Annotated in this window: 34 protein-coding genes and 1 pseudogene; 26 read left to right on the forward strand and 9 right to left on the reverse strand. The window is 49.2% G+C overall.

What is annotated here, in order from left to right; translation table 11 throughout:
- Positions 1–356 precede the first annotated feature (356 nt).
- On the reverse strand, positions 357–3,881 hold the full coding sequence (nifJ, locus tag ACJHWR_RS15055; RefSeq protein WP_000628185.1) for a pyruvate:ferredoxin (flavodoxin) oxidoreductase: 3,525 nt from the start codon (positions 3,879–3,881) through the stop codon (positions 357–359).
- A gap of 273 nt (positions 3,882–4,154) precedes the next feature.
- Here nifJ and ACJHWR_RS15060 point away from each other — a divergent pair, with 273 nt between their 5' ends.
- On the forward strand, positions 4,155–4,421 hold the full coding sequence (locus tag ACJHWR_RS15060) for a DUF333 domain-containing protein (protein ID WP_001295715.1): 267 nt from the start codon (positions 4,155–4,157) through the stop codon (positions 4,419–4,421).
- Here the strand turns inward: ACJHWR_RS15060 and hslJ are convergent.
- Positions 4,418–4,840: a heat shock protein HslJ gene (gene hslJ / locus ACJHWR_RS15065; protein WP_001298828.1), complete on the reverse strand. Its 423-nt coding sequence runs from the start codon at positions 4,838–4,840 to the stop codon at positions 4,418–4,420. The two genes, ACJHWR_RS15060 and hslJ, sit on opposite strands and share 4 nt — an antisense overlap.
- Positions 4,841–4,950: 110 nt before the next feature.
- The gene (gene ldhA, locus ACJHWR_RS15070; RefSeq protein WP_000762229.1) at positions 4,951–5,940 is read right to left on the reverse strand and encodes a D-lactate dehydrogenase; all 990 of its coding nucleotides are present in this window, start codon (positions 5,938–5,940) and stop codon (positions 4,951–4,953) included.
- Positions 5,941–6,147: 207 nt separating this feature from the next.
- On the opposite strand from ldhA, the gene ACJHWR_RS15075 reads away from it, so the two are divergent.
- From ACJHWR_RS15075 to ACJHWR_RS15120, 10 genes are all read left to right on the forward strand, one after another.
- Positions 6,148–8,787, forward strand: a complete 2,640-nt coding sequence (locus tag ACJHWR_RS15075; RefSeq protein ID WP_000900948.1) for a YdbH family protein — start codon at positions 6,148–6,150, stop codon at positions 8,785–8,787.
- The gene (locus ACJHWR_RS15080) at positions 8,784–8,969 is read left to right on the forward strand and encodes a YnbE family lipoprotein (RefSeq protein WP_000698145.1); all 186 of its coding nucleotides are present in this window, start codon (positions 8,784–8,786) and stop codon (positions 8,967–8,969) included. The genes ACJHWR_RS15075 and ACJHWR_RS15080 overlap by 4 nt, the downstream gene beginning before the upstream one ends.
- Before the next feature lie 7 nt (positions 8,970–8,976).
- Positions 8,977–9,300, forward strand: a complete 324-nt coding sequence (locus ACJHWR_RS15085; RefSeq protein WP_000831647.1) for a YdbL family protein — start codon at positions 8,977–8,979, stop codon at positions 9,298–9,300.
- A gap of 457 nt (positions 9,301–9,757) precedes the next feature.
- Positions 9,758–15,712, forward strand: a complete 5,955-nt coding sequence (locus tag ACJHWR_RS15090) for an autotransporter domain-containing protein (RefSeq protein WP_001170210.1) — start codon at positions 9,758–9,760, stop codon at positions 15,710–15,712.
- A 207-nt stretch (positions 15,713–15,919) separates the two neighbouring features.
- Entirely contained in the window at positions 15,920–16,780 is an 861-nt protein-coding gene (pdxI, locus tag ACJHWR_RS15095; RefSeq protein ID WP_000097801.1) for a pyridoxine 4-dehydrogenase, read from the forward strand.
- Between the two features lie 63 nt (positions 16,781–16,843).
- The gene (locus ACJHWR_RS15100; RefSeq protein WP_000476127.1) at positions 16,844–19,150 is read left to right on the forward strand and encodes a DUF2773 domain-containing bactofilin; all 2,307 of its coding nucleotides are present in this window, start codon (positions 16,844–16,846) and stop codon (positions 19,148–19,150) included.
- A gap of 169 nt (positions 19,151–19,319) precedes the next feature.
- Positions 19,320–19,925, forward strand: coding sequence for a CDP-alcohol phosphatidyltransferase family protein (locus ACJHWR_RS15105; protein ID WP_000177500.1), 606 nt, complete (start codon positions 19,320–19,322; stop codon positions 19,923–19,925).
- Entirely contained in the window at positions 19,925–20,821 is an 897-nt protein-coding gene (locus ACJHWR_RS15110) for a phosphatidate cytidylyltransferase (protein ID WP_000890915.1), read from the forward strand. Before ACJHWR_RS15105 ends, ACJHWR_RS15110 begins: the two co-directional genes overlap by 1 nt.
- A gap of 15 nt (positions 20,822–20,836) precedes the next feature.
- A complete protein-coding gene (locus ACJHWR_RS15115; protein ID WP_000431877.1) occupies positions 20,837–22,594 on the forward strand; it encodes a bifunctional alpha/beta hydrolase/class I SAM-dependent methyltransferase in 1,758 nt (585 codons plus the stop codon).
- 13 nt (positions 22,595–22,607) lie between these two features.
- Positions 22,608–23,900, forward strand: a complete 1,293-nt coding sequence (locus tag ACJHWR_RS15120) for a phosphatase PAP2/dual specificity phosphatase family protein (protein ID WP_012311655.1) — start codon at positions 22,608–22,610, stop codon at positions 23,898–23,900.
- Positions 23,901–23,953: 53 nt separating this feature from the next.
- Here the strand turns inward: ACJHWR_RS15120 and azoR are convergent, their stop codons facing one another.
- Positions 23,954–24,559, reverse strand: coding sequence for an FMN-dependent NADH-azoreductase (gene azoR, locus ACJHWR_RS15125; RefSeq protein WP_000048962.1), 606 nt, complete (start codon positions 24,557–24,559; stop codon positions 23,954–23,956).
- 200 nt (positions 24,560–24,759) lie between these two features.
- Here azoR and hrpA point away from each other — a divergent pair, with 200 nt between their 5' ends.
- From hrpA to aldA, 3 genes are all read left to right on the forward strand, one after another.
- Positions 24,760–28,662 carry an ATP-dependent RNA helicase HrpA gene (gene hrpA / locus ACJHWR_RS15130; RefSeq protein WP_000139589.1) on the forward strand — a complete coding sequence of 1,301 codons (3,903 nt, stop codon included), beginning with the start codon at positions 24,760–24,762 and terminating at the stop codon, positions 28,660–28,662.
- A 272-nt stretch (positions 28,663–28,934) separates the two neighbouring features.
- Positions 28,935–29,735 (forward strand): DUF218 domain-containing protein YdcF, encoded by an 801-nt coding sequence (gene ydcF / locus ACJHWR_RS15135; protein ID WP_001027939.1) that lies wholly within the window; start codon positions 28,935–28,937, stop codon positions 29,733–29,735.
- Between the two features lie 196 nt (positions 29,736–29,931).
- Positions 29,932–31,371, forward strand: a complete 1,440-nt coding sequence (gene aldA / locus ACJHWR_RS15140; protein ID WP_000115973.1) for an aldehyde dehydrogenase — start codon at positions 29,932–29,934, stop codon at positions 31,369–31,371.
- Between the two features lie 40 nt (positions 31,372–31,411).
- Here the strand turns inward: aldA and gap are convergent, their stop codons facing one another.
- Positions 31,412–32,413, reverse strand: coding sequence for a type I glyceraldehyde-3-phosphate dehydrogenase (gene gap, locus ACJHWR_RS15145; RefSeq protein ID WP_000048646.1), 1,002 nt, complete (start codon positions 32,411–32,413; stop codon positions 31,412–31,414).
- Between the two features lie 188 nt (positions 32,414–32,601).
- On the opposite strand from gap, the gene cybB reads away from it, so the two are divergent.
- The 3 genes from cybB to yncP all read left to right on the forward strand — a co-directional run bounded on the left by cybB (position 32,602) and on the right by yncP (position 33,644).
- The gene (gene cybB / locus ACJHWR_RS15150) at positions 32,602–33,132 is read left to right on the forward strand and encodes a cytochrome b561 (protein ID WP_001361839.1); all 531 of its coding nucleotides are present in this window, start codon (positions 32,602–32,604) and stop codon (positions 33,130–33,132) included.
- Positions 33,133–33,376: 244 nt separating this feature from the next.
- Positions 33,377–33,550, forward strand: coding sequence for a hypothetical protein (locus ACJHWR_RS15155; protein ID WP_000731851.1), 174 nt, complete (start codon positions 33,377–33,379; stop codon positions 33,548–33,550).
- Positions 33,551–33,575: 25 nt separating this feature from the next.
- Positions 33,576–33,644: a hypothetical protein gene (gene yncP, locus ACJHWR_RS15160; protein WP_212591405.1), complete on the forward strand. Its 69-nt coding sequence runs from the start codon at positions 33,576–33,578 to the stop codon at positions 33,642–33,644.
- Here yncP and hokB read toward each other — a convergent pair.
- Positions 33,622–33,771 (reverse strand): type I toxin-antitoxin system toxin HokB, encoded by a 150-nt coding sequence (gene hokB, locus ACJHWR_RS15165; RefSeq protein WP_001320773.1) that lies wholly within the window; start codon positions 33,769–33,771, stop codon positions 33,622–33,624. The genes yncP and hokB overlap by 23 nt on opposite strands.
- A 398-nt stretch (positions 33,772–34,169) precedes the next feature.
- On the opposite strand from hokB, the gene trg reads away from it, so the two are divergent.
- Positions 34,170–35,810 (forward strand): methyl-accepting chemotaxis protein Trg, encoded by a 1,641-nt coding sequence (gene trg, locus ACJHWR_RS15170; protein ID WP_001098566.1) that lies wholly within the window; start codon positions 34,170–34,172, stop codon positions 35,808–35,810.
- Between the two features lie 38 nt (positions 35,811–35,848).
- Here the strand turns inward: trg and ACJHWR_RS15175 are convergent, their stop codons facing one another.
- Positions 35,849–36,772 (reverse strand): LysR substrate-binding domain-containing protein, encoded by a 924-nt coding sequence (locus ACJHWR_RS15175; RefSeq protein WP_001330338.1) that lies wholly within the window; start codon positions 36,770–36,772, stop codon positions 35,849–35,851.
- Between the two features lie 216 nt (positions 36,773–36,988).
- Between ACJHWR_RS15175 and ACJHWR_RS15180 the strand changes: the two genes are divergently transcribed.
- The 4 genes from ACJHWR_RS15180 (at position 36,989) to rimL (ending at position 41,178) form a co-directional block, all read left to right on the forward strand.
- Complete coding sequence (locus ACJHWR_RS15180; protein ID WP_000013754.1) at positions 36,989–38,332, forward strand: VOC family protein; 1,344 nt, start codon at positions 36,989–36,991, stop codon at positions 38,330–38,332.
- Between the two features lie 224 nt (positions 38,333–38,556).
- Positions 38,557–40,212, forward strand: a complete 1,656-nt coding sequence (gene opgD, locus ACJHWR_RS15185; protein ID WP_000375956.1) for a glucan biosynthesis protein OpgD — start codon at positions 38,557–38,559, stop codon at positions 40,210–40,212.
- 139 nt (positions 40,213–40,351) lie between these two features.
- Positions 40,352–40,576, forward strand: coding sequence for a YdcH family protein (locus ACJHWR_RS15190; protein WP_001296778.1), 225 nt, complete (start codon positions 40,352–40,354; stop codon positions 40,574–40,576).
- A 62-nt stretch (positions 40,577–40,638) separates the two neighbouring features.
- Positions 40,639–41,178, forward strand: a complete 540-nt coding sequence (gene rimL / locus ACJHWR_RS15195; protein WP_001327924.1) for a 50S ribosomal protein L7/L12-serine acetyltransferase — start codon at positions 40,639–40,641, stop codon at positions 41,176–41,178.
- Here rimL and ydcK read toward each other — a convergent pair.
- Positions 41,170–42,150: a YdcK family protein gene (ydcK, locus tag ACJHWR_RS15200; protein WP_001234061.1), complete on the reverse strand. Its 981-nt coding sequence runs from the start codon at positions 42,148–42,150 to the stop codon at positions 41,170–41,172. The two genes, rimL and ydcK, sit on opposite strands and share 9 nt — an antisense overlap.
- 123 nt (positions 42,151–42,273) lie before the next feature.
- Between ydcK and tehA the strand changes: the two genes are divergently transcribed.
- The 3 genes from tehA to ACJHWR_RS15215 all read left to right on the forward strand — a co-directional run bounded on the left by tehA (position 42,274) and on the right by ACJHWR_RS15215 (position 44,827).
- Complete coding sequence (tehA, locus tag ACJHWR_RS15205; protein WP_001298119.1) at positions 42,274–43,266, forward strand: dicarboxylate transporter/tellurite-resistance protein TehA; 993 nt, start codon at positions 42,274–42,276, stop codon at positions 43,264–43,266.
- Positions 43,263–43,856: a tellurite resistance methyltransferase TehB gene (tehB, locus tag ACJHWR_RS15210; protein WP_000586720.1), complete on the forward strand. Its 594-nt coding sequence runs from the start codon at positions 43,263–43,265 to the stop codon at positions 43,854–43,856. The genes tehA and tehB overlap by 4 nt, the downstream gene beginning before the upstream one ends.
- A gap of 302 nt (positions 43,857–44,158) precedes the next feature.
- Positions 44,159–44,827, forward strand: a complete 669-nt coding sequence (locus ACJHWR_RS15215) for a DUF3313 domain-containing protein (protein WP_001261013.1) — start codon at positions 44,159–44,161, stop codon at positions 44,825–44,827.
- A 34-nt stretch (positions 44,828–44,861) separates the two neighbouring features.
- On the opposite strand, the pseudogene ydcO reads toward ACJHWR_RS15215, so the two are convergent.
- Positions 44,862–45,161, reverse strand: a pseudogene (gene ydcO, locus ACJHWR_RS15220) (BenE family transporter YdcO); the annotation flags it as partial.
- An 85-nt stretch (positions 45,162–45,246) separates the two neighbouring features.
- Here ydcO and ACJHWR_RS15225 point away from each other — a divergent pair.
- Positions 45,247–45,351: hypothetical protein (locus ACJHWR_RS15225; RefSeq protein ID WP_227895050.1), on the forward strand; the 105-nt coding region annotated here is incomplete at its 3' end.

Genomic DNA, 45,351 nt, shown 5'->3' on the forward strand with positions numbered 1-45,351 from the left:
CCTTTAGTTATTTTATTTGCCTTTTATCCCCATTTCGGGGAGTGAAAACATCCTAAAGGAGAAGTTCAGTTAGCCGATAAATATCATTTGTTACGCCTTAAGTAAAACCTTAATCAAATAATTCCTCTGAAATGATAATAAGTCTGGTGAATGTATCGAAGATAATACATACAAAATAAAAATTATACTTTTAATTTGCTATACGTTATTCTTCGCGGGTTATATGCCTTTATTGTCACAGATTTTATTTTCTGTTGGGCCATTGCATTGCCACTGATTTTCCAACATATAAAAAGACAAGCCCGAACAGTCGTCCGGGCTTTTTTTTAGAATTGGATAATCCTTATCCAGAGCATTTAATCGGTGTTGCTTTTTTCCGCTTTTCCGGCCATTTGTGCCAGGAAGTCATAGCGTTTTTGCAAATCAGCTGCAGCATCTTTCCATAACTGTTCTGCCACTTCTGGCTGCTGCGAATTCAGACGACGGAAACGTTGCTCATGAAGTAACGTTTCTTCCAGTGCTTCTGACGGCGGGCGTGAATCCAGTGCCAGCGGCAGTTTGCCTTCATCGGCTCGACGTGGATCAAAGCGATATAGCGGCCAGAAGCCGGTAGCAGTGAGTTGGCGCATCTGGTCGTGGCTGAGAGCCAGATCGTAACCATGCTCTTCACACGGGCTATAAGCAATGATCAGCGATGGTCCCGGATACGCTTCCGCTTCCTGAATCGCTTTCACCGTCTGGTTCAGCTGCGCGCCGAGAGAAATCTGCGCCACATAAACATGACCGTACATCATCATACTGACGCCAAGATCTTTACGCGCTTTACGTTTGCCGTGCTCGCCGAACTTAGTTACTGCACCCAGCGGTGTCGCTTTCGACGCCTGACCACCAGTGTTGGAATAGCATTGCGTATCCAGCACCAGAATGTTGACGTTTTCCGTCAGGCTCAATACATGATCCAGACCGCCAAAGCCAATATCGTAAGCCCAGCCATCGCCACCAATCAGCCAGATTGATTTTTCCACCAGAGCATCTGCGTCACGCAGCAGTTCATGTGCTTCGGCAACATCGTTGAGTTGCTGGCGTAAAGCTGCAACCTGTTCACGACGAATCTCTGGCGTAGCGTCTGATTTCAACGCAGTCAGTAATTCCGCCGGGATTTTATCGGCAAATTGATCCAGCAGACGCAGCACGCGGACACGGTGTTGATCGACCGTAAGGCGGAAACCAAGGCCGAATTCGGCGTTATCTTCAAACAGCGAGTTCGCCCATGCCGGTCCACGACCGTTGGCATCAGTGGTATATGGTGTGGAGGGCAGGTTACCACCATAAATTGAAGAACAACCCGTAGCGTTAGCGATCAACATCCGATCGCCATAGAGCTGAGTCAGCAATTTAATATACGGCGTCTCGCCACAACCGGAGCAAGCACCGGAATATTCAAACAGCGGTGTAATCAGCTGTGATGTACGAATATCAATACGTTCCAGTTTGCTACGGTCGATTTCTGGCAGGTTGAGGAAGAAATCGTAATTGATTTTCTCTTCTTCGACATGTTCCAGCCGCGACATCATATTGATGGCTTTAATCTCTGGATTCTGACGGTCTTTCGCCGGGCAAACTTCGACGCACAGGTTACAACCGGTGCAATCTTCCGGAGCCACCTGCAAGACATATTTCTGCCCGCGCATATCACGCGATTTCACATCCAGCGAATGCAGGCTGGCAGGGGCGTTTTCCATCGCTTCAGGCGGTACCACTTTTGCGCGAATAGCTGAGTGTGGGCAAGCAGCGACGCAGTGGTTACATTGGGTACAGAGTTCCTCTTTCCAGATGGGGATCTCTTCGGCGATATTGCGTTTTTCCCAGCGCGTGGTGCCCATCGGCCAGGTGCCGTCTGGCGGCAGCGCCGAAACGGGGAGGGCATCACCAAGCCCGGCGAGCATCGCCGCGGTTACGGTTTTCACGAAATCAGGGGCGGCATCGGAAACCACTGGCGGTCGATTGGCGCTGTGCGGATTTACTGGTTGCAGCGGAACTTCTTCTACGGATTCACGTGCCAGCGCCAGAGCCTGCCAGTTGCGCTCCACCAGATCCTGACCTTTGCTACTGTAACTTTTGGCAATCGCACCCTGCAATTCTGCGAGGGCGCTATCGCCAGGCAGAATTTGCGTCAGATGGAAAAAAGCCATCTGCATGACGGTATTAATTCGGGCCGCCAGGCCACATTCGCGGGCGATTTTCGCCGCGTTAATCACATAGAAGCGCGCTTTTTTCTGGTTTAACACGGCCTGAACTTCCTGCGGCAAGCGCGACCACACTTCATCTGCGCTGTACGGCGTGTTGAGCAGGAAAATGCCGCCAGGTTTTAAACGCTCAACCATCTGATATTTGTCGATAAACTGCAACTGGTGGCAGCCAACAAAATCAGCCTGGGAAATCAGATAAGCGGAACGAATCGGCTGCTCGCTCACGCGAAGGTGAGAAACCGTCAGGCCGCCCGCCTTTTTGGAGTCGTAAACAAAATAGCCCTGTGCGTACCACGGCGTGGAATTACCGATAATCTTGATATTGTTTTTGGTCGCGGAAACGCTGCCATCACTACCAAGGCCATAAAACAAGGCTTCAAGTTTCGCCGAGTTTGGCAGGGTGTTTTCCGGCAACGGCAGTGACAGATTGGTCACATCATCGTAAATACCAACCGTAAAGCGCGCTTTCGGTTTAGCCGCGTTGAGCTCGGCAAATACCGCCAGTACACAGTCCGGGCCAAATTCTTTGGATGAAAGACCATAGCGCCCACCAATGACACGGGGCAGGGTTTCGCGCTCGCCATTATTAAAGGCTTCTGCCAGTGCGGTCATCACATCCAGATAGAGCGGTTCTGCCTGGGCACCGGGTTCTTTGGTTCTGTCCAGTACCGCCACGCTGCGTACGGATCCCGGCAGAGCTTGTAGCAAGTGTTTGGCGGAGAAGGGACGGTACAGGCGAACTTTCAGCACGCCGACTTTTTCGCCACGGGTTAGCAATTCATCAACCACTTCTTCACAGGTGCCAATGGCTGAGCCCATCAGGATAATCACCCGTTCCGCTTGCGGATGCCCATAATACTCAAATGGCTGATACTGACGACCTGTCGCGGCAGCGAAATCATTCATCGCCTGTTCAACATGGTCATAGACCGCGTTGTACCAGGGGTTGGTGGCTTCGCGAGACTGGAAATAAGTGTCAGGATTGGCGGACGTACCGCGGATCACCGGATGTTCCGGGTTGAGCGCCCGGGCGCGATGAGCATCAATTTCGGCCTGCGGCATGAGATCAAGAATAGTGTCATCGGCCAGCGGGACAATTTTATTGATTTCGTGGGACGTGCGGAAACCATCAAAGAAATGAATAAATGGCACGCGGCTCTTCAGCGTTGCGATGTGCGAAATGAGAGCAAAGTCTTGCGCTTCCTGGACGTTAGCCGCACACAACATCGCGCAACCCGTCTGGCGCACCGCCATAACGTCGGAATGATCGCCAAAAATAGAGAGTGCATGTGTGGCAACGGTACGTGCCGCTACATGCAGGACAAACGGTGTGAGTTCGCCTGCCAGTTTGTACAGCGTCGGGATCATCAGCAGCAAACCCTGCGATGACGTAAACGATGTTGAAAGGGCACCCGTCTGCAAAGCGCCATGCACGGTAGCGATAGCACCCGCTTCCGACTGCATTTCAACCACGCGTGGTGTGTCTCCCCAAACGTTCTTCAAGCCGTTTCCGGCCCAGGCATCAGCCTGTTCTGCCATCGTGGAACTGGGGGTAATAGGGTAGATGGCGATAACTTCACTGGTGCGAAACGCCACCGAAGCAACCGCGCCATTACCGTCAATAGTAATCATATGACACCCTTACATTGCGCAAATGAGGGGCGCACGAAATTGCTGCGCGCCCAGTAGTTATCTTTCAATTTTAGCAAATGGCTTTCTTCTGCATTTTCGCTTTTGTGTCCCCCACATCAGCGTAATGAATGTTTTGATCAAACAGAGGGCAAAAAAATAGCCATAAAAAAGTAAAAATGCGGGGCAACGCGCAGGACAGCTCTCGACGCCGCCCTCTGTGCTGCCTATTATTTATGGCGGTGTCGTTTGGCTTGAAGATCAGAGGAAGAAAAGATGCGAGCAGCGTTTTGGGTAGGGTGTGCCGCTTTATTATTGTCGGCGTGTAGTAGTGAACCTGTTCAGCAGGCGACTGCGGCGCACGTAGCGCCAGGTTTAAAAGCGTCGATGTCCAGTAGTGGAGAAGCAAATTGTGCAATGATCGGCGGTTCGCTTTCTGTTGCCCGTCAACTGGATGGTACGGCGATTGGGATGTGTGCATTACCCAACGGCAAACGCTGTAGCGAACAGTCACTTGCCGCCGGGAGCTGTGGCAGCTATTAATTCATTAAATCCGCCAGCTTATAAGTTAATGTCTGTTTCGCGGTCGCCAGCGTTAACTGGTTCGCGGTCAGATCCACTTGTGCACCTTCTTTCAGCATTTCGCTAATGGTGTTATCGAGTTCATTAAGCTGCGGGTTAGCGCACATCATACGGGTCATTGCCAGTCCTTTGGCTGTCAGTTCACCATTAGACAGTTTGCCTTCACCGCTAAAGCGGTTACACATGCTGCCGGAAATCATCATCTTTTCACCAAAGCTGATTTCTGGCGGATTTTTATCGCTGGTCACGGGCTTACCGTTTACGCTTTCCAGCACAAAGCGATGATGCTGTAGCTGTTCTGGGGTTACAGCAATTTTGTCATTACTTACACATCCCGCCATCAGCAGGCTTAGCGCAACAAACGCGGCTACTTTCTTCATTGTGGTTCTCAATTACAGTTTCTTACTCAGGACTATTTTAAGAATAGAGGATGAAAGGTCTTTGGGGATTATCTGAATAAGCTCCCCTGGAATGCAGGGGAGCGGCAAGATTAAACCAGTTCGTTCGGGCAGGTTTCGCCTTTTTCCAGATTGCTTAAGTTTTGCAGCGTAGTCTGAGAAATACTGGTCAGTGCTTCTGCTGTCAGGAATGCCTGGTGCCCGGTAAACAGCACGTTGTGGCAGGCAGACAGACGACGGAATACGTCATCCTGGATCACGTCGTTGGATTTGTCTTCAAAGAACAGATCGCGTTCGTTCTCATACACGTCCATACCCAACGAACCAATTTTCTGATTTTTCAGCGCTTCAATTGCTGCCTGAGAATCAATCAATGCACCGCGACTGGTATTGACGATCATCACGCCATTTTTCATCTGATCGAAGGCGGCTTCGTTCAACAGATGATAGTTTTCCGGTGTCAGCGGGCAGTGCAGAGAGATAACGTCTGATTCAGAGAACAGGGTTGGCAGATCGACATACTCCACACCGAGTTCCAGCGCCGCCGCACTTGGATACGGATCGAACGCCAGCAGACGCATACCAAAACCTTTCAGAATGCGCAGCATCGCCACACCGATTTTACCAGTACCGATAACGCCTGCCGTTTTGCCATACATAGTAAAGCCGGTCAGACCTTCCAGAGAGAAGTTGGCGTCACGGGTACGCTGATACGCGCGGTGAATACGGCGGTTCAGCGTCATCATCATACCGATGGCATGTTCAGCAACGGCTTCTGGATCATAGGCTGGAACACGGACTACTTTCAGCCCCAGTTCTTTTGCCGCGTCAAGGTCGACGTTATTGAAACCGGCACAGCGCAGGGCGATATATTTAACGCCGTGCTTTTTCAGCTCTTCCAGCACCGGGCGGCTGCCGTCATCGTTTACGAAAATACATACCGCTTCGCAGCCATTGGCAGTTTTAGCGGTTTTTTCCGTCAGCAGAAAGTCAAAAAATTCCAGCTCAAAGCCAAAGGACTCGTTCACCTGTTGCAGGTACTTCTTGTCGTACTGTTTTGTGCTATAAACGGCGAGTTTCATAAGACTTTCTCCAGTGATGTTGAATCACATTTAAGCTACTAAAAATATTTTACAAAATTTCAAATATAATTGAAAGCTATGGCGATATTGAAAAATTCATCAACAACTATGCTTAGTGTAGGCGCAACCTTCAACTGAACGGTTAAACATGCCACAATACCCGTATTGAATGCTTAATTTTTCGCTAAATCAGGATATTAACTACCCATGCTGGGTAAATATAAAGCCGTTCTCGCGCTGTTATTACTGATTATTCTTGTGCCGTTGACGCTGCTGATGACGCTCGGGCTGTGGGTTCCTACGCTGGCGGGCATCTGGCTACCGCTCGGGACACGTATTGCATTAGATGAAAGCCCACGCATTACGCGTAAAGGTTTAATCATTCCCGATCTCCGTTATCTGGTGGGAGATTGTCAGCTTGCGCATATCACCAACGCCAGCCTTTCACATCCCAGCCGCTGGTTATTGAACGTCGGCACGGTAGAACTTGATTCTGCTTGTCTGGCGAAATTGCCGCAGACGGAGCAATCGCCAGCCGCTCCAAAAACCCTCGCGCAGTGGCAGGCCATGTTGCCTAACACCTGGATCAATATCGATAAACTGATTTTTTCTCCCTGGCAGGAATGGCAGGGAAAACTCTCTCTCGCATTAACCTCCGATATCCAGCAACTGCGTTATCAGGGCGAAAAAGTTAAATTTCAAGGCCAGCTGAAAGGGCAACAACTTACAGTCAGCGAACTGGATGTCGTCGCGTTTGAAAATCAGCCGCCGGTTAAACTGGTGGGGGAATTTACTATGCCGCTCGTGCCGGATGGACTTCCGGTAAGTGGGCATGCTACTGCGACGTTAAACTTGCCGCAGGAACCGTCACTGGTGGATGCAGAGCTGGACTGGCAGGAAAATAGCGGGCAATTGATCGTGCTGGCACGGGATAACGGCGATCCGTTGCTCGATTTGCCGTGGCAAATTACTCGTCAACAATTGACCGTAAGCGATGGTCGCTGGAGCTGGCCGTATGCAGGTTTTCCTTTGAGTGGCCGACTGGGTGTCAAAGTCGACAACTGGCAGGCAGGGCTCGAGAACGCTCTGGTCAGCGGACGACTGAGTGTGCTGACCCAGGGGCAAGCGGGTAAGGGCAACGCGGTGCTTAATTTTGGCCCAGGAAAATTAAGCATGGATAACAGCCAGCTGCCTATGCAACTGACCGGTGAAGCGAAACAGGCGGACCTCATTTTATATGCCCGTTTACCTGCGCAGCTAAGTGGAAGTCTGTCTGACCCAACGTTGACCTTTGAGCCAGGCGCGTTACTTCGTTCAAAGGGAAGAGTCATTGATTCGCTGGACATCGATGAAATCCGCTGGCCTTTAGCGGGTGTAAAAGTCACCCAACGTGGTATTGACGGACGTTTGCAGGCCATTTTGCAGGCGCATGAAAATGAACTGGGCGATTTCGTGCTGCATATGGATGGACTGGCGAATGATTTTCTCCCTGACGCTGGCCGCTGGCAGTGGCGCTACTGGGGAAAAGGCAGTTTTACACCGATGAATGCCACCTGGGATGTCGCAGGAAAGGGTGAGTGGCATGACAGCACGATTACGCTGACCGATCTCTCCACCGGTTTCGACCAGTTACAATACGGTACGATGACGGTAGAAAAGCCGCGACTAATTCTCGACAAGCCCGTCGTCTGGGTACGTGACGCACAGCATCCCTCCTTTAGCGGCGCGCTGTCACTGGACGCCGGGCAAACGCTGTTCACTGGCGGCAGTGTGTTACCGCCATCGACCTTAAAATTTAGCGTCGATGGACGCGATCCGACGTATTTCCTCTTTAAAGGCGATTTACATGCTGGTGAGATTGGCCCGGTTCGGGTAAATGGTCGCTGGGACGGTATTCGTCTGCGCGGTAACGCCTGGTGGCCTAAACAATCACTGACCGTATTCCAGCCGCTGGTGCCACCCGACTGGAAGATGAACTTACGCGATGGCGAACTATATGCCCAGGTCGCATTTTCTGCTGCGCCTGAACAAGGATTCCGCGCGGGAGGGCACGGCGTGTTGAAAGGCGGTAGTGCCTGGATGCCAGATAATCAGGTTAACGGTGTCGATTTTGTCCTGCCTTTCCGTTTTGCCGATGGAGCCTGGCATCTGGGGACTCGCGGCCCCGTTACGTTGCGAATTGCCGAAGTGATTAATCTGGTGACAGCGAAAAATATTACGGCTGATTTGCAAGGGCGTTATCCGTGGAGTGAAGACGAACCATTGTTGTTGACCGATGTTAGCGTCGATGTGTTAGGCGGTAACGTGCTGATGAAACAATTACGTATGCCGCAACATGACCCGGCGCTGTTGCGGCTGAATAATCTTTCCTCCAGCGAACTGGTTAGCGCCGTCAATCCGAAACAATTCGCCATGTCCGGGGCATTTAGTGGTGCATTGCCGTTATGGCTAAACAACGAAAAATGGATAGTGAAAGATGGTTGGCTGGCAAATAGCGGGCCAATGACCTTGCGGCTGGATAAAGACACCGCAGATGCGGTGGTGAAAGACAATATGACTGCGGGTTCAGCAATTAACTGGTTGCGCTATATGGAAATTAGCCGTTCATCGACAAAAATTAATTTAGATAATCTCGGTTTATTAACCATGCAGGCCAACATTACAGGTACCAGTCGCGTTGATGGTAAAAGCGGTACGGTAAATCTTAATTACCATCATGAAGAGAATATTTTTACGCTGTGGCGCAGTTTACGCTTTGGCGATAATCTCCAGGCATGGTTGGAGCAGAACGCACGTCTGCCGGGAAATGACTGTCCGCAAGGAAAAGAGTGTGAGGAAAAACAATGAAAATTTTACTGGCTGCGTTGACGTCATCTTTTATGCTGGTTGGCTGTACGCCTCGCATTGAAGTCGCTGCCCCTAAGGAACCGATCACTATCAATATGAACGTTAAAATTGAGCATGAGATCATCATCAAGGCAGACAAAGATGTCGAAGAGCTGCTTGAGACCCGTAGCGATCTTTTTTGAGGTGATGATGAAAAGAACATTACTTCTTTGTGCATTTCTTGTTGGCTTGGTAAGCAGCAATGTAATGGCATTGACTCTGGATGAAGCCAGAACTCAGGGGCGGGTAGGTGAAACATTTTATGGTTATCTGGTTGCGCTGAAAACGGATGCTGAAACAGAGAAATTAGTAACCGACATTAATGCCGAACGTAAAGCGAGTTACCAACAACTGGCAAAGCAAAATAATGTGTCGGTAGATGATATCGCGAGACTGGCGGGGCAAAAGCTCGTATCTCGCGCTAAATCAGGAGAATATGTGCAGGGCATTAACGGAAAATGGTTACAGAAATAAGAACGTCTGCCCCGCTTGTTGCGGGTATAGTTCTCTACTACACGACTTCTTTCATCGCAGCCTGGTAGATTCGAACAATTCACACAGGAGGCAACAATGAGCTACAAAATAGAATTTCTGCGTTTATTATCGGTTCAAGTAAAATAATAAGAATTGATATTTCGAATATGTGTGAATTTACGGAATTGGGTGGTGAAAGCAACCTGCCATCCATTTTACTGTTCGTGTAAAATTTGTTAGAAGAAATAATTTAATGTAATGTAACGAGCGACCTGATTAATAAAATAAAACATTCATCTGGGTTATATATTAAAGTTATTTGATGATGAATTGAATTGTCATGAATTGCTAAATAAAGCTTCTTAAATAATATATAATCATGACCACTCTTCGTTTATGACGTTTCTGTTACACCCATTTTACTGTTTAAACTGTCTCTGATTGAGAGGGATTTCTCATGCAAAAGAAAACGTTATTATCCGCCTGTATCGCGCTGGCTTTAAGCGGATCGGGCTGGGCTGCTGACATTGATGATACAGATAGTGCAACTCGTCAGCGTAAGGAGACAAGGATACCCTGTCCGACCGCTCACTCCTCTGAAAAACTAAGTCCGCAACAACTAAAATCGCTCCCGTCTGAATGTTCTACAACCAATGACAACAACCTCTATTCCTTGATTGCCGTTGGCGCTACTTCACTAATCACCACTCTTGCAGTCCTTGAACTAAACCACGATGACGGTAACCACGCTCATTCCTCTGACAATCCTCCAGTACCGCCTGATGACGATAATGGCGGCAACACACCGGACGATGGCGGCAATACCCCTGACGATGGTGGGAATACTCCTGACGATGGCGGCAACACACCGGATGATGGTGGCAACACACCGGATGATGGTGGCAACACACCGGATGATGGTGGCAACACACCGGACGATGGCGGCAATACCCCTGACGATGGTGGGAATACTCCTGACGATGGCGGCAATACTCCTGACGATGGCGGCAACACACCGGACGATGGCGGCAATACCCCTGACGATGGCGGCAATACCCCTGACGATGGTGGGAATACTCCTGACGATGGCGGCAACACACCGGATGATGGTGGCAATACCCCAGACGATGGCGGCAACGTCACCCCGCCCAAAGAGCCTAAAATCTTCAATAACAATGTCACGTTCGACGAAGATAAAGGCACGCTGAAAATTCGTAACGCCACCTTTACCTACAGCAAAAACACCGATGGAACTTATACCCTGACGGCTGGAGATGGCCGGACCACTGTTGTACAAGGCTGGGATGTCGACACGGCTGCCAATACTGTAGAAATTACTGGCGTGAATACCCAGGGCGGTATGACGTGGCGTTACGGTAAAGACGGCATTATCTATATCACTAAAACCGTCGGCGCAACGGTGGATGACCCCGCGAGCAGCAACGTATTTAACCTCAGCGATGCGGTGCTCACTGACCAGGGCGGTAATGCCGCGCTGAATGGCGCAACGGTGATTGAAATTAACGGCAGCAGGATCGTCCTTAATAACGACGGTGACATTTCTGCTACGGGAAAAGATTCTGTGGTTGTGGCGATGACCGGAAACGACATTACCGTTAACAATAACGGCCATATGGTTGTCGATGGCGGCACCGCGGGCGTGGTTAACGGCGATCGTGCGATCCTGAATAACCGTGGTGATGCGGTGATCACTAACGGGGGCGCGGGTGTCATTGTGACGGGCGACAACGCGGTCATCAACAACACGGGGCAAAGCGATATTGATGGCGACAACTCGGTATCGGTAAAAGTCGCAGGAAACGCAACCAGAATCAAAATGGAAGGCGGGCTCAACGTCAGCGGTGGCGCGCATGGCATTGATGCCACCGGTGACAATAACGAAGTCAGCAACAAGGGCAACATTTCGGTGGTGGATGCGCATTCCACGGGCGTGCTGCTGAACGGCGATCGCGCGTCATTCGTTAATATGGGTGATATTAACGTTAGCGGAGGTGCAGCGGACGATCACGCTATTGGTGTGCAGATTAACGGCGATAACAGTACCTTTATCAACGTTGGAGATTTAAATGCCGACGACAGGGCGACCGGGGTGAAAATTACCGGTGACGCCAGCGACATTGCCCTGGCCGGGGCGATGCATGTCGGGGATTTTGCCTCCGGGCTGGAGGTGACAGGTAAGAACAATGACCTGTCGTTGTCCACCAATATGATGGATGTCACCGGGAAACAGTCCACCGGGGTGACCATTACAGGTGATGAAAATACCATTGATATCACCGGTGATATGGTCGTTGATCAAAACTCTGTCGGGACGAAGATTGTTGGTGATCGCGTTTCGTTGCAACAGAAAGGTGATATTACCGTTAACGGTGCGGGGCACGGCGTTGAAGTCAGCGGTAGTAAGGCGACAATCAATAATCAGGGCAAACTGACCGTAAAAGATCAAGACTCAATCGGTATCGCTATCACCGGGGATGACGCGCAATTTACCACCGTGGGTGAGATTGATGTCTCGCTGAATGGTACGGGTGTTGCGATCAGCGGCGATCGTGAACAAGTGAATTTGAGCGGTGATATAAATATCATTCAGGAGCGTGACGACAGCGGTACTTTCCAGGGCGGGACGGGCATCAGCATAATGAGCAACGACAGCAGCATGCTGTTGGCGGGAAACATTAATGTGACGTCCAGCATAGGGGACCAACCGTCCACCTCACACCTGTCGTTAACCGGCGTTACCATCGGGGGGGAAAACAATACTGTCGATCTGCAAGGCGACGTCAATATTACTGTCGATTCGGGTTACCCGGGGGATGAAAACAGTCTTTACGGCGTGGTGGTTTCGGGGTCAAATAACATCATCAGCCTCGATGGTGGTATCAATATTTCCGGCGATAGTGGCGGACATGTTGTCAAAGGCGTGCAGGTAACCGGGAATAATACCGTCAATATTAGTGGTCATTCCGTAATGAATACCCGACAGGTATTGGGAGCCTTCTCTTTGATTTCGGTGGCTGATGGCGGGAATGTCGTATTTGATGAAAATGCGATAACCGAGATCCAAAGTTCAGTGAGAAATACTACTGCCCCTCTATTTGTTGATTCATCGTTAATTGTTGCTAAGGGAAATCAGTCTGTTATTCAGAACAAAGGCATTATTAACACAACCGATGCCCAGGGATTAATGATGGCGAATTCGGGGGCGAAGGTTGTCAATGCCGGGGTGATTAATATCAGGCCAGATGCTGAATCACACAGTTTCTTTGCTGGAATGCTGGCAAGAGGCGATGACTCGCAGGCAAAAAATGTCTCCGGAGGGACAATCAATCTGACATCCATTACCCAGCCTTCTTACGGCGGAGGATTTAGTGAATACCCGGTGAAATGGTATTTCAACACGGGCTATGCATTGCTGGCCAGTAATTACGGTTCGGTAATTAATGAAGCGGGAGCGACCATTAATTTGCATGGGGCAGGAACCTATGGTGTTTCCGCGTCAAAAGGAACGGCGACCAATGCGGGCGAGATAAATGTCGACGGCTTTGTACCAACAGTAGATGAAAACGGTAATATTAGTGATGAAACTTACTGGCAGACCAATTCCGTATATCTGATGGGCGGCGGGATGTTGGCCGGTTCAACGGATACCGGCAACGGTGATGCAAAAGCGGTGAATACCGGTACCATCAACGTTAAGAATGAAGGCTTCGGCATGCTGGCAATGAGCGGCGGGACCGTTGTAAACCAGGGGACAATTAATCTCACTGCCGATGAGGGCGTGACGAAACAGCAAGATAACCAACTGTTCGCGCTGGGTGCAATTCAACGTGGTCTGGCGATTAATGACCAGAATGGGGTTATTAATATTAACACTGATATTGGCCAGGCGTTTTATAAAGATAGCACCGGCACCATTCTCAACTACGGCAAAATTAATCTTTTCGGTAATCCAATGGATGAAAGTGATTCCCATATGGGCGTTGCGCCGGATGACAAAGATGTTCTCAGTGAGCTGTCTGGTAGCGGCGAGAGCATCAGCAAAACCACAACTGCCGACGGTTTTATCGCCGTAAATGACCTGGCAAACTATGGCGACGAAACGCTTAATGGCGACGTTACAGCAAACGGCTGGATATTCAACCAACCTGATGCCAGCCTGACAATCAACGGCGAACTGAGCGTAAACCAGGGGTTGGAAAACAGTGGTCACCTGACAACCGATCTGCTGACGTTGAATGGCGCGGTTTCCTTCTTTAATGAAGGCGAATTTAGTGGTTCAATTACCGGAAACAGCTATCAACAGAATGTGGTGAATACCGGTGAAATGACGGTGACCGAAGATGGCCACTCACTTGTCAACGGAAGTTTCCTGTTCTTCAATGAAGCTGGCGCGACCCTGACAAATAGCGGTAATGCGGTAACGGGCGGGGAAAACGCGATTATTCATGTAACCAGAACCGGTGATTCTGTTTCGCAGGTTAACCGTGGCACCATCACGGCCATAAATGGCTATAGCGCAATCAAAACTGAAAATACTGGCTCGTACAGTAACGGGAAATGGATTTGGAATACGGAAACGGGAGTGATAAATGGTATTAATCCTGCGGCTCCGTTGGTTGATTTAGGACGAGGTTATAATTTTTCTAACGCTGGCGTTATTAATGTTCAGGGCGATAATGCGGTGGGCATCAGTGGCGGCATAACCAGCTATACTGTCAAGTTGGTGAACAGTGGCACCATTAATGTGGGTACTGAACAGGGGCAACTGGATGGAACCAACGGCGAAGGCTTAATTGGTATTAAGGGCAATGGTAAGGACACGACAATTAATAACACGCAAACGGGTGTGATTAATGTCTATGCCGATAACTCCTGGGCGTTTGGTGGGCAAACGAAAGCCATCATTAATAACGGTGAAATTAATTTGCTGTGTGACACCGGATGCGATATTTATGCTCCTGGAACGACGGGTACGAAAAACGATCACAACGGTACTGCGGATATCACCGTACCAGAGGCATCAACCACGCCGTCACAAGGTAATGTTCCAACGCCGCCTGCCGATTCAAACGCACCGCAACTGCTGAGCAACTATACCATCGGTACCAACAGCGACGGGAGTTCGGGTACGCTCAGCGCGAATAATCTGGTTATTGGCGACAACGTGAGTGTTAACGCCGGGTTTAGTGCCGGAACAGCGGACACCACCGTTGTCGTTAACGATGTATTCAAAGGCGAAAACATCAGCGGTGTAGATAACATTGTTTCCTCTACGGTCGTCTGGACTGCCAAAGGCAGTACCGACGCCAGCGGCAACGTTGACGTGACCATGAGCAAAAACGCCTACACCGATGTAGCGACCGATGGCTCAGTGAGTGACGTGGCGAAGGCACTTGATGCGGGTTATACCAACAACGAGCTGTACACCAGTCTGAACGTGGGCACCACCGCCGAACTGAACAGCGCGCTGAAACAAATCAGTGGTAGCCAGGCGACCACCGTATTCCGTGAGGCGCGCGTGTTAAGCAACCGCTTCAGCATGCTGGCGGATGCAGCGCCGAAGATGGGCAACGGTCTGGCGTTCAACGTGGTGGCGAAAGGTGATCCGCGTGCCGAACTGGGTAACAATACCGAGTACGACATGCTGGCGCTGCGTAAAACAGTTGACCTGAGCGAAAGCCAGACCATGAGCCTGGAATACGGTATCGCGCGTCTGGATGGTGACGGTGCGCAAAAAGCAGGCGACAACGGAGTAACCGGCGGCTACAGCCAGTTCTTTGGACTGAAACATCAGATGTCCTTCGACAATGGCATGAACTGGAATAACGCGCTGCGTTACGATATTCATCAACTGGACAGCAGCCGCTCGGTGGCTTACGGCGACGTGAGCAAAACGGCGGATACCAACGTGAAACAGCAGTACCTGGAGTTCCGTAGCGAAGGGGCGAAAACCTTTGAACCGCGCGAAGGGCTGAAAATCACCCCGTATGCCGGTGTGAAACTGCGTCACACGCTGGAGGGCGGCTATCAGGAACGCAATGCCGGAGACTTCAACCTGAGCATGAACAGTGGCAGCGAAACGGCGGTGGACAGCATCGTCGGGCTGAAACTGGACTACGCAGGCAAAGACGGCTGGAGTGCGAACGCCACTCTGGAAGGTGGGCCGAACCTGAGCTACGCGAAGAGCCAGCGCACGGCAAGCCTGGCAGGCGCAGGCAGCCAGCACTTTAATGTCGATGATGGACAGAAGGGCGGCAGTATCAACAGCCTGGCAAGCGTCGGCGTGAAGTACAGCAGCAAAGAGAGCTCGCTGAATCTGGATGCCTATCACTGGAAAGAAGACGGCGTCAGCGATAAAGGCGTGATGCTCAATTTCAAGAAAACGTTCTAATTTTTAGTATGTGATGCATAAACCGCAACGCTGATACAGGTTGCGGTTTTTTATTGCCGGATGCGGCGCTTGACGCGTTTTGTTTTGGTGTCTTCCAGGACAATAGAGCAACTCATCCAGTAATCTTGTTTACGCCTTCGCATTATTTATCTCTTTTCGTTTCTATACTGATTTTTCTTAATCCGTTTTATTACAGGGCAGGGTGCGATGAGCAGCAATACATTTACTCTCGGTACAAAATCCGTTAACCGTCTTGGTTATGGCGCGATGCAACTGGCAGGTCCTGGGGTTTTTGGCCCCCCAAGAGATCGCCACGTCGCTATAACTGTGCTGCGCGAGGCGCTGGCATTGGGCGTCAATCACATTGATACCAGCGACTTTTATGGTCCGCACGTCACCAATCAGATTATCCGCGAAGCGCTTTATCCTTACTCTGACGACCTGACAATTGTCACTAAAATTGGTGCGCGGCGTGGAGAGGACGCTTCCTGGTTGCCCGCCTTTTCTCCGGCAGAGTTGCAAAAAGCGGTGCACGATAATCTACGTAATCTCGGCCTGGACGTACTGGATGTGGTTAACCTGCGCGTTATGATGGGGGATGGTCATGGCCCAGCGGAAGGATCGATTGAGGCCAGCCTGACCGTGCTGGCAGAGATGCAACAACAAGGCCTGGTAAAACATATTGGCCTGAGCAACGTCACACCGACGCAGGTTGCAGAGGCGCGCAAGATTGCCGAAATTGTCTGTGTGCAAAACGAATACAACATCGCGCACCGTGCTGATGATGCAATGATTGATGCTTTGGCCCACGATGGCATTGCCTACGTGCCGTTCTTCCCGCTCGGGGGCTTTACACCGCTGCAATCCTCTACGCTGTCGGATGTTGCTGCGAGCCTGGGTGCAACACCCATGCAGGTGGCGCTGGCGTGGCTGTTACAACGTTCACCGAATATTTTGCTGATCCCAGGGACGTCTTCTGTTGCGCATTTACGGGAGAATATGGCTGCTGAAAAATTGCATCTTTCTGAGGAAGTGTTGTCTACGTTGGATGGTATTTCGCGAGAATAACGAATATACAAAAGGGAAAGATGCATTTCCCTTTTGTTTCTTTTTTAATGGCATGGAGTGCATATGTTTAAGCCCAGGATTTGCAGCTGGATAGGTTTACTTCCCCTGTTTATGCTGAGTCTTCCAGTACAGGCGGACCTTCGATGTGTTGCAAATGCAGTTGATATTGAACCATTTTTTTCTGCGGCTACCGCTGAAGATAAACAACAAGTTGAACAAGCTATCAACAGTAGCGTGAATCTTGTCCCCTTCGGTTTATCTGCATCGGACTGGAAAGTGCATCGTGGCGATTTAGTGGTAGACGGTAATATAGAGAGTAATCAAAAATTGATTGTTCTTGGCAATTTGACAGTCAAAGGTAATATTTCCACTTTCTCTCTTTCTAATCCATGGGTTATTCTCGGTGATGTGACGGCAACGAATATAGTTACGGATTCACCACTGTTAATTACCGGTTCGATAAATGCAAGTGGACTGGTATTTATCGACTCATATTACGATAATCCGTCTACGATTAAGGGGAGTATTAATGCGCGTGGGATATTTATCAATGACATAATTGCACCTGTTGTTGCGTCTTCGACAAATAGTGAATTCATGGTCCGTGCGAGTGACAAAAATGACACTGAAAATGTCAAAAAAGCGCTGATGATAATAAATCCTGATGCATATTATTGGGATCTAATAAATGATGAAGATGCTCTGAAAGAAATTTTTAAGCGAAGCAATATTCGCATGGCAGGGAATGTCTGTAATCTGATGAAAAAAGAAGCGCTGTTTCGCCCTAAGCCTTCTCCTGAGTTAGTGCAGGAATTGCAAATGCTGGATGAAGGCAACGTTGCTGCATTTGAAGGACGAGATATTGCGACATTTGATCTTGCCATAATGCGAACTCTCCCAAGGCTTAAAGGAATTTCAGCTAACCTACGCAAACAACTTATTAATAGCAATGATGGACAAACGATTGAAAGTATGGCGAGATATATGCCTGACAATGAGATTCTGGAGTTGACCGATCAGCAATTGGGTTACCAGCCTGTTGTTCTGGGGTTGCTCGACCGTGAACCGCTCTCTGTCGAAATAATGACGCGAATGAGTCATCTACCTGATGGTGTCGGTCCGTTGAATCTTGCGCTACGTGAAAATCTCCCTCTGGATATCGTCATGACTCTGGCGAAAAGAGATTGGGATATGATCATTCAGGAGCTTTATAAAGATGCGTGGTTATTGCCCGAATCCATTATTGATGGCTATATCCGCAGTAATGATCCCACAATTCGTCAGGTCGGTGCTGGAGGACAACTCACCTACAATCAGGCAATGCAGTTGGCGAACGATTCATCAAACGATGTTGTCACAAGCTTAGCGTCAAAGCTGGCAGAGATGAAACACCATGGTCAATTGTTGCGGATGACGCCACAAGAGAGTGACAAAATAGCAGTATATTTATACCAAAAATTCGAGAATGACGATGATCTAATAGGTGCGTTATTTTTAGCGTTGCCAGATAACTTACAGTTTAATTTTGTTAAAAGGATGGAGAAAAAATCCCCTGCCTACTTTTGCTGTCGGGATATGCAGGTAATTCACTCTGACGCTGCTTTACAACGGTTATTGACACGTTTCAACGATCCTGAGGGGTGGAGTAATCTGGCGAAAAATCAGTATCTGAGTACGGCGATGAAACAAAAAATTTGGCACCGCGCTTTATCGCATCGAAAAAATAATCCGAAAGCAGATTCTGCAGCATATGAAACCAGCGCTGATATGATTTTGTCGGAGCTTATCAGCTACGGTGAAGTTGATGACCAGATGCTATTAAATGCCGCCTCTCTGATACGTTCGGAAGGCTGGGACTTTTTAGAGAGTGCATTAGTTAGTTGGGATAATTTACCCGCTGTTGTCCTCAAGGAATTACAGCAAAATATGCCACGCAATGATATTTGGGCGAAGTTTTTTCTGAGGCAGGAAAACAGCTCTCGTGCGCAGGTTAACGAAGCGTTACGTGTTTATTATGCACTTGACCCCGATGCTTTAGCACAACTGGATAAACTGGCAAAACAACCGGATCGTATATGGTGGAGTACGCTGGCGAAAAGCAATCTTACATTTTTCAAGTTCGGCGCACTTAACAATCGCCATACACCGTCTGCGGCACTGGCGGCAGAAATTGATCCCGAGTGGTGGATTGTGGCGATGAATAATCCCCGTTTTCCAGTTGATGTATTAAAGGCGAGGCTGAAACGTGATCCTTTGCTGGCGTTAGAGCTTGTTAAACCTGAACTGGATTTAGTCCGCCAGCTGGCGCTTAACGGTAAGACACGCGCAATACGGGAACAAGCGATGAGAAAACTTGATGAGTTGCATTGAATAACAGCGTTATATTTTTAACTATTTGATTAATTGGGGATAATCATTCCTGACGGTGAGTCCCCAATACCTTGATATATTCTGAATTTTTAATGAAGCGGCGTGTTGCGATATCTCCGTCAGGGGAATTGATGCACCATAGCGCAAACCGAATTATCAAGGATTGATAATGACGCTCTACCAGATAAAACCGCTCTTTCAGTCGCTGTTAAGGCCGACGATGTTTTGGCTTAATAAGCACCATGTTACAGCGAATCACATCACTCTTGCTGCACTGGCGCTTTCTCTTCTTACCGGATTGCTGTTGATGTTGGTGGCACAACCCATCCTCTTTTTGCTATTGCCTATCGTGCTTTTTATCCGTATGGCGCTCAATGCGCTGGATGGCATGATGGCGCGTGAGTGCAATCAGCAAACACGTCTTGGGGCGATTTTGAATGAAACTGGCGATGTTATTTCCGATATTGCGCTTTATTTACCGTTTTTATTTTTACCGGAAAGTAACGCATCACTCGTAATACTCATGTTATTTTGCACCATATTAACTGAGTTTTGCGGTTTACTCGCGCAGACGATTAACGGTATTCGCAGTTATGCCGGTCCATTCGGCAAAAGCGATCGTGCGTTAATATTTGGGTTGTGGGGGCTGGCTGTTGCCATTTATCCACAGTGGATGCAATGGAATAATCTTTTATGGAGCATTGCTTCAATTTTGCTTCTCTGGACTGCGATTAATCGTTGTCGAAGTGTGCTCCTGATGAGTGCTGAAAGATAATGCTGGAAAAATCTCTGGCAACACTTTTCGCGTTGTTAATTTTAGCAACGCTGATAAACCGTTTTCTGATATGGCGGTTACCGGAGGGAAAAGGGGGTGAGGTTACATTACGTATTCGTACCTGGTGGGGCATCGTCATTTGTTTTTCAATGGTGATTTCAGGTCCACGCTGGATGACGTTGACGTTTTTTGCGCTGATAAGTTTTCTGGCATTGAAAGAATATTGTACGCTTATATCCGTACATTTTCCGCGTTGGTTATATTGGGGTATTCCTCTTAACTATTTGCTTATCGGTTTTAATTGCTTTGAGCTGTTTCTGTTATTTATACCTTTGGCTGGGTTTCTGATATTAGCCACCTGGCGAGTTTTAGTGGGTGACCCCTCTGGTTTTCTGCATACCGTGAGTGCCATTTTTTGTGGCTGGATAATGACCGTTTTCGCCTTGAGTCATGCCGCCTGGTTATTAATGTTGCCAACCACAAATATCCAGGGCGGGGCGTTACTGGTGTTATTTCTTTTGGCGTTAACCGAGTCAAACGATATTGCACAGTATTTATGGGGAAAATCCTGCGGCAGAAGAAAAGTGGTCCCCAAAGTCAGCCCGGGAAAAACACTGGAAGGTCTGATGGGCGGCGTAATCACCACCATGATAGCGTCGATGATCATTGGACCGTTATTGACACCCTTAAACGCCTGGCAGGCATTATTGGCGGGGTTACTGATTGGGGTAAGTGGTTTTTGCGGCGATGTAGTGATGTCAGCCATCAAACGAGATATTGGTGTTAAAGATAGTGGAAAACTATTACCAGGACATGGCGGACTCCTTGACAGGATTGACTCATTAATTTTCACCGCTCCGGTATTTTTTTATTTTATTCGCTACTGCTGTTACTGAAGGAAAATAGAGAAAATGGAAAATTCACGCATCCCTGGGGAACATTTTTTTACCACCAGTGATAATACAGCGTTGTTTTATCGGCACTGGCCCACTTTACAGCCAGGGGCGAAAAAGGTCATCGTCTTATTTCATCGCGGTCATGAACATTCTGGTCGTCTACAACATATCGTTGATGAACTGGCGATGCCAGATACTGCTTTTTATGCATGGGATGCCCGAGGGCATGGACAAACTTCGGGGCCGCGTGGTTATAGTCCGTCTCTTGCGCGTTCAGTGCAGGATGTCGATGAATTTGTCCGTTTTGCTGCCAGCGACAGCCAGGTCGGACTGGAAGAGGTGGTTGTGATCGCGCAAAGCGTCGGCGCAGTGATGGTTGCTACATGGGTTCATGATTATGCGCCTGCTATTCGCGGGCTGGTGCTGGCTTCTCCGGCCTTTAAGGTTAAATTGTATGTGCCGCTGGCACGTCCTGCGCTGGCGTTATGGCATCGTCTGCGTGGTCTGTTTTTTATTAATTCCTATGTGAAAGGACGCTATTTGACCCACGATCGGCAACGGGTGGCGAGTTTCAATAATGATCCGCTGATCACACGGGCGATTGCCGTTAATATCTTGCTCGATCTTTATAAAACGTCTGAACGTATTGTTAGCGATGCGGCGGCGATTACGCTCCCCACGCAACTTCTGATATCAGGCGATGACTATGTGGTGCATCGTCAACCGCAGATTGATTTTTATCAGAGATTACGTAGCCCTCTGAAAGAGCTGCATCTGCTGCCAGGCTTTTATCACGACACGTTGGGTGAAGAGAACAGGGCGCAGGCATTTGAAAAAATGCAAAGCTTTATTAGTCGTTTATATGCTAACAAATCGCAAAAATTTGATTATCAGCATGAAGACCGCACTGGACCATCAGCGGATCGCTGGCGGCTCCTTTCAGGTGGACCCGTGCCATTATCGCCGGTTGATTTGGCGTATCGCTTTATGCGTAAAGCGATGAAATTGTTCGAGACGCACTCTGCGGGCCTGCATCTCGGAATGAGCACCGGCTTTGATTCAGGCAGTTCGCTGGATTATGTCTATCAAAATCAACCGCAAGGTAGTAACGCATTCGGGCGTTTAGTCGACAAAATCTACCTGAACAGTGTTGGCTGGCGCGGTATTCGCCAGCGCAAAACCCATTTACAAATGCTGATTAAACAAGCCGTTGCCGATCTCCACGCCAAAGGTTTAGCCATCCGCGTGGTTGACATTGCCGCAGGGCATGGGCGCTATGTACTGGATGCGCTGGAGTATGAACCTGCCGTATGCGATATTTTGTTACATGATTACAGTGAGTTAAATGTTGCACAGGGGCAAGAGATGATTGCCCAACGGGGAATGTCTGGGCGGGTGCGTTATGAACAGGGCGATGCGTTTAATCCGGCAGAACTCAGCACGTTAACTCCGCGGCCTACGCTGGCGATTGTCTCTGGCCTGTATGAGCTTTTTCCCGAAAATGAGCAGGTAAAAAACTCACTCGCAGGTCTTGCCAATGCCATCGATCCGGGTGGCATTCTCATCTACACCGGGCAGCCGTGGCACCCACAACTGGAGCTGATTGCCGGGGTGTTAACCAGTCATAAAGATGGTAAACCGTGGGTAATGCGCGTGCGTTCTCAAGGGGAGATGGATTCGCTCGTGCATGATGCCGGATTTGATAAATGCACACAACGGATTGATGAGTGGGGCATTTTTACGGTTTCGATGGCGGTGCGTCGTGATAACTGAACGCCGGAACGTATTGCTACAAGGAGCTGGCTGGTTATTGTTGCTGGCCCCGTTTTTCTTCTTCACATATGGATTTCTTAATCAGTTCACCGCGACTCAGGATCTTAACAACCATGATATCCCCAGTCAGGTATTCGGTTGGGAAACGGCGATCCCTTTTCTTCCCTGGACTATTTTGCCTTACTGGAGTCTGGATCTTTTATATGGATTTTCGCTGTTCGTTTGTAGCTCGACATTTGAGCAGCGCCGTCTGGTCCACCGGCTTATTCTGGCAACGGTAATGGCCTGCTGCGGTTTTTTTCTCTATCCGCTGAAGTTTAGTTTTATCCGTCCTGAAGTGAGTGGGGTGACAGGATGGTTATTTTCGCAACTTGAATTGTTTGATCTGCCTTATAACCAGTCTCCTTCGCTGCATATTATTCTCTGCTGGCTACTTTGGCGTCACTTTCGTCAGCATCTGGCTGTGAGGTGGCGTAAAGTCTGTGGCGGATGGTTTTTACTCATCGCCATTTCGACGCTAACGACCTGGCAGCATCATTTTATTGATGTCATCACAGGGCTGGCGGTAGGTATGTTAATTGACTGGATGGTGCCCGTCGACCGTCGTTGGAATTATCAGAAACCTGATCAACGTCGAATCAAAATAGCACTGCCATATGTCGTAGGCGCGTGCTCGTGCATTGTGTTGATGGAGCTAATGATAATGCTTCAGTTATGGTGGTCAGTCTGGTTATGTTGGCCAGTATTATCGCTACTCATTATTGGCCGTGGGTACGGTGGGCTTGGCGCGATAACAACAGGTAAAGATAGTCAAGGGAAACTCCCGCCCGCCGTTTACTGGCTGACATTGCCATGGCGCATCGGGATGTGGCTGTCTATGCGTTGGTTTTGCCTTCGCCTGGAGCCGGTGAGCAAAATTACTGCTGGTGTTTATTTAGGGGCGTTTCCACGACATATTCCGGCACAGAATGCGGTTCTGGACGTCACCTTTGAATTCCCTCGCGGACGAGCGACAAAAGATCGACTCTATTTTTGTGTACCGATGTTGGATCTGGTAGTTCCGGAAGAGGGGGAGCTCCGACAGGCCGTGGCGATGCTGGAAACATTACGCGAAGAGCAAGGCGGCGTTCTGGTCCATTGCGCGTTGGGATTATCGCGCAGTGCGCTGGTGGTGGCGGCATGGCTGTTATGTTACGGACATTGTAAAACCGTTGATGAAGCGATTAGTTATATTCGAGCCAGACGCTCGCGGATTGTGCTTAAGGAAGAGCACAAAGCGATGCTGAAATTATGGGAAAACAGGTAAGCGGATTGAGATGTGGACTGAATATCTACAGTCCACATCAAAATAGTGTCCGGTTATGCAGCAACAATACTGTCGATGGCTGCTTTCGCGTCAGACTGTGCTTTCGCTGCCATTTCCGGGCCGTACGCGATCCCTTCGGCGAAGACAAATTTCACATCGGTAATGCCGATAAAGCCCAGGAATGTGGACAGATACGGCGTTACCAGATCCGTTGGGCCATCTTTATGGATCCCACCGCGGCTGGTAATCACGATGGCTTTTTTACCCGTTACCAGACCTTCCGGACCGTTCTCGGTATAGCGGAAAGTAACGCCTGCACGTGCAACCAGGTCAAAATAGTTTTTCAACTGAGTCGAGATGTTGAAGTTATACATCGGTGCCGCAATAACGATAACGTCGTGGGATTTCAGCTCGGCAATCAGCTCATCGGAAAGCGCCAGAGCTTCCTGCTGACGCGGAGTCAGCGGCGCATCGCTCGGACGCAGTGCACCAACCAGTTCGCCATCCAGTACCGGAATCGGATTTGCAGCCAGGTCACGCACGGTGATTTCATCAGCGGAGTGCTTTTCGCGCCATTGTTCAACAAAATAATCGGACAACTGATTAGACTGAGAGTACCCTGCCAGGATGCTGGATTTAAGAACTAATACCTTGCTCATGGTGTTTCCTTATAGATGTTTGAATGGGCGATGCCCCGTTGCTTGTTGACACTTTATTCACAATCCTGCCACAGAGATAGCGCAATAAATCGAAGCCTATGTTCGAATTTATTGAACAACGCATAGAAAGCCGCGATGTGGTACTCTACATCTATCATTTAAAAGAAAATTAATCAGGCAGCCTACTGCCCACTAACGTTATGACAGAACAACAAAAATTGACCTTTACGGCCTTGCAGCAACGGTTGGATTCGCTGATGCTGCGTGACAGACTGCGTTTTTCCCGCCGTCTGCACGGCGTGAAGAAGGTTAAAAATCCTGATGCACAACAGGCCATTTTCCAGGAGATGGCGAAAGAGATTGACCAGGCGGCAGGGAAAGTCCTGCTGCGTGAAGCAGTACGACCGGAAATCACTTATCCAGACAATTTGCCGGTTAGTCAGAAAAAGCAGGACATTCTCGAAGCAATCCGTGATCACCAGGTGGTGATCGTCGCCGGGGAAACGGGTTCCGGTAAAACGACTCAGCTACCGAAAATCTGTATGGAACTGGGCCGCGGGATTAAAGGGCTGATCGGCCATACCCAGCCGCGTCGTCTGGCGGCACGAACGGTGGCGAACCGTATTGCGGAAGAGCTGAAAACGGAGCCGGGCGGTTGCATCGGGTATAAAGTGCGTTTCAGCGATCACGTAAGTGATAACACGATGGTCAAGCTGATGACCGACGGTATCCTGCTGGCGGAGATCCAGCAAGACCGCCTGCTGATGCAGTACGACACTATCATTATTGACGAAGCGCACGAACGCAGCCTGAATATCGATTTTCTGCTCGGCTATTTGAAAGAGTTGCTGCCGCGGCGTCCTGACTTAAAAATCATTATCACTTCCGCGACTATCGACCCGGAACGCTTTTCGCGCCACTTTAATAATGCGCCGATTATCGAAGTCTCCGGTCGGACCTATCCGGTGGAAGTGCGCTATCGCCCGATCGTTGAAGAAGCTGATGACACCGAGCGCGATCAGTTGCAGGCGATTTTTGACGCCGTAGACGAACTGAGCCAGGAAAGCCCTGGCGACATTCTGATCTTTATGAGCGGTGAGCGGGAAATTCGCGATACCGCCGATGCGCTGAACAAGCTAAATCTGCGGCATACCGAAATCTTGCCGCTTTATGCGCGGCTTTCGAACAGCGAACAGAACCGCGTGTTCCAGTCGCACAGTGGACGGCGCATTGTGCTGGCGACCAACGTCGCGGAAACCTCGCTGACCGTACCGGGTATTAAATACGTTATCGACCCCGGTACAGCGCGTATCAGCCGCTACAGCTATCGCACCAAAGTGCAGCGTTTGCCGATTGAGCCCATTTCGCAGGCTTCAGCTAATCAGCGTAAAGGCCGCTGTGGTCGTGTGTCCGAAGGGATCTGTATTCGTCTCTATTCCGAAGACGATTTCCTTTCGCGCCCGGAATTTACCGATCCGGAGATTCTGCGTACCAACCTGGCCTCGGTTATTTTGCAGATGACTGCGCTGGGGCTGGGCGATATCGCTGCGTTCCCGTTTGTTGAAGCACCGGATAAACGCAATATCCAGGATGGCGTGCGTCTGCTCGAAGAACTGGGCGCGATCACCACGGATGAACAGGCCAGCGCCTATAAACTGACGCCGCTCGGTCGCCAGCTTTCGCAATTGCCTGTCGATCCTCGTCTGGCGCGTATGGTGCTGGAAGCGCAGAAACATGGCTGCGTGCGTGAGGCGATGATTATCACGTCCGCGCTCTCCATTCAGGATCCGCGCGAGCGTCCGATGGATAAACAGCAGGCATCGGACGAAAAACATCGTCGCTTCCACGACAAAGAATCCGACTTCCTCGCGTTTGTAAATCTGTGGAATTATCTTGGCGAGCAGCAAAAGGCGCTTTCTTCCAACGCCTTCCGTCGCCTGTGTCGTACCGATTATCTCAACTATCTGCGCGTGCGCGAATGGCAGGATATCTACACCCAGTTGCGTCAGGTAGTGAAAGAACTTGGCATTCCGGTTAACAGCGAACCGGCGGAGTATCGCGAAATTCACATCGCCTTACTGACCGGTTTGCTTTCCCATATCGGCATGAAAGATGCCGATAAACAAGAATATACCGGCGCACGTAACGCGCGTTTCTCCATTTTCCCCGGTTCCGGCTTATTTAAAAAGCCGCCGAAATGGGTAATGGTGGCGGAACTGGTAGAAACCAGCCGCCTGTGGGGGCGCATTGCTGCGCGTATCGACCCGGAATGGGTAGAACCCGTTGCTCAGCATTTGATTAAACGCACCTACAGCGAACCGCACTGGGAACGGGCGCAGGGCGCGGTGATGGCAACGGAAAAAGTCACTGTTTATGGTTTGCCGATTGTTGCTGCGCGCAAGGTCAACTACAGCCAGATCGATCCGGCGTTATGTCGTGAACTCTTTATTCGCCACGCTCTGGTGGAAGGTGACTGGCAGACGCGTCACGCATTCTTCCGTGAAAACCTGAAACTGCGGGCCGAAGTGGAAGAGCTGGAACACAAATCACGTCGCCGCGATATTCTGGTTGATGACGAAACGTTGTTTGAGTTCTACGACCAGCGCATCCGCCACGATGTAATCTCCGCTCGTCACTTCGATAGCTGGTGGAAAAAAGTCAGCCGCGAAACGCCTGATTTGCTCAACTTTGAAAAGAGCATGTTGATCAAAGAAGGGGCGGAAAAAATCAGCAAGCTGGATTATCCGAACTTCTGGCATCAGGGCAATCTCAAGCTGCGTTTGAGCTATCAGTTTGAGCCCGGCGCGGATGCTGACGGTGTGACTGTGCATATCCCGCTGCCGCTGCTTAATCAGGTAGAAGAGAGCGGGTTTGAATGGCAAATCCCCGGCCTGCGCCGCGAACTGGTGATTGCTCTGATTAAATCGTTGCCGAAACCGGTACGCCGTAATTTTGTACCTGCGCCAAACTATGCCGAAGCGTTTTTAGGCCGCGTCAAACCGCTGGAGTTACCGTTGCTCGACAGTCTTGAGCGCGAGTTACGGCGGATGACCGGTGTTACCGTTGACCGCGAAGACTGGCACTGGGATCAGGTGCCTGATCACCTGAAAATCACCTTCCGCGTGGTGGATGACAAAAACAAGAAGCTAAAAGAAGGGCGCTCATTACAGGATCTGAAAGATGCGCTGAAAGGCAAAGTGCAGGAAACGCTGTCTGCGGTGGCGGATGACGGTATCGAGCAGAGCGGCTTACATATCTGGAGTTTTGGTCAGCTGCCGGAAAGCTACGAACAGAAGCGTGGCAACTATAAAGTGAAGGCGTGGCCAGCGCTGGTGGATGAACGCGACAGTGTGGCAATCAAATTGTTTGATAATCCGCTGGAACAAAAGCAGGCAATGTGGAACGGTCTTCGCCGTCTACTGCTGCTGAATATTCCATCGCCGATCAAATATTTGCATGAAAAGTTACCGAACAAAGCCAAGCTGGGGCTGTACTTTAACCCGTATGGCAAAGTGCTGGAGCTGATCGACGACTGTATCTCCTGCGGGGTGGATCAACTGATCGACGCCAATGGTGGCCCGGTCTGGACGGAAGAAGGCTTTGCTGCGCTGCATGAAAAAGTCCGTGCTGAACTGAACGACACGGTGGTGGATATTGCGAAGCAGGTCGAGCAAATCCTCACTGCGGTGTTCAATATCAATAAACGTCTGAAAGGGCGGGTGGATATGACTATGGCGCTGGGGCTTTCTGACATTAAAGCGCAGATGGGCGGGTTGGTATATCGCGGTTTTGTCACTGGTAACGGCTTCAAACGGTTGGGCGACACGCTGCGTTATTTGCAGGCGATTGAAAAACGACTGGAAAAACTGGCGGTTGATCCGCATCGTGACCGTGCTCAGATGCTGAAAGTCGAAAACGTCCAGCAGGCGTGGCAGCAATGGATCAACAAACTGCCGCCCGCACGTCGTGAGGATGAAGACGTGAAAGAGATCCGTTGGATGATAGAAGAGTTGCGCGTTAGTTACTTCGCTCAACAACTTGGTACGCCTTATCCGATTTCAGATAAGCGTATTTTGCAGGCGATGGAGCAGATTAGCGGTTAACACTGCTATTTGCCTGATAAATCTAAAACCCGGTAAGCATTTAGCGCCGGGTTTTTTATTAATTCTAAAAACGGTATGGGAAAAAATTCAGGAGTTCAGAAAAATACAATTCTCTGCTGCAAGATGAATAATGTTTATCTACAGCATTTCCTTAAAAGATATGTCAGGCTTGCGGAGTGGTAGTTAAGGAAATACGACTTCCTCCTTTCAGAGTGCTCCGCTTCTCACTATTATCTCACGCAGTATTCTTAAGGGAACGATAAGGAGGAACCATGAACATTACCCCGTTTCCGACGCTTTCGCCGGCAACCATAGATGCCATAAATGTTATCGGTCAGTGGCTGGCGCAGGATGATTTCTCCGGTGAGGTGCCGTATCAGGCCGATTGCGTGATCCTTGCAGGCAATGCGGTTATGCCGACTATCGATGCGGCATGTAAGATTGCCCGCGATCAGCAAATTCCTTTACTGATTAGTGGTGGTATCGGTCACTCGACAACTTTTTTGTATAGCGCCATCGCACAGCATCCGCACTACAACACTATCCGCACCACTGGCAGAGCTGAAGCTACCATCCTGGCGGATATCGCTCATCAGTTCTGGCACATTCCGCATGAAAAAATCTGGATTGAAGACCAGTCAACAAACTGCGGTGAAAACGCACGCTTTAGCATCGCGCTATTGAATCAGGCCGTAGAACGAGTTCACACAGCTATCGTTGTTCAGGACCCCACCATGCAGCGGCGCACGATGGCGACGTTCCGCCGTATGACCGGGGACAATCCCGATGCACCACGCTGGTTAAGTTATCCCGGATTCGTTCCTCAGTTAGGAAATAACGCAGACAGTGTAATCTTTATTAATCAGTTACAAGGATTATGGCCGGTTGAGCGTTATCTATCACTACTCACTGGCGAGCTGCCGCGTTTACACGATGATAGCGATGGCTACGGTCCCCGCGGGCGAGATTTTATCGTTCACGTTGATTTTCCGGCAGAAGTCATCCAGGCATGGCAAACGCTGAAACACGATGCGGTGCTCATCGAGGCGATGGAAAGTCGCTCGTTACGTTAAAAATTGCCCGTTTGTGAACCACTTGTTTGCAAACGGGCATAACTCCTGCCTTTTATTTCTGCCTCTTATTCCTTTTACACTTGTTTTTATGAAGCCCTTCACAGAATTGTCCTTTCATGATGCCGTCTCTCTGATGATTGATGTTAATTAACAATGTATTTACTAAAAACAAACATATAAATCACAGGAGTCGCTCATGTCAGTACCCGTTCAACATCCTATGTATATTGATGGACAGTTTGTTACCTGGCGTGGAGACGCATGGATTGATGTGGTAAACCCTGCAACAGAGGCTGTCATTTCCCGCATTCCCGATGGTCAGGCCGAGGATGTCCGTAAGGCAATCGATGCAGCAGAACGTGCACAACCAGAATGGGAAGCGTTGCCTGCTATTGAACGCGCCAGTTGGTTGCGCAAAATCTCCGCCGGGATCCGCAAACGCGCCAGCGAAATCAGTGCGCTGATTGTTGAAGAAGGGGGCAAGATCCAGCAGCTGGCTGAAGTCGAAGTGGCTTTTACTGCGGACTATATCGATTACATGGCGGAGTGGGCACGGCGTTATGAAGGCGAGATTATTCAAAGCGATCGTCCAGGAGAAAATATTCTTCTGTTTAAACGTGCGCTTGGCGTGACTACCGGCATTCTGCCGTGGAACTTCCCGTTCTTCCTCATTGCCCGCAAAATGGCCCCCGCTCTTTTGACCGGTAATACCATCGTCATTAAACCCAGTGAATTTACGCCAAACAATGCGATTGCATTCGCCAAAATTGTCGATGAAATAGGCCTTCCGCGCGGCGTGTTTAACCTTGTTCTGGGGCGTGGTGAAACCGTTGGGCAAGAACTGGCGGGTAACCCAAAGGTCGCAATGGTCAGTATGACAGGCAGCGTCTCTGCAGGTGAAAAGATTATGGCGACTGCGGCGAAAAACATCACCAAAGTGTGCCTGGAATTGGGGGGTAAAGCACCGGCTATCGTAATGGACGATGCCGATCTTGAACTGGCAGTCAAAGCCATCGTTGATTCACGCGTTATTAATAGTGGGCAAGTGTGTAACTGTGCAGAACGTGTTTATGTACAGAAAGGCATTTATGATCAGTTTGTCAATCGGCTGGGTGAAGCGTTGCAGGCGGTTCAATTTGGTAACCCCGCTGAACGCAACGACATTGCGATGGGGCCGTTGATTAACGCCGCGGCGCTGGAAAGGGTCGAGCAAAAAGTGGCGCGCGCAGTAGAAGAAGGGGCGAGAGTGGCGTTGGGTGGCAAAGCGGTAGAGGGGAAAGGATATTATTATCCGCCGACATTGCTGCTGGATGTTCGCCAGGAAATGTCGATTATGCATGAGGAAACCTTTGGCCCGGTTCTGCCGGTGGTCGCATTTGATACGCTGGAAGAGGCTATCTCAATGGCGAATGATAGTGATTACGGCCTGACCTCATCAATCTATACCCAAAATCTGAACGTCGCGATGAAAGCCATTAACGGGCTGAAGTTTGGTGAAACTTACATCAACCGTGAAAACTTCGAAGCTATGCAAGGCTTCCACGCCGGATGGCGTAAATCTGGTATTGGCGGCGCAGATGGTAAACATGGCCTGCATGAATATCTGCAGACCCAGGTGGTTTATTTACAGTCTTAATGAGTGGAAGAGGCGGAGGTTTTTCCTCCGCCTGTGTGCGTCAGAGTTTAGCGAATTTTTCGAGGGTGCGAATGAGCTGTGTGACGAAGCCATATTCGTTATCGTACCAGGCGACCGTTTTCACCAGTTGTAAATCGCCCACGGCGGTAATTTCCGTTTGCGTGGCATCAAACACCGAACCGAAATGGCTGCCAATGATATCGGAAGAGACTATTTCTTCATCGGTATAACCAAATGACTCGTTATTGGTGGTTGCTTGTTTAAGTGCGTTATTCACCTCTTCGGCAGTCACTTTTTTTCCGAGAATGGACACCAGCTCAGTGACCGAACCTGTTTTCACCGGCACGCGTTGCGCATGACCTTTCAGTTTGCCGCTCAGTTCCGGGATCACCAGACCAATGGCTTTTGCCGCACCTGTAGTGTGGGGAATGATATTTTCTGCCGCTGCACGTGAAGCGCGTAGATCTTTACCTCGCGGACCATCCACCAGTGACTGAGTGCCGGTATAGGCATGAATGGTCGTCATCGTGCCGACTTCTATTCCGAAACTGTCGTGCAAGGCTTTGGCCATCGGTGCAAGACAGTTAGTGGTGCATGACGCCACGGAAACAATGGTGTCGTTGCCATCCAGTGTGTCGTCATTGACGTTATAAACGATGGTTTTCATTTCACCGGCAGGGGCGGAAATCAACACCTTCTTCGCACCAGCATCAAGGTGCGCCTGCGATTTCTCGGCGGAGGTATAAAAGCCAGTACATTCGACAATGATTTCTGCGCCTTTCGCTTTCCATGGAATATTTTTAGCCTCTTTTTCGGCGTAAACCGCGATACTTTTTCCATCAACGATAAGTGAATCTTCCGTAAAATCAACGCTCCAGGGGAACGGTCCGTAGTTTGAATCATGTTTCAACAGGTAGGCGAGAATTTTTGGGGAAGTGAGATCATTAATAGCAACAATGTCTATGTTGCTTTTGACTTCAAGTAATCGACGCAACACCAGTCGACCGATACGACCAAAACCGTTAATACCAACTTTACTCATGGTCTTCTCCTGTCAGGAACGTTCGGATGAAAATTGATCCTTTCCAGGCTTAGACCAGGATGGCGGGATGGGCAATCTACATTCTTGCCGTGAAACGTAACGTACTGAAAACGGGTGAACAATATTTAATGAAATTTTAAGAAAAGCTCGTTATGTTAACGGAAAATTATGTTAAAGCAGGAAATGTTATGGAAAGTAAATATTCAAGGTTACAAATCGGCATTCACTGGCTGGTCTTTTTGCTGGTTATCGCAGCGTATTGCGCAATGGAGTTTCGTGGTTTTTTCCCACGTGGCGATAGGCCGCTTATCAACATGATTCATGTTTCCTGTGGCATCTCAATTCTCGTGCTGATGGTTGTTCGTCTTTTGTTAAGGCTTAAATACCCAACTCCGCCGATTGTACCTAAACCAAAACCGATGATGACGGGACTGGCGCATTTGGGACATTTGGTGATCTATCTCCTGTTTATTGCGCTGCCAGTGATTGGTTTGGTGATGATGTATAACCGGGGCAACCCGTGGTCTGCGTTTGGTATGACAATGCCTTATGCAGCAGAGGCCAATTTCGAACGGGTTGATAGCTTAAAGTGGTGGCATGAGACGCTGGCGAATCTGGGATATTTTGTCATCGGGTTGCACGCTGCGGCTGCACTGGCACACCACTATTTCTGGAAGGACAACACACTTCTACGCATGATGCCGCGTAAACGTTCCTGAAGGATATTTAAAGAAAACGCCTGTACTAAAACCGACCCGTGGTACAGGCGAAGAATACGGGTCTACATCGGAAGCGCCTATTATATTTATTTGTATGACAAATAAAACCATAATCCTGGTCCATACGTCCATCTGGCTTATCTTTAATCAATTCACCCGATCTTTGATCTCATCAACGGTATCAAAATAAACCAGCGTATAACGTTCAAATCGAACATAAGATTCGATAAACCATGGAGGTTATATGAAAAAACTGGCACTTATCTTGGTTATAGGAGCGCTTGTTTCCTTTTATGCCGATGCCGGGCGCAAACCCTGTTCTGGTTCGAAAGGGGGGATCTCACACTGTACGGCAGGCGGCAAATTTGTCTGTAATGATGGTTCTATTAGTGCATCGAAAAAAACATGCACTAACTGAAGTGTAAAAGGGGTGCCATGAGAAAATGAATCTGCTAGTCAGATGCGCGGGGAAAATCCCCGCGCTTGCCCTTACCTGGACGTGCAGGCCATGAGCGCAGCAACCTCCTTATCACCGTCCCGGAACCGCAGTTCGTAGAGCGTTTGTCGGGTCAGGAGTGTGAATGTCAGAATCGTAATGCAGATAATGAGCAGACACACCACCAGAGGGTTGTGCTTCATAGCCTTTCTCCTTGCCGGATGGCGGGTAAGAGGCTATGATCTGAATTGCTAGGTTCATTCGTTGGCCTCGGTTGATAGAAATATTGGTCGGGGCCTTCGTCTTTCTGATTCCCGGTTAGCCTGAAAACAGAAAGTCTCAGGCACCCGTGAGCATCCTATGTGGTTTCCTTAAGGACGAAAATAATCACCTGACGAAATTGCGTGCTGTTTTCCAGAATTTTTCGTCATTCGGTTTAGCCAGTTTAATCATTCGTTACTCTCTTCATTCCAATGGCATTATTCTTCTCTGCCATAATTGTTGTAAAAATGTGACGCAAAGAGGTTTTTGGTCGTAAGAAATTACCGTCAAGTGCCGATGACTTTCTATCAGGAGTAAACCTGGAAGAGAGACAACGGTAATGAATACAACTCCCTCACAGCGATTAGGTTTTTTGCATCACATCAGGCTGGTTCCGTTATTTGCCTGCATTCTTGGCGGTATCTTAGTTCTATTCGCATTAAGTTCTGCTCTGGCTGGCTATTTCCTCTGGCAGGCCGATCGCGATCAGCGTGATGTTACTGCGGAGATTGAGATTCGGACCGGGTTAGCGAACAGTTCAGATTTTTTGCGTTCAGCCCGGATCAATATGATTCAGGCCGGGGCAGCGAGTCGTATTGCGGAAATGGAAGCAATGAAGCGAAATATTGCGCAAGCCGAATCGGAGATTAAACAGTCGCAGCAAGGTTATCGTGCTTATCAGAATCGACCGGTGAAAACACCTGCTGATGAAGCCCTCGACACTGAATTAAATCAACGCTTCCAGGCTTATATCACGGGTATGCAACCGATGTTGAAATATGCCAAAAATGGCATGTTTGAAGCGATTATCAATCATGAAAGTGAGCAGATCCGACCGCTGGATAATGCTTATACCGATATTTTGAACAAAGCCGTTAAGATACGTAGCACCAGAGCCAACCAACTGGCGGAACTGGCCCATCAGCGCACCCGCCTGGGTGGGATGTTCATGATTGGCGCGTTTGTGCTTGCCCTGGTGATGACGCTGATAACATTTATGGTGCTACGTCGGATCGTCATTCGTCCACTGCAAAATGCCGCACAACGGATTGAAAAAATCGCCAGTGGCGATCTGACGATGAATGATGAACCGGCGGGTCGTAATGAAATCGGTCGCTTAAGTCGTCATTTACAGCAAATGCAGCATTCACTGGGGATGACTGTAGGGACCGTTCGACAGGGCGCGGAAGAGATTTATCGTGGCACCAGCGAAATTTCAGCTGGCAATGCGGACCTGTCATCTCGCACCGAAGAACAAGCGGCGGCTATCGAACAAACTGCCGCCAGCATGGAGCAACTCACTGCGACGGTGAAACAGAATGCGGATAACGCGCATCATGCCAGCAAACTGGCGCAGGAGGCTTCTATTAAAGCCAGCGATGGCGGGCAGATGGTTTCCGGTGTAGTAAAAACGATGGGCGCTATCTCCACGAGTTCGAAGAAAATTTCTGAGATCACCGCCGTCATCAACAGTATTGCTTTCCAGACGAATATTCTGGCACTGAATGCTGCCGTTGAAGCCGCGCGAGCGGGTGAGCAAGGACGTGGATTTGCCGTTGTCGCCAGCGAAGTACGGACACTCGCAAGCCGCAGCGCTCAGGCGGCGAAAGAGATTGAAGGCTTGATCAGTGAATCAGTCAGGTTAATTGACCTGGGGTCGGATGAGGTGGCAACGGCAGGGAAAACCATGAGCACTATTGTTGATGCCGTCGCGAGTGTCACACATATCATGCAGGAAATCGCCGCCGCCTCGGATGAACAAAGTAGAGGCATAACGCAGGTTAGCCAGGCGATTTCTGAAATGGATAAGGTGACGCAACAGAATGCTTCTCTGGTAGAAGAGGCCTCAGCGGCGGCGGTGTCCCTTGAAGAACAGGCGGCACGATTAACTGAGGCGGTGGACGTATTCCGTCTGAACAAACATTCTGTGTCGGCAGAACCTCGCGGAGCGGGTGAACCAGTTAGTTTCGCTACGGTGTGAAAATGTTCAAGGAAGGGATCGACAGATCCCTTCACCTTTCAGAACGGCATTGATTTTCGAATAGCGTTAATCATCAACTGGCAACCAGAAGAGAACGTCGCATCTACGCGGGTCAGTATTCCAATCGGTTCGCCTGCACCATGTCCCGGAACAGGCAGGGCCACCAGCGTGGCATGACGCAGGTCGTCTTTTACAGCGCCAGAAGGGACAAACCACACGTAGTCGTATTCAACCGTAAGTTGACGAGATAGCGAAGCAGACAGCGTTTCGATACAACCCGAAGGAATTTTACATCCCTGGCTCTGCACTAATGCATCTGAATGCTGGCGTGGCGCAGTGCCTTCTGGTGATACAACGACCGGCCATTCCAGCACCCGGCTTAGCGTTACGTTCTCCTGAAGTAGCGGATGATTGGGGCGGACAACCAGCTTCAGCGATTCAAGAAACAGCAGTTCGTAATTAAGCCCGGTCATCAGTTCAGGATCTGACATCCGACCAATGCCGATATCGATTTCCCCGGTTTTTAAACCCGCCAGAATCATAGGGTTACTCATTGTCGCAACTTGCAAGGTCGTCTCTTTTTGTTGCTGATGAAACTGACCTATAACCGAAGGTAATATCCCCAGTGCCGCAGTAGGTAGTGCACCAACCCTGACGATATCATTATTAAGACCTTCTTTACGATGAAGCGACTGTCCAGCAGTGTTGATGGCGTCAAGAACTCTGACTGCATGCGTTAAAAATTGTTCGCCGGGTAAGGTAAGTTGCGCCCCCTGACGACCACGCTCAAACAAGCGAGCGCCCGTCAGCTGCTCCAGTTCATTCAATGTCTTAGAGAGCGCAGGTTGACTCAAATTAAGGGTTTCAGCCGCGCGCCCCAAAGTTCCTTGTTGTGCGACAGCTACGAATGTATGAAGGTGGCGCAAACGGATGCGCTGACTAAACAGACTATTTTTTTCCATAAGCGATGTTAAAAACGAAGCGGTGTCGCTGACAAGTGAAGTTGTTTGATTATGATAACTTGATTGCAAAATATTATTAACAATTAAAGCAATTATGTTACAGCAAAATGGATAATATTGATGTTTTCGCGGCGAGATCACAGTTTGTAAATTCTTCCCGCCGGAGTGAATGCGGTTACCTACACTCCAGATTACTGACCACTGGAGGCAGACACTATGGCGAACAGCATCACGGCGGATGAGATTCGGGAACAGTTTTCGCAGGCAATGTCAGCCATGTACCAGCAAGAAGTTCCGCAGTACGGCACGCTGCTGGAACTGGTAGCTGATGTGAATCTGGCTGTGCTGGAAAACAATCCTCAACTGCACGAAAAAATGGTAAATGCAGACGAGCTGGCGCGACTGAATGTTGAACGTCATGGGGCGATTCGTGTTGGGACTGCACAAGAGCTTGCTACTCTTCGGCGGATGTTTGCCATTATGGGGATGTACCCGGTGAGCTATTACGATCTCTCGCAGGCGGGAGTGCCGGTACATTCCACAGCATTTCGGCCCATTGATGATGCTTCTCTGGCGCGTAATCCCTTCCGCGTTTTTACCTCATTACTCCGCCTTGAGCTTATCGAGAACGAATTTTTGCGCCAGAAAGCGGCGGAGATTCTGCGTCAGCGCGATATCTTCACCCCACGTTGTCGACAACTGTTAGAGGAGTATGAGCAGCGGGGCGGTTTTAACGAAACACAGGCACAGGAGTTTGTGCAGGAAGCCCTGGAAACGTTTCGTTGGCACCAGTCAGCAACGGTAGATGAAGAAACCTATCGCGCCTTGCACAACGAACATCGGTTGATTGCTGATGTGGTCTGTTTTCCTGGATGCCATATCAACCACCTGACGCCACGTACGCTGGATATTGACCGGGTGCAGTCGATGATGCCTGAATGCGGGATTGAACCCAAAATTCTGATCGAAGGGCCGCCGCGCCGCGAGGTATCTATTTTACTACGCCAGACCAGCTTTAAAGCACTGGAAGAGACGGTGTTGTTTGCAGGGCAGAAACAGGGCACGCATACCGCGCGCTTTGGTGAAATAGAGCAGCGTGGCGTGGCATTAACGCCGAAAGGACGACAACTGTATGATGATCTACTGCGGAACGCTGGAACCGGGCAGGATAATCTCACTCACCAAATGCATTTACAGGAAACCTTCCGCACTTTTCCTGACAGTGAGTTTTTAATGCGTCAGCAAGGGTTGGCATGGTTCCGGTACCGTCTGACGCCTTCAGGTGAGGCGCATCGTCAGGCGATTCATCCCGGAGACGATCCACAGCCCTTAATTGAACGTGGTTGGGTAGTGGCGCAACCCATTACCTATGAAGATTTCTTGCCTGTTAGCGCGGCGGGGATCTTCCAGTCAAATCTGGGTAATGAAACGCAGGCACGCAGTCACGGTAATGCCAGTCGCGAAGCATTTGAGCAGGCGTTGGGCTGCCCGGTTTTGGATGAGTTCCAGCTTTATCAGGAAGCGGAAGAACGCAGTAAACGTCGCTGTGGTTTGCTTTAAATTCTGACCATCCGCCTTTGCAAAAATTTGCCTGATTTTACAAACGAATCAGGCTCATCCCATCGACATAAAAAAATTGCCGATTTATGCATATTCTCTCAGTTCAACAATTGGATTATTAATAAATATTGTCTAGAGTGAGCGGTCATAAATAAGCACTTTCTTGCCGCTGAAAACGTTCAGCGCGGGACCATTCACAACACCAGAAGGACTCACTTTCAGGTATGGATCGTAGACGATTTATTAAAGGTTCAATGGCTATGGCCGCCGTGTGCGGTACCAGCGGCATTGCTTCTCTTTTTTCTCAGGCGGCATTCGCGGCAGATTCTGATATTGCCGACGGGCAAACCCAGCGTTTTGACTTCTCCATTCTACAGTCAATGGCGCACGACTTAGCGCAAACAGCGTGGCGTGGTGCGCCGCGTCCGTTACCTGACACTCTGGCGACAATGACGCCGCAGGCTTATAACAGTATTCAATACGACGCCGAAAAATCGCTCTGGCATAACGTTGAGAACCGTCAACTGGACGCTCAGTTCTTCCATATGGGAATGGGATTCCGTCGCCGCGTTCGTATGTTTTCTGTAGATCCCGCAACACATCTGGCGCGTGAAATTCACTTTCGCCCGGAGTTGTTCAAATACAACGATGCGGGTGTTGATACCAAACAATTAGAAGGGCAAAGCGATCTCGGTTTTGCCGGTTTTCGCGTGTTTAAAGCCCCCGAACTGGCGCGCCGTGATGTCGTATCATTCCTCGGTGCGAGTTATTTCCGCGCCGTTGACGACACATATCAATACGGTCTATCGGCTCGCGGCCTGGCGATCGACACTTACACCGACAGTAAAGAAGAGTTCCCCGACTTTACCGCCTTCTGGTTTGATACGGTAAAACCGGGGGCAACCACCTTTACCGTTTATGCGTTGCTCGATAGCGCCAGCATTACTGGTGCCTATAAGTTCACTATCCATTGCGAGAAAAGTCAGGTGATTATGGATGTGGAAAATCACCTGTATGCGCGCAAAGACATTAAACAGCTGGGCATTGCGCCGATGACCAGTATGTTCAGCTGCGGTACTAATGAACGTCGGATGTGCGACACCATTCATCCGCAAATCCATGACTCTGATCGTTTGTCCATGTGGCGGGGCAACGGCGAGTGGATTTGTCGTCCGCTGAACAATCCGCAAAAATTGCAGTTCAATGCTTACACCGACAACAACCCGAAAGGGTTTGGTTTATTGCAACTGGATCGTGATTTCTCCCATTATCAGGACATTATGGGCTGGTATAACAAACGCCCAAGTCTGTGGGTGGAACCGCGTAACAAGTGGGGTAAGGGCACCATCGGCCTGATGGAAATCCCAACAACGGGCGAAACGCTGGATAACATTGTCTGCTTCTGGCAGCCAGAAAAAGCTGTAAAAGCGGGTGATGAGTTTGCATTCCAGTATCGTCTGTACTGGAGTGCGCAACCGCCTGTTCATTGCCCATTAGCGCGCGTTATGGCGACGCGTACCGGCATGGGTGGTTTCCCGGAAGGTTGGGCTCCAGGTGAACACTATCCCGAAAAATGGGCGCGTCGTTTTGCCGTCGATTTCGTTGGTGGTGATCTGAAAGCTGCCGCGCCAAAAGGCATTGAGCCGGTGATTACGCTTTCCAGTGGGGAAGCGAAGCAAATCGAAATTCTCTATATTGAACCCATTGATGGTTATCGTATTCAGTTTGACTGGTATCCGACTTCGGACTCCACTGATCCGGTCGATATGCGGATGTATCTGCGTTGTCAGGGCGACGCTATCAGTGAAACATGGCTGTATCAGTATTTCCCGCCAGCGCCCGATAAACGTCAGTATGTTGACGACCGCGTGATGAGTTAATCGTTTTTTCTTCGGCACCTTCTTCGGGAGGTGCCGTCTGGTTAAACACGATCCCGCTCGCATTTTTCCCTAAGTTAAATGAGTAATCTGATGGTGTGTATTTCAGATACACCTTGTCAGCCACTAACAGGGAGTGCGTATGTTTCCAGAATATCGAGATTTAATATCCCGTCTGAAAAACGAAAATCCTCGCTTTATGTCCTTGTTCGATAAACACAATAAACTTGATCATGAAATTGCCAGAAAGGAAGGTTCCGACGGTCGAGGGTACAATGCGGAAGTGGTCCGCATGAAAAAACAAAAGCTACAGTTAAAAGATGAGATGCTCAAAATCCTGCAGCAGGAGAGCGTCAAAGAGGTGTAAACTTTCCTAAGCCGCCAGCTAGGCGGCTTTTTTAACAACTGCATGGAGTGACTGGAGATAAGATGACCGAAACGATAAAAGTAAGTGAATCACTTGAATTACATGCTGTTGCAGAAAGTCATGTCACACCTCTTTATCAGTTAATCTGTAAAAATAGAACCTGGCTACAGCAGTCGCTAAACTGGCCGCAGTTTGTTCAAAGTGAAGAGGACACGCGAAAAACGGTGCAGGGCAATGTAATGTTGCATCAACGCGGATATGCCAAAATGTTCATGATTTTCAAAGAAGATGAACTTATCGGCGTTATCTCGTTTAATCGTATTGAACCACTGAATAAAACCGCTGAAATCGGCTACTGGCTGGACGAATCTCATCAGGGGCAGGGGATCATTTCTCAGGCGCTGCAGGCATTGATTCATCATTACGCTCAGTCTGGTGAACTTAGACGCTTCGTGATCAAATGTCGGGTGGACAATCCGCAAAGCAACCAGGTCGCTTTGCGCAATGGTTTTATCCTTGAAGGTTGCCTGAAACAGGCTGAGTTTCTGAATGATGCCTATGATGATGTGAACTTATACGCGCGTATTATCGATTCACAATAACCCTGCCAGCGGCGTTCGCGTAATGCGCTCCTCGCCGTTAATGACTTTTGGACCACGGACATGAACCGTGTCGCCATCAAAGGCTTCAACGACGGCGTGGTCGGTTAACTCCACATGGTTTTCAATTATCACCGCACCTGTAATACGGCTCTCACCTTGTATGACAACGTGCTCGTCGAGCAGAATCGGTCCGCCACGTACCACGGCATTTCCGCCAATCAAGACATGATGTTTTAACACACAATTACCTTCCACAATGGCATATTCCGCCACCTGCGAACTGTAATGAATCGTCGGAATGGCATCTTCTTCTATGCCAGCTTTCACCTGCGCGTGACCGTAGACTTTAGCACAATCGCATAGCCAGACGTTGTTCTCTTCATTACCCTCAATACTGGCAAAATCAAAAACTTCGGCGCGATGTTCAATAAAAGCATACCGGACGACGGCATCGCCATAAATTTGTGCCTGGTGGACAATCCGCGAGGCGCTAACCCTCGCGCGATCATAAATTTGTAGCAGGAGTTGATGGTCGGGCGTTAAGCCTTGTGCGGCGACGATCATAGAATGTTGATCAATTAAGGCGTGACCAAATATTCTACATTGACCGCAAACTAATGAGTCACTAATGGTGACACTGTCACTTATATATGCACCCTGGCTGATTTCACTATTATCGATCCAGACATTATCCGTTGCGTAAACCTCTCCCCACAGCACGCTGGTGCCGGTGATACGCGTATTCCCGGAAATCACCGTTCCGCCGAACGCAATAGCATTCTGGTCGTAAATCCAGCAATTTCCTTCCTGTGCTAACACCGTTTCGCGATCGATCCAGCCGCCAGCGGTTCCTGCTATCACATCGTTAAAATCGCTAATGGCGATAATCTGCCGTAATAACACATTTTTTTTAGTGCCATCTTCCTGATAACTAAAGGCTCGCTGTTCTTCACTTAGACGATATTTGCGCATAGCGTTTTCCCACAGGTGACTTACTATAACCGTAGCAAATTCTGCGGCTCTGGCTATGCTCGAGAAAATTCCATAAAATGCATTTCAAATATACTTTATAAATTAAACAAAATGAGTAAGAAGATGCAGAGCGATAAAGTGCTCAATTTGCCGGCAGGCTACTTTGGTATTGTGTTGGGGACGATAGGGATGGGATTTGCCTGGCGCTATGCCAGCCAGGTTTGGCAGGTCAGCCACTGGTTGGGGGATGGGCTGGTGATTCTGGCGATGATCATCTGGGGATTATTGACTGGCGCATTTATTACCCGACTCATACGCTTTCCGCATAGCGTGCTGGCAGAAGTGCGCCATCCAGTGCTGAGCAGTTTTGTGAGTTTGTTTCCGGCAACGACGATGCTGGTGGCGATTGGTTTTGTTCCGTGGTTTCGCCCACTGGCGGTGTGCCTGTTCAGTTTTGGTGTCGTGGTTCAGTTGGCTTATGCCGCCTGGCAAACTGCGGGATTATGGCGCGGATCTCACCCTGAAGAAGCTACCACGCCTGGACTGTATCTGCCGACAGTTGCCAACAACTTTATCAGCGCAATGGCCTGTGGTGCGTTGGGCTACACCGACGCCGGTCTGGTGTTTTTAGGCGCAGGCGTTTTCTCATGGCTAAGCCTGGAACCGGTGATCTTGCAGCGTCTGCGCAGTTCGGGAGAATTACCCACGGCACTGAGGACATCACTCGGCATTCAGCTCGCTCCTGCGCTGGTGGCCTGTAGTGCCTGGCTGAGCGTCAACGGCGGCGAGGGTGACACGCTGGCGAAAATGCTTTTCGGTTATGGACTGCTGCAACTGCTGTTTATGCTACGTCTGATGCCATGGTATCTCTCCCAGCCATTTAATGCTTCATTCTGGAGTTTCTCGTTCGGCGTATCTGCACTGGCAACCACCGGTTTGCATCTGGGGAGTGGCAGCGATAATGGATTTTTCCATACGCTGGCGGTGCCGCTGTTTATCTTTACCAATTTTATTATTGCAATACTGCTCATCCGTACTTTTGCGCTTCTGATGCAGGGAAAATTGTTAGTCAGAACCGAGCGCGCCGTTTTAATGAAAGCAGAGGACAAAGAATGATCATTCGTGACGAAAACTATTTTACTGATAAATATGAATTAACCCGCACACACTCTGAAGTGCTGGAAGCGGTGAAAGTGGTTAAACCGGGTAAAACGCTGGATCTGGGCTGTGGCAATGGTCGTAACAGTCTTTACCTGGCAGCCAATGGTTATGATGTTGACGCATGGGATAAAAATGCCATGAGTATCGCCAACGTCGAGCGCATTAAGTCCATTGAAAATCTGGATAATTTACACACCCGGGTCGTTGATCTGAATAACCTCACATTTGATGGACAGTACGATTTTATTCTTTCGACTGTGGTGCTGATGTTCCTTGAGGCTAAAACCATCCCAGGGCTGATTGCCAATATGCAACGTTGCACTAAACCTGGCGGTTACAACCTGATTGTGGCGGCGATGGATACCGCTGATTATCCATGTACCGTCGGCTTCCCGTTTGCCTTCAAAGAGGGAGAATTACGTCGATATTACGAAGGCTGGGAGAGGGTGAAATACAATGAGGACGTCGGCGAGCTGCACCGCACCGACGCCAACGGTAATCGTATTAAACTGCGTTTCGCCACGATGCTGGCACGTAAAAAATGATCCGGTAAGAACAAAGCGCGTGAAAATTCCCCACGCTGAGATGGTTTACTGTTCTTCTTTTCGGTAAGCATATTTTTAATCAAAAGGATGTGAAATTAATCACAGTAGTCGAAGTTTTTCATCAGATTAACGCACTGATATTTAACTACTGATGATTGACTTAGCCCCTTTTTCGGCATTGACTATGTCGTCTGTAAAGGGGCTGAAAAATTTATTTTCACCAACACTTTTTTTGCCACAACACGAAGCGGCGCTTTTTGCTATAACTTAAAAAGTAATATAATCATCTCAGGAAACTATTCATGCGTACCACATCATTTGCGAAAGTTGCAGCTTTATGCGGCTTGTTGGCTCTGTCTGGTTGTGCCTCTAAAATCACCCAGCCAGATAAATATTCTGGTTTTTTAAACAATTACTCTGATTTAAAAGAAACAACCTCAGCAACAGGTAAACCTGTTTTACGTTGGGTAGACCCGAGTTTTGATCAAAGCAAATATGACAGCATCGTCTGGAACCCAATCACTTATTATCCGGTACCAAAACCTTCTACCCAGGTAGGGCAGAAAGTTCTGGATAAAATTTTGAACTATACCAACACCGAAATGAAAGAAGCGATAGCGCAGCGTAAACCACTGGTTACCACCGCTGGGCCGCGTAGTCTGATTTTCCGTGGGGCCATTACCGGTGTAGATACCAGCAAAGAAGGGCTGCAATTCTATGAAGTGGTTCCTGTTGCATTAGTGGTTGCGGGGACGCAAATGGCTACAGGCCACCGTACCATGGATACTCGCTTGTATTTTGAAGGTGAGCTGATTGATGCAGCGACTAATAAACCGGTTATCAAAGTCGTTCGTCAGGGCGAAGGTAAAGACCTGAATAACGAAAGTACGCCAATGGCTTTCGAAAATATTAAACAAGTTATTGATGACATGGCGACCGATGCCACCATGTTTGACGTTAACAAAAAGTAGTTCCAGACGCGCCATCGTTAGATGGCGCTTTTTATTATCGGTTTCTGTCAGCGATTAAATTCAACACCACGTAACAAACGCCTCCGGCAATTAATCCCCAAAACGCAGAACCAATCCCGACCAGCGTCAATCCACTTGCCGTTACCAGAAATGCCACCACCGCCGCGTCGCGCTCACGCTCATTATGCAGCGCCTGATACAAACTGCCGCCAATGGTACTCAACAGCGCCAGACCTGCCAGCATCTGGATCCAACTTACGGGCAGGGTAGTCATCATCCCGGTAATGGCACTACCAAACAGACCTGCGAGCAAATAGAAAATGCCTGCAACGGCAGTAATGCCGATCAGTTAAGGATCAGTTGACCGATCCAGTGGCTGTGTAAGAATCCGGAAACGCTCACTTGTTTCCGGATTTTTTATGCACATTGGACAGGCTCTTGATCTGGTATCCCGTTACGATTCTCTGCGTAACCCACTGACTTCTCTGGGGGATTACCTCGACCCCGAACTCATCTCTCGTTGC

Origin of the sequence: Escherichia sp. WS568 (assembly GCF_046486085.1) — a bacterium.
Taxonomy (GTDB): Bacteria; Pseudomonadota; Gammaproteobacteria; order Enterobacterales; family Enterobacteriaceae; genus Escherichia; species Escherichia coli.

What these genes read in the sequence shown, in the direction of transcription:
- nifJ (WP_000628185.1), bottom strand. Translation starts at nt 3,881, where the DNA reads ATGATTACTATTGACGGTAATGGCGCGGTTGCTTCGGTGGCGTTTCGC.
- ACJHWR_RS15060 (WP_001295715.1), top strand. Translation starts at nt 4,155, where the DNA reads ATGCGAGCAGCGTTTTGGGTAGGGTGTGCCGCTTTATTATTGTCGGCG.
- hslJ (WP_001298828.1), bottom strand. Translation starts at nt 4,840, where the DNA reads ATGAAGAAAGTAGCCGCGTTTGTTGCGCTAAGCCTGCTGATGGCGGGA.
- ldhA (WP_000762229.1), bottom strand. Translation starts at nt 5,940, where the DNA reads ATGAAACTCGCCGTTTATAGCACAAAACAGTACGACAAGAAGTACCTG.
- ACJHWR_RS15075 (WP_000900948.1), top strand. Translation starts at nt 6,148, where the DNA reads ATGCTGGGTAAATATAAAGCCGTTCTCGCGCTGTTATTACTGATTATT.
- ACJHWR_RS15080 (WP_000698145.1), top strand. Translation starts at nt 8,784, where the DNA reads ATGAAAATTTTACTGGCTGCGTTGACGTCATCTTTTATGCTGGTTGGC.
- ACJHWR_RS15085 (WP_000831647.1), top strand. Translation starts at nt 8,977, where the DNA reads ATGAAAAGAACATTACTTCTTTGTGCATTTCTTGTTGGCTTGGTAAGC.
- ACJHWR_RS15090 (WP_001170210.1), top strand. Translation starts at nt 9,758, where the DNA reads ATGCAAAAGAAAACGTTATTATCCGCCTGTATCGCGCTGGCTTTAAGC.
- pdxI (WP_000097801.1), top strand. Translation starts at nt 15,920, where the DNA reads ATGAGCAGCAATACATTTACTCTCGGTACAAAATCCGTTAACCGTCTT.
- ACJHWR_RS15100 (WP_000476127.1), top strand. Translation starts at nt 16,844, where the DNA reads ATGTTTAAGCCCAGGATTTGCAGCTGGATAGGTTTACTTCCCCTGTTT.
- ACJHWR_RS15105 (WP_000177500.1), top strand. Translation starts at nt 19,320, where the DNA reads ATGACGCTCTACCAGATAAAACCGCTCTTTCAGTCGCTGTTAAGGCCG.
- ACJHWR_RS15110 (WP_000890915.1), top strand. Translation starts at nt 19,925, where the DNA reads ATGCTGGAAAAATCTCTGGCAACACTTTTCGCGTTGTTAATTTTAGCA.
- ACJHWR_RS15115 (WP_000431877.1), top strand. Translation starts at nt 20,837, where the DNA reads ATGGAAAATTCACGCATCCCTGGGGAACATTTTTTTACCACCAGTGAT.
- azoR (WP_000048962.1), bottom strand. Translation starts at nt 24,559, where the DNA reads ATGAGCAAGGTATTAGTTCTTAAATCCAGCATCCTGGCAGGGTACTCT.
- hrpA (WP_000139589.1), top strand. Translation starts at nt 24,760, where the DNA reads ATGACAGAACAACAAAAATTGACCTTTACGGCCTTGCAGCAACGGTTG.
- ydcF (WP_001027939.1), top strand. Translation starts at nt 28,935, where the DNA reads ATGAACATTACCCCGTTTCCGACGCTTTCGCCGGCAACCATAGATGCC.
- aldA (WP_000115973.1), top strand. Translation starts at nt 29,932, where the DNA reads ATGTCAGTACCCGTTCAACATCCTATGTATATTGATGGACAGTTTGTT.
- gap (WP_000048646.1), bottom strand. Translation starts at nt 32,413, where the DNA reads ATGAGTAAAGTTGGTATTAACGGTTTTGGTCGTATCGGTCGACTGGTG.
- cybB (WP_001361839.1), top strand. Translation starts at nt 32,602, where the DNA reads ATGGAAAGTAAATATTCAAGGTTACAAATCGGCATTCACTGGCTGGTC.
- ACJHWR_RS15155 (WP_000731851.1), top strand. Translation starts at nt 33,377, where the DNA reads ATGAAAAAACTGGCACTTATCTTGGTTATAGGAGCGCTTGTTTCCTTT.
- hokB (WP_001320773.1), bottom strand. Translation starts at nt 33,771, where the DNA reads ATGAAGCACAACCCTCTGGTGGTGTGTCTGCTCATTATCTGCATTACG.
- trg (WP_001098566.1), top strand. Translation starts at nt 34,170, where the DNA reads ATGAATACAACTCCCTCACAGCGATTAGGTTTTTTGCATCACATCAGG.
- ACJHWR_RS15175 (WP_001330338.1), bottom strand. Translation starts at nt 36,772, where the DNA reads ATGGAAAAAAATAGTCTGTTTAGTCAGCGCATCCGTTTGCGCCACCTT.
- ACJHWR_RS15180 (WP_000013754.1), top strand. Translation starts at nt 36,989, where the DNA reads ATGGCGAACAGCATCACGGCGGATGAGATTCGGGAACAGTTTTCGCAG.
- opgD (WP_000375956.1), top strand. Translation starts at nt 38,557, where the DNA reads ATGGATCGTAGACGATTTATTAAAGGTTCAATGGCTATGGCCGCCGTG.
- ACJHWR_RS15190 (WP_001296778.1), top strand. Translation starts at nt 40,352, where the DNA reads ATGTTTCCAGAATATCGAGATTTAATATCCCGTCTGAAAAACGAAAAT.
- rimL (WP_001327924.1), top strand. Translation starts at nt 40,639, where the DNA reads ATGACCGAAACGATAAAAGTAAGTGAATCACTTGAATTACATGCTGTT.
- ydcK (WP_001234061.1), bottom strand. Translation starts at nt 42,150, where the DNA reads ATGCGCAAATATCGTCTAAGTGAAGAACAGCGAGCCTTTAGTTATCAG.
- tehA (WP_001298119.1), top strand. Translation starts at nt 42,274, where the DNA reads ATGCAGAGCGATAAAGTGCTCAATTTGCCGGCAGGCTACTTTGGTATT.
- tehB (WP_000586720.1), top strand. Translation starts at nt 43,263, where the DNA reads ATGATCATTCGTGACGAAAACTATTTTACTGATAAATATGAATTAACC.
- ACJHWR_RS15215 (WP_001261013.1), top strand. Translation starts at nt 44,159, where the DNA reads ATGCGTACCACATCATTTGCGAAAGTTGCAGCTTTATGCGGCTTGTTG.